This window comes from Phaeobacter gallaeciensis (genome assembly GCF_001678945.1).
Classification (GTDB): Bacteria; Pseudomonadota; Alphaproteobacteria; order Rhodobacterales; family Rhodobacteraceae; genus Phycobacter; species Phycobacter gallaeciensis_A.
The window spans coordinates 227924-285594 of the sequence record NZ_CP015124.1; the positions used below are offsets into that span (position 1 = coordinate 227924).

Annotated in this window: 49 protein-coding genes (2 of these 49 running past the window's edge); 24 read left to right on the top strand and 25 right to left on the bottom strand. The window is 60.8% G+C overall.

All coding sequences use genetic code 11. The annotated features are described in order from the left end of the window. From sufB to JL2886_RS01075, 3 genes are all read right to left on the bottom strand, one after another. Nucleotides 1-731: the 5' end (the start) of a Fe-S cluster assembly protein SufB gene (sufB, locus tag JL2886_RS01065; protein WP_065273461.1), read on the bottom strand. It extends 790 nt beyond the left edge of the window; the window shows 731 of its 1521 coding nt (coding positions 1-731); its start codon is at nucleotides 729-731; its stop codon lies off the left edge, out of view. 15 nt (nucleotides 732-746) lie between these two features. Beyond that, complete coding sequence (locus JL2886_RS01070; protein WP_065270324.1) at nucleotides 747-1790, bottom strand: cysteine desulfurase family protein; 1044 nt, start codon at nucleotides 1788-1790, stop codon at nucleotides 747-749. A 61-nt stretch (nucleotides 1791-1851) separates the two neighbouring features. Continuing rightward, nucleotides 1852-2319, bottom strand: coding sequence for an Rrf2 family transcriptional regulator (locus tag JL2886_RS01075; protein ID WP_065270325.1), 468 nt, complete (start codon nucleotides 2317-2319; stop codon nucleotides 1852-1854). A gap of 192 nt (nucleotides 2320-2511) precedes the next feature. On the opposite strand from JL2886_RS01075, the gene JL2886_RS01080 reads away from it, so the two are divergent. From JL2886_RS01080 to JL2886_RS01090, 3 genes are read left to right on the top strand one after another with little or no spacing between them, the layout of a single operon-like run. Beyond that, nucleotides 2512-3165: an alpha/beta hydrolase gene (locus JL2886_RS01080; protein WP_065270326.1), complete on the top strand. Its 654-nt coding sequence runs from the start codon at nucleotides 2512-2514 to the stop codon at nucleotides 3163-3165. Continuing rightward, nucleotides 3165-3422: a hypothetical protein gene (locus JL2886_RS01085; RefSeq protein WP_065270327.1), complete on the top strand. Its 258-nt coding sequence runs from the start codon at nucleotides 3165-3167 to the stop codon at nucleotides 3420-3422. The genes JL2886_RS01080 and JL2886_RS01085 overlap by 1 nt, the downstream gene beginning before the upstream one ends. Next, nucleotides 3419-4588 (top strand): HD domain-containing protein, encoded by a 1170-nt coding sequence (locus JL2886_RS01090; RefSeq protein WP_197492332.1) that lies wholly within the window; start codon nucleotides 3419-3421, stop codon nucleotides 4586-4588. Before JL2886_RS01085 ends, JL2886_RS01090 begins: the two co-directional genes overlap by 4 nt. Before the next feature lie 150 nt (nucleotides 4589-4738). On the opposite strand, the gene JL2886_RS01095 is transcribed toward JL2886_RS01090, so the two are convergent. Together JL2886_RS01095 and JL2886_RS01100 are read right to left on the bottom strand one after the other, a co-directional pair. After that, the gene (locus JL2886_RS01095; RefSeq protein ID WP_065270329.1) at nucleotides 4739-6325 is read right to left on the bottom strand and encodes a methyl-accepting chemotaxis protein; all 1587 of its coding nucleotides are present in this window, start codon (nucleotides 6323-6325) and stop codon (nucleotides 4739-4741) included. 19 nt (nucleotides 6326-6344) lie between these two features. Beyond that, on the bottom strand, nucleotides 6345-6644 hold the full coding sequence (locus tag JL2886_RS01100) for a hypothetical protein (protein ID WP_065270330.1): 300 nt from the start codon (nucleotides 6642-6644) through the stop codon (nucleotides 6345-6347). Nucleotides 6645-6893: 249 nt separating this feature from the next. On the opposite strand from JL2886_RS01100, the gene JL2886_RS01105 reads away from it, so the two are divergent. The 3 genes from JL2886_RS01105 (at nucleotide 6894) to JL2886_RS01115 (ending at nucleotide 9843) form a co-directional block, all read left to right on the top strand. After that, the gene (locus JL2886_RS01105) at nucleotides 6894-7229 is read left to right on the top strand and encodes a DMT family transporter (protein WP_065273462.1); all 336 of its coding nucleotides are present in this window, start codon (nucleotides 6894-6896) and stop codon (nucleotides 7227-7229) included. A gap of 126 nt (nucleotides 7230-7355) precedes the next feature. Further along, nucleotides 7356-9176, top strand: a complete 1821-nt coding sequence (typA, locus tag JL2886_RS01110; RefSeq protein ID WP_065270331.1) for a translational GTPase TypA — start codon at nucleotides 7356-7358, stop codon at nucleotides 9174-9176. A gap of 85 nt (nucleotides 9177-9261) precedes the next feature. Beyond that, complete coding sequence (locus JL2886_RS01115) at nucleotides 9262-9843, top strand: VOC family protein (RefSeq protein ID WP_065270332.1); 582 nt, start codon at nucleotides 9262-9264, stop codon at nucleotides 9841-9843. A gap of 100 nt (nucleotides 9844-9943) precedes the next feature. Here the strand turns inward: JL2886_RS01115 and JL2886_RS01120 are convergent, their stop codons facing one another. The 8 genes from JL2886_RS01120 to JL2886_RS01155 all read right to left on the bottom strand — a co-directional run bounded on the left by JL2886_RS01120 (nucleotide 9944) and on the right by JL2886_RS01155 (nucleotide 20812). Continuing rightward, entirely contained in the window at nucleotides 9944-10231 is a 288-nt protein-coding gene (locus JL2886_RS01120; RefSeq protein ID WP_065270333.1) for a DUF1330 domain-containing protein, read from the bottom strand. A gap of 2 nt (nucleotides 10232-10233) precedes the next feature. Then, nucleotides 10234-12885, bottom strand: a complete 2652-nt coding sequence (gene alaS, locus JL2886_RS01125) for an alanine--tRNA ligase (protein WP_065270334.1) — start codon at nucleotides 12883-12885, stop codon at nucleotides 10234-10236. 146 nt (nucleotides 12886-13031) lie between these two features. Then, nucleotides 13032-14099 carry a recombinase RecA gene (gene recA / locus JL2886_RS01130; protein ID WP_065270335.1) on the bottom strand — a complete coding sequence of 356 codons (1068 nt, stop codon included), beginning with the start codon at nucleotides 14097-14099 and terminating at the stop codon, nucleotides 13032-13034. Nucleotides 14100-14450: 351 nt separating this feature from the next. Further along, nucleotides 14451-16550 (bottom strand): NAD-dependent epimerase/dehydratase family protein, encoded by a 2100-nt coding sequence (locus tag JL2886_RS01135; RefSeq protein ID WP_065270336.1) that lies wholly within the window; start codon nucleotides 16548-16550, stop codon nucleotides 14451-14453. 11 nt (nucleotides 16551-16561) lie between these two features. Continuing rightward, nucleotides 16562-17521 (bottom strand): glycosyltransferase, encoded by a 960-nt coding sequence (locus JL2886_RS01140; RefSeq protein WP_065270337.1) that lies wholly within the window; start codon nucleotides 17519-17521, stop codon nucleotides 16562-16564. Beyond that, nucleotides 17518-18732 carry a glycosyltransferase family 4 protein gene (locus tag JL2886_RS01145; RefSeq protein ID WP_065270338.1) on the bottom strand — a complete coding sequence of 405 codons (1215 nt, stop codon included), beginning with the start codon at nucleotides 18730-18732 and terminating at the stop codon, nucleotides 17518-17520. The genes JL2886_RS01140 and JL2886_RS01145 overlap by 4 nt, the downstream gene beginning before the upstream one ends. After that, complete coding sequence (locus JL2886_RS01150; protein WP_065270339.1) at nucleotides 18729-19700, bottom strand: NAD-dependent epimerase/dehydratase family protein; 972 nt, start codon at nucleotides 19698-19700, stop codon at nucleotides 18729-18731. Before JL2886_RS01150 ends, JL2886_RS01145 begins: the two co-directional genes overlap by 4 nt. Continuing rightward, nucleotides 19688-20812, bottom strand: coding sequence for a Gfo/Idh/MocA family protein (locus JL2886_RS01155; RefSeq protein WP_082995959.1), 1125 nt, complete (start codon nucleotides 20810-20812; stop codon nucleotides 19688-19690). Before JL2886_RS01155 ends, JL2886_RS01150 begins: the two co-directional genes overlap by 13 nt. Before the next feature lie 433 nt (nucleotides 20813-21245). On the opposite strand from JL2886_RS01155, the gene JL2886_RS01160 reads away from it, so the two are divergent. Beyond that, nucleotides 21246-21842 (top strand): gamma-glutamyl kinase, encoded by a 597-nt coding sequence (locus JL2886_RS01160; protein ID WP_065270340.1) that lies wholly within the window; start codon nucleotides 21246-21248, stop codon nucleotides 21840-21842. Between the two features lie 60 nt (nucleotides 21843-21902). Here JL2886_RS01160 and JL2886_RS01165 read toward each other — a convergent pair whose 3' ends face one another. The 3 genes from JL2886_RS01165 to guaB form a co-directional block, all read right to left on the bottom strand. Then, nucleotides 21903-24215 (bottom strand): ATP-binding protein, encoded by a 2313-nt coding sequence (locus tag JL2886_RS01165; RefSeq protein ID WP_065270341.1) that lies wholly within the window; start codon nucleotides 24213-24215, stop codon nucleotides 21903-21905. Between the two features lie 94 nt (nucleotides 24216-24309). Further along, a complete protein-coding gene (locus tag JL2886_RS01170; protein WP_065270342.1) occupies nucleotides 24310-25485 on the bottom strand; it encodes an RsmB/NOP family class I SAM-dependent RNA methyltransferase in 1176 nt (391 codons plus the stop codon). A 49-nt stretch (nucleotides 25486-25534) separates the two neighbouring features. Beyond that, complete coding sequence (guaB, locus tag JL2886_RS01175) at nucleotides 25535-26983, bottom strand: IMP dehydrogenase (protein WP_065270343.1); 1449 nt, start codon at nucleotides 26981-26983, stop codon at nucleotides 25535-25537. Nucleotides 26984-27251: 268 nt separating this feature from the next. Between guaB and JL2886_RS01180 the strand changes: the two genes are divergently transcribed. Next, the gene (locus tag JL2886_RS01180; protein ID WP_065270344.1) at nucleotides 27252-29300 is read left to right on the top strand and encodes an ASKHA domain-containing protein; all 2049 of its coding nucleotides are present in this window, start codon (nucleotides 27252-27254) and stop codon (nucleotides 29298-29300) included. Nucleotides 29301-29535: 235 nt separating this feature from the next. Here the strand turns inward: JL2886_RS01180 and JL2886_RS01185 are convergent, their stop codons facing one another. From JL2886_RS01185 to JL2886_RS01200, 4 genes are all read right to left on the bottom strand, one after another. Continuing rightward, nucleotides 29536-31143 (bottom strand): response regulator, encoded by a 1608-nt coding sequence (locus JL2886_RS01185; protein ID WP_065273464.1) that lies wholly within the window; start codon nucleotides 31141-31143, stop codon nucleotides 29536-29538. Between the two features lie 280 nt (nucleotides 31144-31423). After that, nucleotides 31424-32485, bottom strand: a complete 1062-nt coding sequence (locus tag JL2886_RS01190; RefSeq protein ID WP_065270345.1) for a methyltetrahydrofolate cobalamin methyltransferase — start codon at nucleotides 32483-32485, stop codon at nucleotides 31424-31426. 3 nt (nucleotides 32486-32488) lie between these two features. Next, nucleotides 32489-33421, bottom strand: a complete 933-nt coding sequence (locus tag JL2886_RS01195; RefSeq protein WP_065273465.1) for a 5,10-methylenetetrahydrofolate reductase — start codon at nucleotides 33419-33421, stop codon at nucleotides 32489-32491. Nucleotides 33422-33447: 26 nt separating this feature from the next. Beyond that, on the bottom strand, nucleotides 33448-33744 hold the full coding sequence (locus tag JL2886_RS01200) for a virulence factor (protein WP_065270346.1): 297 nt from the start codon (nucleotides 33742-33744) through the stop codon (nucleotides 33448-33450). A gap of 355 nt (nucleotides 33745-34099) precedes the next feature. Here JL2886_RS01200 and JL2886_RS01205 point away from each other — a divergent pair, with 355 nt between their 5' ends. Both JL2886_RS01205 and JL2886_RS01210 read left to right on the top strand, forming a co-directional pair. Further along, nucleotides 34100-35212 carry a Ppx/GppA phosphatase family protein gene (locus JL2886_RS01205; RefSeq protein WP_065270347.1) on the top strand — a complete coding sequence of 371 codons (1113 nt, stop codon included), beginning with the start codon at nucleotides 34100-34102 and terminating at the stop codon, nucleotides 35210-35212. Nucleotides 35213-35323: 111 nt separating this feature from the next. Beyond that, nucleotides 35324-36055, top strand: a complete 732-nt coding sequence (locus JL2886_RS01210; protein ID WP_065273466.1) for an RlmE family RNA methyltransferase — start codon at nucleotides 35324-35326, stop codon at nucleotides 36053-36055. Nucleotides 36056-36084: 29 nt separating this feature from the next. On the opposite strand, the gene JL2886_RS01215 is transcribed toward JL2886_RS01210, so the two are convergent. Beyond that, nucleotides 36085-36390 (bottom strand): hypothetical protein, encoded by a 306-nt coding sequence (locus tag JL2886_RS01215; RefSeq protein WP_133245342.1) that lies wholly within the window; start codon nucleotides 36388-36390, stop codon nucleotides 36085-36087. A gap of 16 nt (nucleotides 36391-36406) precedes the next feature. Then, on the bottom strand, nucleotides 36407-37303 hold the full coding sequence (locus JL2886_RS01220; RefSeq protein WP_065270349.1) for a YihY/virulence factor BrkB family protein: 897 nt from the start codon (nucleotides 37301-37303) through the stop codon (nucleotides 36407-36409). 188 nt (nucleotides 37304-37491) lie between these two features. On the opposite strand from JL2886_RS01220, the gene cls reads away from it, so the two are divergent. From cls to JL2886_RS01240, 4 genes are all read left to right on the top strand, one after another. Then, nucleotides 37492-38913, top strand: coding sequence for a cardiolipin synthase (cls, locus tag JL2886_RS01225; protein ID WP_335645288.1), 1422 nt, complete (start codon nucleotides 37492-37494; stop codon nucleotides 38911-38913). Between the two features lie 135 nt (nucleotides 38914-39048). Continuing rightward, on the top strand, nucleotides 39049-39705 hold the full coding sequence (locus JL2886_RS01230) for an ABC transporter ATP-binding protein (RefSeq protein WP_065270350.1): 657 nt from the start codon (nucleotides 39049-39051) through the stop codon (nucleotides 39703-39705). After that, nucleotides 39702-42128 (top strand): ABC transporter permease, encoded by a 2427-nt coding sequence (locus JL2886_RS01235; RefSeq protein WP_065270351.1) that lies wholly within the window; start codon nucleotides 39702-39704, stop codon nucleotides 42126-42128. The genes JL2886_RS01230 and JL2886_RS01235 overlap by 4 nt, the downstream gene beginning before the upstream one ends. Beyond that, complete coding sequence (locus tag JL2886_RS01240) at nucleotides 42118-43197, top strand: lipocalin-like domain-containing protein (RefSeq protein ID WP_065270352.1); 1080 nt, start codon at nucleotides 42118-42120, stop codon at nucleotides 43195-43197. Before JL2886_RS01235 ends, JL2886_RS01240 begins: the two co-directional genes overlap by 11 nt. 71 nt (nucleotides 43198-43268) lie before the next feature. On the opposite strand, the gene JL2886_RS01245 is transcribed toward JL2886_RS01240, so the two are convergent. From JL2886_RS01245 to JL2886_RS01255, 3 genes are all read right to left on the bottom strand, one after another. Next, complete coding sequence (locus tag JL2886_RS01245) at nucleotides 43269-43700, bottom strand: universal stress protein (RefSeq protein ID WP_065270353.1); 432 nt, start codon at nucleotides 43698-43700, stop codon at nucleotides 43269-43271. Next, nucleotides 43697-46684: a TRAP transporter permease gene (locus tag JL2886_RS01250; RefSeq protein WP_065270354.1), complete on the bottom strand. Its 2988-nt coding sequence runs from the start codon at nucleotides 46682-46684 to the stop codon at nucleotides 43697-43699. The genes JL2886_RS01245 and JL2886_RS01250 overlap by 4 nt, the downstream gene beginning before the upstream one ends. Before the next feature lie 128 nt (nucleotides 46685-46812). Then, the gene (locus JL2886_RS01255) at nucleotides 46813-47778 is read right to left on the bottom strand and encodes a TAXI family TRAP transporter solute-binding subunit (protein WP_065270355.1); all 966 of its coding nucleotides are present in this window, start codon (nucleotides 47776-47778) and stop codon (nucleotides 46813-46815) included. Between the two features lie 451 nt (nucleotides 47779-48229). Between JL2886_RS01255 and mtnA the strand changes: the two genes are divergently transcribed. The 10 genes from mtnA to JL2886_RS01305 all read left to right on the top strand — a co-directional run. After that, on the top strand, nucleotides 48230-49339 hold the full coding sequence (gene mtnA / locus JL2886_RS01260; RefSeq protein ID WP_065270356.1) for an S-methyl-5-thioribose-1-phosphate isomerase: 1110 nt from the start codon (nucleotides 48230-48232) through the stop codon (nucleotides 49337-49339). Continuing rightward, nucleotides 49336-50001, top strand: coding sequence for a class II aldolase/adducin family protein (locus JL2886_RS01265; RefSeq protein WP_065270357.1), 666 nt, complete (start codon nucleotides 49336-49338; stop codon nucleotides 49999-50001). The genes mtnA and JL2886_RS01265 overlap by 4 nt, the downstream gene beginning before the upstream one ends. A 118-nt stretch (nucleotides 50002-50119) precedes the next feature. Further along, nucleotides 50120-51181, top strand: coding sequence for a dipeptidase (locus JL2886_RS01270; RefSeq protein WP_065270358.1), 1062 nt, complete (start codon nucleotides 50120-50122; stop codon nucleotides 51179-51181). A 53-nt stretch (nucleotides 51182-51234) separates the two neighbouring features. Further along, entirely contained in the window at nucleotides 51235-52830 is a 1596-nt protein-coding gene (locus JL2886_RS01275; protein ID WP_065270359.1) for an ABC transporter substrate-binding protein, read from the top strand. Then, the gene (locus JL2886_RS01280; protein WP_065270360.1) at nucleotides 52831-53889 is read left to right on the top strand and encodes an ABC transporter permease; all 1059 of its coding nucleotides are present in this window, start codon (nucleotides 52831-52833) and stop codon (nucleotides 53887-53889) included. Beyond that, nucleotides 53886-54803 carry an ABC transporter permease gene (locus JL2886_RS01285; RefSeq protein ID WP_065270361.1) on the top strand — a complete coding sequence of 306 codons (918 nt, stop codon included), beginning with the start codon at nucleotides 53886-53888 and terminating at the stop codon, nucleotides 54801-54803. Before JL2886_RS01280 ends, JL2886_RS01285 begins: the two co-directional genes overlap by 4 nt. After that, nucleotides 54800-55657, top strand: a complete 858-nt coding sequence (locus JL2886_RS01290) for an ABC transporter ATP-binding protein (RefSeq protein WP_065270362.1) — start codon at nucleotides 54800-54802, stop codon at nucleotides 55655-55657. The genes JL2886_RS01285 and JL2886_RS01290 overlap by 4 nt, the downstream gene beginning before the upstream one ends. Further along, nucleotides 55654-56424 carry an ABC transporter ATP-binding protein gene (locus JL2886_RS01295; RefSeq protein WP_065270363.1) on the top strand — a complete coding sequence of 257 codons (771 nt, stop codon included), beginning with the start codon at nucleotides 55654-55656 and terminating at the stop codon, nucleotides 56422-56424. The genes JL2886_RS01290 and JL2886_RS01295 overlap by 4 nt, the downstream gene beginning before the upstream one ends. Before the next feature lie 5 nt (nucleotides 56425-56429). Beyond that, entirely contained in the window at nucleotides 56430-57215 is a 786-nt protein-coding gene (locus JL2886_RS01300) for an N-acyl homoserine lactonase family protein (protein WP_065270364.1), read from the top strand. A 139-nt stretch (nucleotides 57216-57354) separates the two neighbouring features. Next, nucleotides 57355-57671 carry the 5' portion of a sugar phosphorylase gene (locus JL2886_RS01305; protein WP_065270365.1) on the top strand. Its footprint extends 1432 nt past the window's final position, so 317 of the gene's 1749 nt are visible here — the first part of the coding sequence; its start codon is at nucleotides 57355-57357; its stop codon lies beyond the right edge, outside the window.

The following is a 57671-nucleotide window of genomic DNA, read 5'->3' on the forward strand; positions in this document are numbered from 1 at the left end:
TGGCCGGTGTTTTCCGCGTTGATGCGGAAATAGGTGGAGAGCTCCATCGGGCAGCGCACGCCCGGCGGCACGTAAACAAAGGAGCCATCCGAGAACACGGCCGAGTTCAGCGTGGCGTAGAAGTTGTCGGACACCGGCACGACCGAGCCGAGGTATTTCTTCACCAACTCGGGGTGGTTCTTGATCGCTTCGGAGATCGAACAGAAGATGACACCTGCCTCTTCAAGCTCCTTCTGGAAGGTGGTGCCGACGGAAACGGAGTCGAACACCGCGTCCACAGCGACCTTGCGGCCTTCGGCAGGCGCATCCTCAGCGCCTTCGACGCCTGCCAGAATCATCTGTTCTTTCAGGGGGATACCAAGCTTTTCGTAGGTAGCAAGAAGCTTGGGGTCGACCTCATCCAGTGACTTCGGCTTCACTTCCATCGATTTCGGACGGGCGTAGTAATACTGATCCTGGAAATCGATTTCCGGGTAGCTGACCATCGCCCAGTCCGGCTCATCCATCTGCTTCCAGCGTTCAAAGGCGGACAGACGCCATTCGGTCATCCATTCCGGTTCTTCGTTCTTTTCAGAGATCAGGCGCACGATATCGGGGTTCACGCCCTTGGGGGCGTATTCCATCTCGATATCGGTCTCCCAGCCGTATTTATACGTGCTGACCTCGGCCACCGCATCCACGGTTTCCTGGTCTACACCTTCCTTGACTTGCGTCTGGTCCAAAGCGGCCATGATCATCTCCTGCACTCACGCCGCGCGGGCGCGATGTTTCTTTTGTTTCTTCAGCCACGCTTCGGCAAAGCGCAGCACATCTTCTTCTGTTGTCTCCAGCCCGAGCGAAACCCGAACGGCACCCTGGGCGGTTATCTCATCGTATCCCATCGCAGTCAGAACCGCGCTTGCCCGGACCTTGCCGCTGGAGCAGGCACTGCCCGCGCTAATGGCGAAACCGGCGAGGTCCATTTGCATGACCTGCGTTTCGCCTTTCCAGCCCGGGGTGGCGAAACAAGTGGTGTTGGGCAGGCGGGGCGACTCTTTCCCGACAAAAATAGTTTCCGGGGCGTCGACCGCAAGGGCATTTTCTAGAATATTTCTAAGTTCGGCGACGCGATCCCAGCACCCATCGGCCAGATCCCGGGCCGCCGCCGTGGCAGCAGCCGCAAAACCGGCGATGCCGATCACGTTCTCGGTGCCCGAGCGACGGCCCATTTCCTGCCCGCCGCCCTTGATCTGCGCCGCCAGATCGGTGCCGCGCTTCAGCACCAGCGCACCGCAGCCCTTGGGGCCGCCCAGTTTATGCGCCGAAATCAGCGCCATCTGGGCGCCCAGCCAGTTAAAGGCCACCGGTAGCTTGCCAAAGGCCTGAGTGGCATCCGTCACCGCAAGCCCCTGCGGCAGGTTCTGCACCACGCCGGTTTCCGAATTGGCCAACTGCAACGTCGAGCCAGCCGGGTCGGACACCTCGACGATACCCTGCTGGGACACGGAAAGATCCTCGTTAGTCCAGGCCCTTACAGCATCGTGTTCAACCGGGGCGCCGTGCAGACCCCGCCCAGACAAAGCCAGCGCTGCGCTCTCGGTGGCGCTGGAGGTAAAGACAATATCGGCCCCGTCTGCGCCAAAGGCCTCCGCGATCTGCGCGCGGCTGCGTTCGATCAGGGATTTTGCCGCACGCCCTTCGGCATGCACTGACGACGGGTTGCCGCACAGGTCCATCGCCGCAATCATCGCATCGCGCGCCTCTGCCCGCACGGGCGTGGTGGCATTGTGATCCAGATAAACGCGTTTCATAGACTCATGTTTTCCAATCTGAGGGCACTTGGACCGTCCCTGCCTCTAGCGGGAACCGGGGTCAATCGGCCTCGGCGTCGACCACCGCAAAAAGGTTCGGAACCGCCGGGCACGGCGCCAGCTCGTTTTCGATGACATCCGACAGGCGCGTCTGGTGCAGGAACACATAGACCTGCGCGCTAAGACTTTGCCACAGACGGTTGGTCAGCGACTGCGCCCGCGATCCAGAGGCCGCGCCGGAGGCACCTGCCCCCTTGTGCATCGCATCAACGGTTTCATCGACAGCCGACAGCACATCCACCACCCGGATTTCCGACGCCGGTTTCGCCAGACGATAGCCGCCGCCCGGCCCACGCACCGAAGCCACCAGATCGGCCCGGCGGAGTTTCACAAACAGCTGCTCCAGATAGGGCAGCGAAATATCCTGACGTTTGGAGATATCGCCAAGCACGACAAGGGTGCCTTCCGGTTGAAGGGCAATATCAGCAAGGGCAACCATGGCATAGCGCCCCTTGGTGGATAGTTTCATCGTCCAGACACTCCAAACAGCCGCGTAAATGCCGAAAACATTGACCTTAACCGCATCAACGCATATCTGATCTTGACAGCGCAGGTCCAAGACCCCCGCAGCAATTAGAACAGTTCTAAGGTGCCTTACCGAATTCGTCAAGTTTCCCGGTCCGGCATTCAAGGAAATACCAAGAGTAGGAACGTACTGCCCATGCCTGAGGTCATTTTCCCCGGACCCGAAGGCCGCCTGGAAGGCCGCTATCACCCCCAAAAAGAAAAAGACGCACCGATCGCGATCATCCTGCATCCGCACCCTCAGTTTGGCGGCACGATGAACAACAAGGTTGTCTATAACCTGCACTATGCCTTCTACAACATGGGCTTCACCGTGCTGCGCTTCAATTTCCGGGGTGTTGGCCGGTCGCAGGGTGAATACGACCAAGGCGTCGGTGAGTTGTCCGATGCGGCGTCGGCGCTGGATTACCTGCAGTCGATGAACAACAACTCCAAGCATTGCTGGGTTGCCGGCTTCTCCTTTGGCGCCTGGATCGGCATGCAGCTGCTGATGCGCCGCCCCGAGATCACTGGCTTCATATCGGTAGCCCCGCCTGCCAATATGTATGACTTCTCCTTCCTGGCGCCCTGCCCGTCCTCGGGTCTGATCATCAACGGCACCGCCGACCGCGTGGCGCCGCCCGCAGACACGGTGAACCTGGTGAACAAGCTGCACGAGCAGAAAGGTATCACCATTACCCATACCGAGGTCGAAGGCGCGGATCACTTCTTCCAGGATCAGCACATGGACACGTTGATGACCAACGTGAACGACTACGTCAAACGCCGCCTGACAGAGAACACGCGCTGATGAGCACGATCGAGACGCTGGCCCAAAAGCTGGCCATCGATACGCTGAAGATACAGGACGCCATCGGCCAGGACCGGCTTTATGTCGAAGTCGGACAGGTTCTGGGCGCGGCGTCCCAATCTCTGGAAGAGGCATTTCTGACCGAGATCCGCGTGCGCCTCGCCGAGCGCAAAGCCCGGGATTTTCTGAACCAGAAAATCGCAGCCCTGCAGGCCGAAGCTGAAGCGCAACTGAACAAGGCGGACGGCGCGTCGTGACGATGCGCCTCCAACGACAGTTCGACTTTCTCCTCGAAGCAGAAAAACTGCGCCGGATCGAACGGCAAAACCTCATTCTGGACGGGTCGCGCGCGGAAAACTCCGCCGAACACAGCTGGCACCTGGCACTTTATGCGCTGGCGCTCGCCCCGTTGGCAGACCCGGATGTGAACATCGACCGAGTCATCCGGATGCTGTTGCTGCATGATCTGGTGGAAATCGACGCGGGCGATCATCCGATCACCGATGACGTCGACTGGGAGGCTGTGGCGGTTTCTGAGCTGGCAGCGGCCCAGCGACTGTTTGGCTTGCTGCCAGAGGATCAAGGCGGAGAGTTGTTCGACCTTTGGCGCGAATTTGAGGCAGGCGAAAGTCTTGATGCCCGGTTCGCCAAGCATCTGGACCATTGTCAGCCGATCTTTCAGACCCTGTACTGCGCGGATGCGCCGGAGTTCCATTTTGATGTGGTCCGGGAAAACCTGTCCACCGGACGCGCCGCAGCGCTGGAGACGCAATTCCCCGAGGCCTACCATCACGCGATGAACCTTTTGGGTCAGGGCAGCGTAGCGAGTTGCGCGACACTGACCCAGAGGCTTGAATTTCTCAACCAGGCCGACGCGCTGAAACTGGTTCTGCGCGCCTCCAAACTCGGAGATGGATCGCGCCGGGAAAACTCTGCCGAACACAGCTGGCATATCATGCTCTATGGCTGGATCCTGGCCGAGCACAGTGCCCACTACGTGGATGTGGGCCGCATCGTGCAGATGCTGTTGCTGCATGATCTTGTGGAAATCGACGCCGGGGACACTCCAATACACGGCACCCAGGACCCTGCGGCGCTGGCCGCGCTTGAGGCCAAGGAAGCCGCTGCCGCAGAGCGCCTGTTCCACCTTCTGCCGCATCCGCAAGGCAGCACCTTTCACGGGCTCTGGACCGAGTTTGAAGCCGCTGAGAGTCCGGATGCCATCTACGCCAAATCCATCGACCGGGTTCAGCCGATCTTTCTGAACCTCTTAAACGGTGGCGGCAGCTGGGTGGAATACGATGTCAGCCTCAGCCAGCTGGAAGAGCGCGTCGGGGTAAAAGTGGCCAGGGGGGCGCCAGAGGTCTGGACCCATGTGCGCGCTCAGTTATTGCCCTGGTTTGAAGCCGCCGGCCGGGTCTAAACACCTCCCCTCCGGACGGACCCCACAGGCATAATCAGACCAAACGGAAACGGGGACAGTGACCACCACCGCCCCCGTTTCAATTCATTTACTTAAATCCGCCCGGCCAATGCGATGGACGGAATACCCAGATTGCTGGGCAGGGTTGCGTCAGCTCACCAGACGCAGTCCCCCTGCTCCACCCATACCTGACTGCTGATCATCAAGCTCAAAACGCGACAGCGTCCCGGCCAGCTCACGCGCCTTGCTGTCCATGCTCATGCTCATGGCGGTCATTTCCTCAACCATGGCGGCATTAGTTTGGGTCGCCCCGTCCAGCGTGCTAAGCGCCGAAGCCATTTCGGACAGGGCCGAAGCCTGATCGGTTGATGTGCCGGAGATTGCCTCGATCAGCTTATTGGTTTCGGAAACCCGCGCGACGATATCCTGAAGGGCGTCGCCAGCCTTGTTGACCAGTTCCGATCCTTCCTTGACCTGCTTGGCGCTGGTTCCAATCAGCGACTTCACCTCGTTTGCAGCATCGGCGGTGCGCTGCGCCAGTGCCCGGACTTCGGCCGCCACAACAGCGAAGCCTCGGCCACTTTCTCCGGCGCGGGCGGCCTCGACGCCCGCATTCAACGCCAAAAGGTTGGTCTGGAAGGAAATATCCTCGATCACGTTGATGATCGTCGAAATCTCGTTGGAGGACTGTTCGATGTTTCCCATGGCATCCACGGCTGCCGACATCAGATCGCCGTTTTCCACCGCACCGCGATAGGCCGTGCGTGCATTCTCGGCGGCCTTGCCGGAATCAGCCGCGCTTTTCTTCACTGACTCACTCAGCTCCTGAAGGGCCGCCGTGGTTTCGGTCAGGGTTGCCGCCTGCGACTCCGTCCGGGCCGACAGGCTTTGCACCGCCTCAGAAACGGAATGCGCATCGTTGCGGAAATCGCCGGAGATCGTCATTGCGGTGCCAATGCCCGAGTTCAGGCTTTCCGCCAGTTCATTGAAGGCGTCGCGCATGGATTCGTACTCATGCGGGAAATCACCGGTGATACGACCGCTGAGGTTTCCCGCCGCCATAGTTTTCAGGCTCTCGTCGAAAATCATCACAACGTTTTCTGAATCCCGCTTGCTACGCAGGGCTTCCTCTTCTGCCTCCTCGGCCTTGGCTGCCTCTTCCTGCAGCGCCTGTTGCTGCTCTTCGAGCGCCCTACGGGCCGCCTGACGCTGATAGATGCTCATCAGCAGAATACCGGCCTCCAGCAGCAGGATCACGGCGTGCATCACCGTGCGTTCGATGCTGGCAAGGACCGAGCCGCCCGGGAACACCAAGGAGGGCAGCATCAGGCTGAAGGCAAGGTGATGAACCGCCACAAGCACGGTGGCAAAGATTACCGCGCCGGGACTGTAAAGGGTCGACACCACGGCGAGCGAGGCGAAGAACAGCATATGACTGTCGATCTGCCAAGCATGACCGGTAAAGGAGGTCGTGAACAGGATGCTGTGACCGATATAGCAGAAGGCGATGACATAATCGCGAAAACTATCGGAGAATCCTTTTGACAGCCAGGTCAACAGGCCCAACGCACCGCTCAAGCTGGCCATCAGCCACCACGGCACCGCGCCATCAACGAAATAGGCCACCAGGGCCGGAGCAGGCAGCAGGACCAGAGTGGCCAGACGCTGAAACTGTTTGTCAGATGAGTTTGTGACGGTGGACATATCCAGCCCATCGCCTTGTGTAACCTTGCCCATACTCGAGCAGCCCCTTTACTCACTCTGCGCAGATCTGGGCGATCACCGTTCCATCGACCACAAACCAAGCGCCGTTCTCTTTTAACCGTCTGGCGTCCGCCAGATCCTCAAGCACTGTTAGCGCACCAAACGGCGCACGTTCTGGGGAAATCTCCTGCAAACCGGATCCGGCGATCACGTCGGGTGCATCCGGCCCCCATGGCGCCGACACCACAAGGATCGGCGTGCCCGGGCTCAGGTTTTTGTTCGAAGCCAGAACCAGCAACGGCGACAATGCAACAACGATACAAGCCGCCATACCGGCCAGAAAATGCTTCATCAGATTTCCTTCCGAACTTCTCTCTATCCAAAACTCGTTGCCATTTGGTTAGAAAATTGAAAGCTGTTTTAACGATCCTCCACAATCGCGCGCCCCGTAGAAACGGGCTTTTCCCGCAGCCCTTCAGATAAATTTGGCAAGGCCAGGATCCGGAATTTTCGCGCGGCACGGTTTTCGGGGCTGTTCCAACGCAGCGGCTTGCGATACCCGGAAGACACCACATCTCTCCTGGAAACTTCGGAGGCCGCGATGCCCGTTCACTACATCTACCTGATCGTCGCCGTTGCCGCCGAAACCATTGGCACCACCGCCCTGCAGGCCAGCCAGCAGTTCAGCCGCCTGATGCCCTCCCTGATCGTTCTGGTCGCCTACGGGTTTTCCTTCTACATGCTGGGCCTGACCCTAAAGGTGATGCCGGTGGGGATCGTCTATGCCATCTGGTCCGGGCTCGGCATCGTGTTGATCGCGGTGATCGGTCTTGTGGTCTTTGGCCAGAAACTGGACCTTCCGGCCGTGCTCGGCATGGCGATGATCTTGGCGGGAATCCTTGTCATTCATCTGTTTTCAGGGTCTTCTGGCCACTGACACAGGCGCCCCGGCGCCCAAATCGCTGCGTCGCAGCGGCCTTTGCGCCGTGTTTGCGGATTTTCTCTGGCCTTCGGGCCGGTATCGGGCTATGCGCGGCGCAACTTCCTTACAAAGGCTGACGTCATGGACCTGCGCAACATTGCGATCATTGCACACGTGGACCACGGGAAAACCACCCTGGTTGACGAGCTGCTGAAACAATCCGGCGCCTTTCGCGAAAACCAGGCTGTGGCGGAACGCGCCATGGACAGCAACGATCTGGAGCGCGAGCGGGGCATTACCATTTTTGCCAAACCGACTTCGGTCGAATGGAAAGGCACACGGATCAACATCGTCGACACCCCCGGTCACGCCGACTTCGGCGGTGAGGTCGAGCGGATCCTGTCCATGGTGGATGGTGTTGTGCTGCTGGTCGATGCCGCCGAAGGCCCGATGCCGCAGACCAAGTTTGTGACCTCCAAGGCGCTTGCGCTTGGCCTGCGTCCGATCGTAGTGCTGAACAAGGTGGACAAGCCCGACGCCGAGCCGGACCGCGCACTGGACGAATGTTTCGATCTCTTCGCCTCGCTTGACGCGAATGAAGACCAGCTCGACTTCCCGCATATGTACGCCTCGGGCCGCAATGGCTGGGCCGATGCAGAGCTGGATGGTCCCCGCAAGGACCTGCACGCGCTGTTCAACCTGATCGTCAACCACGTGCCCGAGCCTGCACAGATCAAGCGTCAGGATGAAGATTTCCGCATGCTGGCCACCACGCTGGGCAGCGACCCCTTTGTGGGCCGCCTTCTGACAGGCCGTGTCGAATCCGGCACTCTGAAAGTTGGGGCCACCGTTCAGGCGCTGACCCGCATGGGCCAGAAGATCGAACAGTTCCGCGTGACCCGTATCCAGGCCTTCCGCGGTCTGGCTCAACAGGACATCGAAGAAGCCCAGGCGGGCGACATCGTCTCCATCGCCGGCATGGCCAAGGCGACCGTGGCCGATACAATCTGCGCCCTGGCCGTGGACGAACCCCTGGATGCCCAGCCCATCGACCCACCCACCATCACCGTGACCTTCGGCATCAACGACAGCCCGCTGGCGGGTCGCGATGGCAAGAAGGTCCAATCGCGCGTTATCCGTGACCGCCTGATGAAAGAGGCCGAATCCAACGTCGCGATCAAGATCGCTGACACCCCCGGCGGCGAGGCTTTCGAAGTTTCGGGCCGCGGCGAACTGCAGATGGGCGTTCTGATCGAAAACATGCGCCGTGAAGGGTTCGAACTGTCGATCTCCCGCCCGCAGGTGATCATGCGCGAAGAGAACGGCGTCAAGATGGAGCCCGTCGAAGAGGCTACCATCGACGTTGATGACGAATACTCCGGCGCGGTGATCGAAAAACTGACCGGCGCCCGCAAGGGTGAGCTCGTCGAGATGAAGCCCGCAGGCGCTGGCAAGACACGGATTATCGCTCATGTGCCTTCGCGTGGTCTGATCGGCTATCACGGTGAATTCCTCACCGACACCCGCGGCACCGGTGTTCTGAACCGCGTATTCCACGGCTGGACCCCGCACAAAGGCCCCATTCCCGGCCGTCGTGCAGGTGTGCTGATCTCGATGGAGAACGGCCAGTCCGTTGCCTACGCCCTGTGGAACCTCGAAGAGCGCGGCAAGATGATGATCGGCGCCCAGGCCGACGTCTATACTGGCATGATCATCGGCGAACACTCCCGTGACAACGATCTGGAAGTGAACCCGCTGAAAGGCAAGAAACTGACCAACGTGCGCGCCTCTGGCACGGATGAGGCAGTGCGCCTTACCACCCCGATGACGCTGTCGCTGGAAGAGGCAATTGCCTATATCAATGACGACGAGCTGGTCGAAGTCACGCCAAACAACGTACGCCTGCGCAAGCGCTATCTGGATCCGCATGAACGCAAGCGGATGGCCAAGTCTAACGGCTGATCACATTTACGAGGCCGCCCCCCGGGGCGGCCTTTTTCTATGCCACATTCATGATAGGGTCCGCCAAAATTACAGGAGGACCCGAATGCAGAAAATTCAGGTACAGGGCGTCCATCACATCACGCTGACCGGCGCCGACAGGCAGACATCGATCGATTTCTGGGAAGGCCTCTTGGGCATGCCCTTCGTCTTTGATCAGCCCAATCTGGACAATCCGGACGAAGGCCACCTCTATTTCGACCCCGGTGATGGGCGGCTGATTACCGTCTTCACCAATGAAACCCGCACGCCCGACCGCCGCCGCACCCCAACGGAACCCGGCTGCGTGCATCACATCGCGTTCAACGTCAGCAGGGCCATGTTCTCGCAAGTTGAAAAACGGCTGAAGGACCGCGGCATCGGCCACTCCGGCGCGAAGGACCGCGGCTTCATGGATTCGATCTACTTCAAGGATCCGCTGGGGCTGATGATCGAGCTGGCTTGCTACAGGTTTGAACCGCCCACCGGCTGCACCCATGCGGATGTAATGATCGAAGCCCACAAGATCCGCGTCGCCCGCGGAGATTACAACATTCAGGAAGAGCACCTGGCCGATGCGATCGAGCTTCTGGTGACCTGCCATACCTCCAGCCTGACGGACGATAGACGACCCCGCGATCCCTATTGATTGCTGGTGGCATCCCGGCAAAAGAAAAGGAGCGCAGGATGACCTGCGCTCCTTTTTTGTCTCACCCTGCCCTTTTCGGGCAGGTCGCGGAAAACCGCAATTATTCAGAGGTTTCCACCACCATCAGTTCACGCTCAGAGGCGTCGCGCGCGTGGCTCAGCGCCTCCTGGTATTCGGGGCTGTTGTAGCAGTCGACGGCGGCCTCGACGCTAGGGAATTTCGCCACCACGTTCCGCGGGCGTTCCTTGCCTTCCAGCTGTACGAACTTGCCGCCGCGGGCGATGAAGCTGCCGCCGTGTTTCGCAATCGCCGGGCCGGCCAGCTCAGCGTATTTGCCATAGGCCTCCGCATCGGTGACCGTGACGTGAGCAATCCAGAGTGCGCCCATGATTATCCCTCCAAAAGTTTTTCTGCAGCCGCAATGGCCGCTTCGGCCCCGGCAAAATCCTTGCCGCCGCCCTGCGCCATATCGGGACGGCCACCGCCGCCCTTACCGCCAACAGCAGGCACAGCAGCCTTCAGCACATCCACCGCGGACACCTGACCAGTCAGATCATCGGTAACCCCGGCGGCGACTGCGACCTTACCGTCGTCGTTGGCGATCAGCAGGATCACACCAGAACCGAGTTTCTGTTTATGCGCATCAATGAGCCCGCGCAGATCCTTACCCGACACGCCTTCCAGCGCCTGACCGAGGAAGGTCTTGCCGCCGATCTCTTTGGTCTCGACACTACCGGACGCACCGCCACCCATAGCGACTTGCTGTTTCAGCTGCGATACCTCGTTCTGCAGCGCCTTGCGCTCGTCCATCAGCGCCTTGATGCGGTCGATGACATCGGAAGGCTGTGCCTTGAGCATCGCTGCCACATCCGCCATCCGGCCCGCCTCGGCCTCCAGATATTCAGAGGCTGCAGCGCCGGTCAGCGCCTCGATGCGTCGCACGCCAGCCGAGGATGCGCTGTCGCCAAGGATGACGAAGGAACCGATATCACCGGTCTGCTTCACATGTGTCCCGCCGCAGAGTTCGATGGAATAGGTCTGTTTGTCGTGACCCTTGCCGGTTGCTGCGCGCCCCATGGAGACGACACGAACCTCGTCGCCGTATTTCTCACCAAACAGCGCCTGCGCGCCCAGGGCACGAGCATCATCCGGCGTCATGATCCGGGTCTCCACCGGGGTGTTCTGGCGAATATAGGTGTTCACGTCTTTTGAAACCTGGGTCAGCTCCTCGGCGCTCAGCGCCTTCCCGTGGCTGAAGTCAAAGCGCAGACGATCCTCAGCGTTGAGCGAGCCGCGCTGTGCCACGTGATCGCCAAGCGCCTCCCGCAGGGCCTCGTGCAGCAGGTGCGTGGCGGAGTGATTGGCACGAATGGCGCTGCGGCGGGTGTGATCCACTACCAGTTGCGCGGGTGCATTGACCGTCACGATCCCATCGGTCACTTCGCAGAAGTGGATAAAGACATCGGCAGCTTTCTTGGTGTCCGTGACGCGCAGGGCGCCACCTTCGAGACGGATTTCACCGCTGTCTCCGACCTGACCACCGGATTCGGCATAGAACGGCGTCTGGTTCAGGATAAGCTGAACGCTGTCGCCCTTACCCGCCTCACGCACGATCTCGCCATCCTTGACGATGGCCTGGATCTGGCCTTCGGCGCTTTCGGTTTCATAGCCGAGGAAATCGGTGGCGCCATGTTCATCGGCAATATCGAACCATAGGGTGCTGTCGGCACTTTCGCCCGAGCCGGACCATGCGGCACGCGCCTTGGCCTTTTGCGCCGCCATGGCAGTATCGAAGCCGTCGGTGTCGACTTCACGCCCCTTTTCGCGCAGGGCGTCCTGTGTCAGGTCCAGCGGGAAGCCATAGGTATCATAAAGCTTGAAAGCAGCCTCACCCGGCAGGGGTGCGTCCTCGTCCAGTCCGGACAGTTCATCATCCAGCAGCTTCAGACCGCGGTCCAGCGTCTGTTTGAAACGGTTTTCCTCCAGGTGCAGCGTTTCCTGGATCAGTGCCTGCGCGCGGCCCAGTTCAGGATAGGCGGCGCCCATCTGCTGCACCAGGGCCGGAACCAGTTGGTGCATCACCGGATCCTTGGCGCCCAGCAGGTGCGCGTGGCGCATGGCGCGGCGCATGATGCGGCGCAGCACATAGCCGCGCCCATCGTTGGAAGGCATCACGCCATCAGCAATCAGGAAAGAGGTAGAGCGCAGGTGGTCCGCGATCACCCGGTGGTGCACGTTCTGATCGCCATAAGGATCAACGTTGGTGACATCGGCCGAGGCTTCGATCAGCGCCTTGAACAAGTCGGTGTCATAGTTGTCATGGCTACCCTGCAGCAGCGCACCGATACGCTCAAGCCCCATGCCGGTGTCGATGGACTGCATGTCCAGCGCCTTCATCGAGCCGTCTTCGAACTGTTCGTTCTGCATGAAAACGACGTTCCAGATCTCGATGAAACGGTCGCCATCTTCATCAGCGCTGCCCGGAGGGCCGCCCCAGATGTGATCACCGTGATCGTAGAAGATCTCGGTACACGGACCGCAGGGCCCGGTCGGCCCCATTTGCCAGAAGTTGTCCGACGTATCGATGCGGATGATCCGGTCCTCGGGCACGCCGACCTTTTTCCAGATTTCAAAGGCTTCGTCGTCGGTATGATAGACGGTGGTCAGCAGACGGCTCTTGTCGATACCGAATTCCTTGGTGATCAACTCCCAGGCAAAGGGGATCGCCTCTTTCTTGAAGTAGTCCCCAAAGGAGAAGTTGCCCAGCATTTCAAAGAACGTGTGGTGGCGCGCGGTATAGCCAACGTTGTCGAGGTCGTTGTGCTTGCCGCCCGCACGCACACATTTCTGCGCGGTGGTGGCACGTTTGTAATCACGATGCTCGACCCCGGTAAAAAGGTTCTTGAACTGGACCATGCCCGAGTTGGTGAACATCAGGGTGGGATCGTTGCGGGGCACAAGCGGACCGGATTCCACGATTTCGTGGCCTTGCTTGGCAAAGTAGTTCAGGAAGGTGGAGCGGATGTCGTTCAGCGTCGCCATATGCGGGATCCCTTTTCGGGCTTTGTCAGGGTTTCAGGCAGGTTTAGCCCCAGAGCGCAGCCCTGTCCACTGCCCGCCGAAACGAAAAAGGGCGCAACCTGCGTTGCGCCCCATTTCATATTGGATCGGATCACATCCGGGCGCCCTCAGGCCTCCAGAATGTCATCGTCACCGCCGCCGTCGGGGCGGTCAAAGTCGAGCCCATGCGCCGCGCGGATCTTGTCTTCGATATCATAGGCGATTTCCGCATGTTCCCGCAGGAACTGTTTCGCGTTTTCACGGCCCTGCCCGATCCGTTCATCTCCGTAAGAGAACCATGCGCCGGATTTGTTGACCACACCGGCGGCCACACCCAGATCGAGCAATTCACCCATCTTGGAGATGCCTTCGCCATACATGATGTCGAATTCCACCTGTTTGAAAGGCGGCGCCACCTTGTTCTTGACGACCTTGACGCGGGTTGCGTTGCCGACAACCTCATCCCGATCCTTGATCGAGCCGATGCGGCGGATATCAAGGCGGACCGAAGAGTAGAATTTCAGCGCGTTACCGCCAGTTGTCGTTTCGGGCGAGCCGAACATCACGCCGATTTTCATGCGGATCTGGTTGATGAAGATCACCATGCATTTCGAGCGGCTGATGGACCCGGTCAGCTTGCGCATGGCCTGGCTCATCAGACGGGCCTGCACGCCAACACTGGAATCACCCATGTCGCCTTCAAGTTCGGATTTGGGTGTCAGTGCCGCCACCGAATCCACGATCACCATGTTGACCGCACCAGACCGCACCAGCGTATCAGTGATTTCCAGCGCCTGTTCGCCGGTATCGGGTTGCGAAATCAGCAGCTCGTCCAGATCGACGCCCAGCTTGGCCGCGTATTGGGGATCCAGCGCATGTTCCGCATCGACAAAGGCGCAGACGCCGCCCTTTTTCTGCTGTTCGGCCACGCAATGCAGCGTCAGTGTCGTTTTACCGGAGCTTTCCGGGCCATAAATCTCAACAATTCGGCCCATTGGCAGGCCGCCGATCCCCAGCGCGATATCCAGCCCCAGAGACCCGGTCGAACTGGCTTCGATCTCCTGGATCGCCTTGCCGTCGCCCAGCTTCATGATCGAGCCCTTGCCGAACTGCCGCTCAATCTGGGCAAGCGCGCTGTCCAGCGCCTTTTGCTTGTCACCGCTCTCTTTGTTTTTCATGGTCAACAGATCCGCCATAATCCCTAATCCCCTTCTATGTGTCATACCCGTGGGGTTGCGGCAATCACTTGCTTTGTTCGCCTCTTGTTCCTTATGAGATCAAAACGGGAACATTGCAAGTAAAACTTCCGAGAAGGCGTAGAGAACCGGCAGAGGAACCGCTGTGTCTAGATCTGAGACTGCCCCTGGCCAGACGAAGTTGGCAAAGGGAAGCGCCCGCCACGCGCACTAGAACCGCCCCCCTCAGGCACAGGCAAAGGCAAAGGATCAGATGCAGTCTTTAAAACGATGCGGACAGACTGCAGGGAGCTTCTAAATAATTCTGACTTCAGGCAAGGCGGGGGGAAACAGAGGCCCCTTCCCCTCGGATCAAAACCCAAACAAGTTCGCATTGGCTATGGCTTTCTCAACGAACACCGCACGGTCGGTTTCCGGTTTCCAGCCGAGTACCTGTTTTGGCTTTTCATTGCTGAATGGCGAATAATGTGCTCGGCTTTTCCAATCTGCGAGGCTGGGTCGGATTACGCCGGATCGGCGCAGAGCATATTTCTTGAGCGCATATTTGACCGCATCCGACGCGTAGAATGCATACAGGTTGCCGGAGTTCACGCGGATTCTGGCGCCGAGCGCGGTCTCGATGGCGTCAAAATAGTTACGCGCGGAAAGCATCGGCTCACCGATGAGATTGAAACTCTGCCCTTCGACCGGGGCATCCATCATCCGGACAAGTCCATCTGCAATATCTTCGTTCAGGACGAAGGGCAGGATATTGCGCCCGTGCCCCCAAATGCGAACCGCCCCGGCACCGTGCCAGCGACCGATCCCCCAGTGCTGGAGCGGTCCGCCTGGCCCGACGACGATGCCGGGACGGGCAATTGTAACAGGCAGCCCGCGCTCGCGGTGGAGCTTCATCAGCTGCTTTTCGCATTCTGCCTTGGACCGCGCATAGAGATTGCGGTCGGTCAGATCCTCTGCAAATCCCGTCTCTTCGGTGATGGTTTGTCCTGGGTTCGACATGTCATAGCTTGCGATGGTGCCAGTGTAGATCAACCGTTTGACATCTGCCATTTGGCAGGCTTCGGCGATGCGTGTCGCAACCCCCACGTCGTTGATCAGGCAATCCTCCCATGTGTTTTCGAGCGCCTTTGCTAAATTGAACACCACCTCGATCCCCTGCATTGCTGCGGTCAATGCCTCCAGATCGTGTAGCGAGGCGCTCACGGTTTCCACCTGGTCGGGAAGATCAGGAAACGGGCCAGAGCGGCTGCGTGACAGGACCCGCACATCGCGGCCGTCGGCGACAATGCGCCGTGTCAGTGCTCGGCCGATGAAACCGGTTCCGCCGATCACCATGACGCTTGGCTTTGGTTTTCTGGTTTGAACGGCAGGTGCGGCGGCACGCAAAACCTTTTCGGGCAATAGAGCGATAGCATCGTCGATCGCCTGCATGACCTCAACCGCGGTTTCGCCAGCATAAGGCTTTGCATGCGCCGCGCCGGGACCCGCTGCATAAAGGGCCGCATTCATGCCAAGAAAGCTGCGCCCGTATGGGTTTTTGGTGTTGAGTGACGCAGTCTGAACCGCCGCGTTCCCTATCCCCTGCCACAGGTGCTGGCGGGACAGGTCCAGTTGTCTACGCAGCGGGTTGGCCACCAAGTCTGATGTGTTTTCCCGCTCAACAACAAGCACGTCCTGCGCATAGTCCAGCCGCGCCCGCGCGCTGGATCCGCGGAGCGTCACGCTTCGGTTGTCGGTTGTTTCGACCATGGCAAGGGTAAAGGTGATCTGCACGAGGCCAGCCCGCGCAAGGATCCGGAAGCCCTGCGGGCGCATATCCTCTCCAGGCAAGGCGACGGGCCATTCCGCCTCGGCATGCTGCACCTCGACAGGACCAAAAAGATCATGCGCAAAGGCAAAAAGATGCGGCCCTAGTTCAAGCAGGAGGTTTTTTGGCTCGCGCAAAAGCCAAAGATTATAAGGCCCAGAGCGGAGCGGTGCGAGCGGCAACGCCCAACTGATGTCACAGCCAGACACCCGTCCGTAGGCCCCAGCGCGCATGTCCTTTTTCATCTTTTGATAGGAGGGAAGACCCAGAAAGTTGTGCCCGGCGCAAAACCGCTTGCCTGCTTTGGTGGCTGCCGCCTCGATCTCGCGGGTCTCGGCCGCTGATTCAGCAACCGGTTTTTCAACCAACACATCGAGCCCGCCTTCAAGGCACTTGATGGCCAGCGCCCGGTGCAGATGCGGCGGGGTCAGGATATGCACGGCGTCGCAGCTACCAGAAGCGATCAGATCATCGACAGAGGTAAAGACCTGCGCACCATATCGTCCTGCGAACCCTTTGGCCGCGGTTTCATTGACATCGCAGACTGCCGCGATCCGCACATTCGGCGTCGCCTTGAGGGCGTCCGCATGCCAGGTGGCAATATATCCGGCGCCAATCAGGCCTATGCGGGTTTCGCTCGCCATGGAATGTTCCTTTACTTGTACTCGATGATGCGCATGTCGCGCCCGGTTAGGCGGCGCAGGTGAAATTGCACCATGCCGATCAGGTTCGGAAATTTTGATAGGGTCAGCAGAAAGCCAAGGTATCTTGCCTTGGTGAGCGGAATGCCATCCCCGCGCAATCCCGCCGTTGAGCGTGCCCAATTGAGCGCATAGACCGCCAGAATGGGCAGGCTGAACGGCCACCACGCCGCAGCCGCAGTGATTGCGAAGAGCGGTAGCGCAAGGGCGTAAACATAGGCGCGCCTGCATTCTGTGGTGAAATAGTCAGGATGAAGATGATGCACCTGCGCAAAGCCGTGGCCGGTGCGCACCGCCCGCGTCCACCACTGACCAAACCGCAGCATATCAGCATCATGACGTGTCATGTCACTGGGTATGCGCCAGAGGGTATGGCCGGATTTGCGAAAACGGCAGCAGATCTCATCGTCTTCGGCAGCGATCACTTGCGGGTTCATACCGCCCACGGCCTGCCATAGCGCAGCACGAACCATCATATCGCCCCCGCAGGCCATGATTTCGCCCGGCGGACGATGCCATTCCCAATCACAGAAAAGGTTATAGGGGCTGGCCTCCGGATGGATCTCGGAGCGCCAGCCGGTTACCATACCGACCTCGGGATGATCGTTCAGATAATCGCGCGCGGCCTCTACGAACCCGGATACCAGAACACAGTCGCCATCGATGAACAGGACAAGCTCGGGCTCCTCCAGCGCGTCAAACCCCGCGTTTCGCGCACGCGCCGCGGTGAAGGGGATCGACATATCCAGCTCCACCACTTTGGCGTTGCGCTTGCGAGCCTCGTGAAGGCTGTCATCGTCTGAGCCGCTGTCCACATAGACAATGTGCCGAGCCTGCCCCTGGACCGAGTCGAGGCATGCAATCAGACGCGCGCCCTCGTTGCGCCCGATGAGAACGATATCGACCGGCGTCATGGACGCTTCTCCAGAACGGGGCTGCCGCTTGCATAGCTGGTAAACAGGCGGGACAGGCGGGCGGCTTCGGTATGAATGTTGAAATCGTCGGACACCTTTGCACGGCCCGCCAGCCCCATGTCCTGCCGGGCCTTGCTGTCCGCCAACATATGGTCCAGGGCCGCGCGCAGCTCTTGCGGATCGCCGGGCGGTACCAGCAGCCCGCTGGTGGCGTGATCCACCAGTTCCGGTATTCCTGCAATCCTTGTTGCAACAACCGGCACCTCCGAGGCCATTGCCTCCATCAATACCACGGGCACCCCTTCGGCAAAGCTGGGCAGGACAAAGACGTCGGTGCTCGAGAGCGCTTCTGCGACTTCGGATTGCGAACGGTAACCCAGAAAATCGACATTTAGCCCCTGTGCCTGCGCCTCAAGCGCGACGCGATCCGGACCGTCTCCGATCACCGTCAGTTTCCAGTCGCCAGAGCGGTCCCGCAACGCATCAAGCAGAATTGGCAGACCCTTGACCGCCGCGAGCCGCCCGACGAAGAGCAGGTTTGCCCCCTTGTGAGGCGCAGAAGTGTAGCGCCCCGGGTCAATGCCGCAATGAATGATATGAAAGCGCGCCCAATGGGATTGATCGGCAAAACACATCAGCTGTGATCGGCAGAATTCGCTGATGCAGGCAACAAAGCGCGCCCGCGCGGCCTTTTCATCGATCCGCCAATGGTTCGGATTGAAAAAGATGTCCGGCCCGTGGATCGTGAAACTGTAGGGGATGCCCGACAGTTCCGAGGCCAGCATTGCCACAGTGCAAGCGGCAGTGGCGATGTGATTGTGCAGGTGATCGACCTCCTGTCGGCGCAGCTCATCCGCCAAGACCCCCGCCTCAAGGAAGTAGATCAGGTTATAGAGGCGCCCCTTTACCCCTCGGGGCGCCGTTTTCCAGGCCAGTCGCAAGGCAGCGAGATAACGGCCGGGATTTCGCATCCAGCGCAGATGCGCGCGCAGCAGGCGCAGGGGCTTTTTACAGGCGCCAAGTACCTTGAAGGTCAAGGCATGCTCCTGGCGCTGCTCTGGACCCACTAGGTGCTCGGCCCCCGTGGTGCGGATCGAGCAGGTCAGGACATCATGACCCAGCGCCCGCAACGCCGCGACTTCACGCTGGATAAAGGTATCCGAAGCGCGCGGGTACTCTCCGGTCAGATAGGCAAGCTTCGGCAATGTCATGGCTCACCTGCGATGCTCTGTGCCATCATCTCTTCGAATGGGGCGTGATCCTTGCCACCCAATGTGGCCCGCAAGGCCGCGTTGGGATAGCGCAGCGGCATCAGCCGTGCGCGAATAATCGGTTCCTGAAACAACCCCGGCAGCCCCGCTGATATCGGCCGCAACAGGCGCGCCAGCTTCAGCCAAACGTCATAGGTGATGGGAAGGACGAACTTCGGCCAGCCAGTCAGAGTTTTGTGCACCGACACAAACCGCCTCCGGTCAGGTAGATCATCGTCCACCACATTGATCGACACCGTTCCCTTTGGTTCCTTTTGCGCCGCCCGGATCAGGGTTTCGCCAAGGTGATCAACATGAACCAAAGGCAAGGCGCCGTCCTTGCCGATCTGCACGAAAACCTTTGATGCCCAGAACCCCAGTAAAGCGTTCCACGTTCGTCCGGCCCCCCAAACCGCACCGGGCCGGATCAGCCAGGCATCGGGCATAACCTCTTGGACCAGCGCTTCCTGTGTGAGCTTTGCCTTAGAATAGGCATCACGGGCTTTCTGGGCGGTTGTGAGAGCGCAGGTTTCGTTCAGAGCGTCACCGGAGGCAAGCGCCGCCGTATCGTAGACCGCAATGGAAGATACAAGCACGAACGTGCCGCGCCAGTTTTCCAGCGCAGAAAGCAGAGCTTGCGTCCCCCCCAAGGTCACACGGTCGTGCGCCGCCGCATCATCACCCAGATGCGCTGCGGCATGGATGATTGCACCGGCCTCGCTGACAAGTGGGGTCAGCTGTTCGGTGGCATCTGCCGCAGTTAGATCCAGCTTTACCGCAGTGATGCCGAGATCATCCTCCCACGCGGCGTGCGGCAGGCCGCGGTATAGCGCGATCACCTCGATCCCCTGATCGCGGGCGGCGCGCAGGGCAGCGGAGCCGACAAAGCCGCTCGCGCCGGTGATCAGGATACGGTTCACTGCGCCCATGGCATCGGCTCCATCGCATCGCAGCGGGTTGTCATGGTCTGGGCTCCGCTGAACTCGCCTGCGTTCTGGATGGCCAGCGTGACTTCGGTCAGGTGCAGGGCGAAATCACCGGACAGCCGCCCCGGGCGTCCTTCAGCAAGCGCGGATAGCATTTCGTCGGGGCCAAGCATGAAATTCATCGCCGCAGCCCCCCATTTCCTAACCTTGGGATGGGTTGGCTGCTTGAGCCGGATCCGCTTCTTCAACGGCGATTCCATCAGGCGCCGCCTTAGTTTGATACGCCGTGCGAACCGGATTTTCGCATCATTGTCCCAGGCTTCATCGCAGCTCAGCACGCCTGCGTCGCCGACGATCTGGATCTGGTGGTTGTGCGGCGCAACAAAGGAACAGGTCAGTCGCGTGACCGGGCCGTTCTCGAAAAACAGGGTCGCCACCGACAGATCCGGTGCATGCGGTCCGTGCCCCTCCTTGCCCGGAACAGCCTCGGCGCTGGCGGCAACTACCGTGCGGACCGCTCCGAACCAGCTGATCAGCCAGGCCAGGTAATAGCCTGCGTGTTCGAGCGTACAGCCAACCCGGAATTCATCCTCATAAGGCCAAGGCGCGCCGCTCTCCGTCTGCCATTTGTGGTATTCGGCCTGGGTGATGAAGCCGTCATCCAGCTCGGCATAGATAGCGCGCGGAGTGCCTGCGGTATTGTTGCGAAGAGCCTGACCAAGAGTTTGCGCCGCTTCCCCCAGGACCGAGCAAGGGGCCGAAGCGATCTGCAAGCCGCGGCTAATGGCAAGATCCACCAGTTCTTTGGCCTCAGGAAAGGTCGTCGCCAGGGGTTTTTCGGAATATACCGGGTGGCCCGCACCCAGACAGGCGCGGCTGGTTTCAAAGTGGGATCCTGGATTTGTCAGGTTGAGAACGAGCGCGCCCGGCGCGCTTTGCAACAATGCTTCAAACGTTGGTGCAAGCGGCAGGTTCCAGTAGCTGCAGAAGTGTTTGAGCCGTTGTTTGTCGGTATCAAACACGCCCGCGATCTCGATCCCCGGCATAACCGCCAAGGACCGCATATAAAGGTCGGCCACAAAGCCGCAGCCAAGCACCAGAAGCCGCTGTTTCACGCCCCTGCCCCCGATAAGAAAAACCCGCAAGAACGGGACACACCTGCCAAACTTTCAAGGAGCACTAATAAGACCTGCCTTTTCCCACGACATCTGCCTATTTTACAAAAATGGCCAGAATTCGGCGAGACTTCGAATTCTGAATGATGGGCAAAAATGCCGCGCTTCCGCAACGTTCGATGTCGCTTTGCGCTATTTCAGAGCGGAGAATTTACCATCTCTTCCCGCTTTCCAGACCGAAAATCAGGTGCTTTGCAGCATTGCCTCAATAGCGAAGGCCTCCACGAGGTATTAAGCTGACCACGCGAATTGCACTGCACTCTACCGCATCAAAGCTCTCGCGGCGCTTTTGTTGTCCTTTGAATGGAAGAATTGTGACACGTGCAATCTGATAGTATGTCTTAGATTGATGTCCTTTCGGAGCCCCGTGGCAATGCTTGTATTTTATGACGAACGGCTGGTTCTTCTTTCGGTTCCGAAAACCGGCACTACGGCCTATCAGGCTGCGCTGCGGGATCGTGCTGATTTCGTGGTCTCCGATCCGCCGCAGCTGAAACATGCCCCTGTGTTCCGCTATAACCGCTGGTTCCGGCCGATGTTCGAACGGGTCTGCGGTGTTGAGCTGGAGCTGGCCGCCGTGATGCGTGAGCCGATCAGCTGGCTGGGCAGCTGGTACCGGTTTCGTCAACGGCCGTTTCTGGATGGGTCCCCGAATTCGACCAAAGGGATCAGTTTCGACGATTTCGTCCGAGCCTATTGCAAAGGCGATGTGCCGAAATTTGCCGATGTGGGAAGTCAGGCTAAGTTCCTGGAGCCACAGCGTAATGGCTGCGCAGTGACGCATCTGTTCAGATATGAAGACCAGTCCGCGCTCACAGCCTTTCTGGAGGAACGGCTTGATATGAAGATCGCAACCGACCGCCAGAACGTCAGCCCCGCCATGGATCTGGCACTAGATCCCAAGGTCGAAGCCATCCTGCGGCGTAAGCGTGCGGCGGATTTCGAACTCTACGACAGCATCGGCGACTAACGCCGACGCCTTTCGTCAGAAAAATACTGGCTGCCGAAAGCAGGCAGTGCCTGTGCAGCGTCAGTGAAGTTGGGCGTGTACCGTTTCGGTCAGCTGGCTCAGCGAGAAGGGTTTGGGCAGGAACACCGAGTTCGGCACATCCGGGTCAGTTTCGCCGAAGGCGCCCTCTGCATAGCCGGAAACGAAGACAACACGGGTATCGGGGCGTTCTTTCAGTGCCTCGCGTACCCAGCTGGGGCCATCCATGCCCGGCATCACAACGTCCGTGACAAAGACATCGACGCTCAGTCCCGGATCCTCCAGCGTGCGCAGCGCGTCTTCGGCGGATTCTGCCTCCAGCACCGTATAGCCGCGCATTCGCAGCGCGCGCGATGCAAAGGCGCGCACCGGCGCCTCATCCTCGACCAGCAATACCACACCCTCGCCATGCTGCGGCGCGGCGGTTTCCTCGACGGGTGCCTCGACTGGGGCATGTTCCACGGCGTCTTGCTTGTGCACCGGGAAAAACAGGGTGAAGCGGGTGCCGTGATCCTTGACCGAGTCGATGAAGATATAGCCACCGGTCTGTTTGATGATGCCATAGGCGGTCGACAGGCCCAGACCGGTGCCTTCGCCCGTGCGCTTGGTGGTGTAGAAGGGCTCGAACACCTTCTGCATCTTGTCCGGATCGATCCCGACACCTTCGTCTGACACCCGAATGGTGACCCAATCGCCCGCAGGCACCTTGGCCCGGTCGCGTTCCAGCGGTGCCGTCAGCGTAACCGCTTCGGTCTCAACGCGGATTTCACCGCCATTGGGCATCGCATCGCGGGCGTTCACCACAAGGTTCATCAGCACCTGTTCCAGCTGGCGTTTGTCCGCCCGGATCGAGCGCATCACCGGATCATGGCTGAGCGTCAGAGTCACCTTCTCCCCGACCAGACGATTCAGCAGATGCGTCAGGTCCGACAGCGTGTCGCGCACGTCAAGGATTTCGGGCTGCAGGGTCTGCTTGCGCGAAAACGCCAGAAGCTGACTGACAAGGGAGGCCGCCCGGTTGGCGTTTTCATGAATCTGGATCAGATCACCATAGTCCTGATCGCCCTGATCGTGGCGCAGCAACAGCAGGTCACAATGGCCAGAAATGGCGGTCAGCAGGTTATTGAAGTCATGCGCAACGCCGCCGGCAAGCTGGCCGATGGCCTGCATTTTCTGGCTTTGCACGAATTGCGCCTCAAGCGTCTTCAGCTCGGTCGCGTCGTTCAGCACCGCGATCAACACCGGCGCGCCCTCTTCGAAGGTGCGGGTCAGGGTCACCTGTACGAAAACCTCGCGGTCACGGCGCGATAGCCGCAGGAATTCGGACTTGTTAGAGGCCAGCCCTGCGGCCGTATCGCGCAGCCAATCGGACATCGGGCGCCCCAGTCCCTCCATCAGCTGACCGAGTTTCAGATCGTCGCGCGGCTCCACCGCCAGCAGACGCTGGGCCATCTTGTTGAGAGACAGGATATCGCCGCTGGGCGCAACTTTCAGGAAGGGCACGGGCAGGCTTTCGAACCCGGAGCTGGAAGCGCTGAGCCCGGAGGTGTCCACCTCCATCAGGTAAAGCTCGCTGCGGCCCTGGGTGCGGTTCAGCTCCGTCACCAAGACGTCCACCGGCCCGGATTGGGTCATGATGGTATTGAGCTGGCCGGGATTGACCGGCAGTGCTGTGAACAAGCGCTCGGTGGATTTGACCCGTTCGCCGATCAGTTTGCGGGCGGCCTCGTTCATGAACAAAACCGCGCCGGACCGGCCCACGGTGATCATCGGGATTGGCACCGCCTCGGCACCGCGCCCGCTGCCGCCGCTGCGTTCGGCAATATCCTCAACCCGCCACAAAAAGCTGCCGCCCTGCATCTGGTGCACCGCGAGACGGACATGACCCCGCCGGGTGACGATATCCTCACGCGCAGCACCGCTTTTTGCCGCCTGGCTTTGCAGGCGGAACAGTACTGCAGTCGGATTGGCCAGAACCGAGCGCAATGTGCCGGCAAGCGTTTCCTGTTTGCCTTCGGAAAACCGCTTCACGGCGGCCTCGTTGCAGGCGTGAATGCTGCCGTCCACATCGGTAACGAAGGTGGGCGTGGCGTCCTTTTCGATGAAACCGGTCAGAAGATCCGTCGCCATCGCCCGGGCATTCAGTCGCACCCTGGATTGCAGCACCATCAGAAGCGCCACCGCCACCAGAGTCAGCGAAACGGCGAGCATTCCGCGCGCGACCCGGTCAGGCCAATCAAGCGCCCAAGGCGCCACCAGCATTGCGCCTGCCAGCAGCAGAACGATCAAAAGGCGTTTATTCTCTGGGGTATTCACCCGCAATGAAGGAACGGAGGAAGTGGGGCGACCTGTCATTACGGCTCCGAAAAAAGACAAGATGCCGCCAATACGCCGCCATCAAGGTTAAGGCCACGTTAATGGTGCAGCGGCTTTTGTTGACAGATACTTATCAACCAGCCTTCGACCGCGTCAACATCGCTGCGAAGAAGCCATCAGTGCCATCCTGCACCCCCCAGGCTTTTTCGCCGATCAGTTGCCATTCCGGGCTGCGGGACAGGAAGGCACGGATCTGATCGCCGTTTTCCGCCTCCAGCATGGAGCAGGTGGCATACGCCAGCACACCGTCTGGCGCTGTAAGTTCGGCCGCCTCATCCAGAATTTCGGCCTGAATGGCCCGGATCTCGTCCAGCCGCTCCGGCGTCAGGCGCCATTTGCCTTCGGGTGCGCGCCGCCAAGAACCGGAGCCGGAACAGGGCGCATCGCAAAGCACCAGATCAAAGGGCGCCGCAGATCGAACCGCCTCGGTGGGCTGGCAGCTGATCTGAACCCCGGCGCGCGATGCCCGCTCCGGCAGATCCTTCATCCGGCGGGGATCGATGTCTTGGGCTGTCAGGCGGATTTGGGCACGCGCCGCCATGGCGAGGCTCTTGCCACCGCCCCCGGCGCAGTAGTCCAGCACGGATAGGCCATCACGCAGCGGCAGCATATCCACCACCGCTTGGCTCGCGGCATCCTGCAGCTCAACCAAACCATTGTTATAGGCCGCCCCGTTACGCAGTTTGCGGGCGCCTTCGGTGACCTCCAGCGCGGTGGGTGAAGCAGCATGGGGCTCGGTTGAGATCCCCTCCTCCTCCAGCGCGGCGCGGGCCTCCGCGACGCTGGCCTTGCGAAGATTCACCCGCAGATGCACCGGCGCGCGCTGGCGGAGCGCCTGCGCTGCGGCCTCGGCATTGTCCCCAAGGCTGCTTGAAAAGGGGGACCAGAGCCAGTCCGGAATATCGAATTCCTCTGCCGGATTGGAAAAACCGACAGGCTCGGCCTGTTCTTCGGCGCTGAGCGGCGCAGGGGCGTAGCCTTCACCTGTGAACATATCGGAGGGATCGACGCCCGCCTCCCGCAGACCGCCAAGGATCAGGCCCCGGCCCGTCAGGCTGCCACCCAGAACCGCATGGGAGCGAAAGCAGCGCAGCGCCGTGAAGACGTGATCGCGCACTGACGCGCGATCCTTGGAGCCGGCAAAGCGACTGCGCCGGGCCCAGCCCGTCAAAGCCTTCTCCGCCGCCTCGCCCGCGATCACCTGATCCAGGACCTCGATCGCCGCCTGCAGGCGGGCCGCCGGGGTCACGCCCCGGCCCCGATCTTCGCTGACGCTGTCACAGCACTGCGCATCAAGATCATCCGATCCGGTAGTTCGGGCTTTCGCGGGTGATCTGCACGTCGTGAACGTGGCTTTCCTTGAGGCCAGCACCGGTGATCTTCACGAAGTTGCAGTTGCGGCGCATCTCTTCGACCGTCGCACAGCCGGTATAGCCCATGGCCGCGCGAAGACCGCCGACCAACTGGTGAATGACCGCGCCTGCGGAACCTTTGTAGGGCACCTGACCTTCGATCCCTTCGGGCACCAGTTTGTCGCTGGCGGCGTCCTTCTGGAAATAGCGGTCGGCCGAGCCGCGTGCCATGGCGCCAAGGCTGCCCATGCCGCGATAGCTCTTGAACGAGCGGCCCTGATACAGGATCACCTCGCCCGGGCTTTCATCGGTGCCGGCGATCATCGAGCCAACCATGGCGCAGGAGGCGCCGGCGGCAATCGCCTTGGCAAAATCGCCGGAGAACTTGATGCCGCCATCGGCGATCACAGGCGTGTCGCCTGCCGCGCTGGCACAATCCATCACAGCGGTCAGCTGCGGCACACCCACGCCCGCCACCATGCGAGTGGTGCAGATCGAGCCCGGGCCGATCCCGACCTTGATGGCATCCGCGCCCGCATCGATCAGCGCGCGGGTCGCTTCGGCGGTGGCGACGTTACCAGCAATCACCTGCACTTCGTTCGAAAGCGCCTTGATCCGTTTGACAGCTTCGATCACGCCTGCCGAATGGCCGTGGGCGGTATCAACCACAACAATGTCGACGCCGGCATCGATCAGCGCCTCGGAGCGTTCAAAGCCAGAATCGCCAACCGAGCTGGCCGCTGCGACGCGCAGTCGGCCCAAATCGTCCTTGCAGGCGGTGGGGTTCAGAACCGCCTGTTCGGTGTCTTTTAGGGTCAGAAGACCGGTCAGCTTGCCCGATTTGTCGGTGATCAGCAGCTTTTCGATCCGGCGCGCCTTCATCAGCGATTTCGCCTCTTCGCGGTCGGCAGGCTCTTGCAGGATCGCCAGTTTGTCCGATGTCATCATCACCGAAACCGGCGTGTTGTCATCGCTCGCAAAGCGCATGTCGCGATTGGTCACAATGCCGACCACACGGCCATCGCTGTCAACCACCGGAAAGCCGGTCACGCGATAGCGTTCCTGCAGCGCCTTGGCATCAGCAAGGGTTTGATCTGCCGTCAGGGTGATGGGATTATAGACGATACCGCTTTCGAAACGCTTGACCCGGCGTACCTGCCGGGCCTGCTCTTCGGTATCGAGGTTCTTGTGAATGACGCCCATGCCACCGGCCTGCGCCATGGCAATCGCCATGCGGGCCTCTGTCACCGTGTCCATGGCCGAGCTGAGCAGCGGAATGTTGAGCGAAATCGAGCGTGTCACACGGGTGCGTGTGTCCGCCGTGCTGGGCAGCACTTCGGATGCCCCCGGAACCAGAAGAACATCATCAAATGTGAGAGCCTCACGAATCTGCATTTGTCATCCCCATGCAAAACCCCGTTTGGCGGTGACCCTATGGCACAGAACCCCGGGAGGGAAAAGAGGCCACGACAAGAAATAGATCAAATCCCGTTGCAAGGGCCTCAGGGTCAGGCAAACGGGGCGTACGGCAGGCTCAAGACGCATCTCAGATGCTCATTTTTGAAAAATGCCGGAACCAGGCCCAAAAATGACGCGGGCCGCCTTTCCCTTGGGCAAAAAGAACTTATGCTCCGCCACAGAATTCTAGTGAAAAGGCACAGGCATGGCTGACGATCCCCTCGTTGTGTTTACCCCCTCCGGCAAACGCGGCCGGTTCCCCGCCGGAACCCCGGTTCTGACCGCTGCGCGGCAGCTTGGGGTCGATCTGGATTCCGTCTGCGGTGGCCGGGGCATCTGCTCGAAATGTCAGATCACTCCCTCCTATGGCGAATTCTCGAAACTCGGCGTCTCCGTGCAGGACGACGCGCTGAGCCCATGGAACAAGGTTGAACAGCGCTACAAGGACAAGCGTGGCCTGATCGATGGCCGTCGCCTTGGCTGCCAGGCCCTGATCGAAGGCGACGTGGTGATTGACGTTCCTCCCGAAAGCCAGGTCCACCGGCAGGTGGTCCGCAAACGGGCCGAGGCGCGCGACATCGTGATGAACCCGTCGACCCGCCTGTTCTACGTCGAGGTCGAAGAGCCCGACATGCATAAACCCTCGGGCGATCTGGAGCGGCTGGCCGAGGCCCTGCGGGTTCAGTGGGAGATCGAGAACGTCCAGTGCGATCTGCAAATCCTGCAAACCATGCAGCCCGTCCTGCGCAAGGGCGGCTGGAAGGTCACCGTCGCGGTGCATCTGGGCGACAGCAACACGCCGCCGCGCATCATGCATATCTGGCCTGGCCTCTACGAAGGCTCGCTTTATGGGCTGGCGGTTGACCTAGGCTCCACCACCATCGCGGCCCACCTGTGCGATCTGAAAACTGGCGAGGTCGTCGCCTCCTCCGGCATCATGAACCCGCAGATCCGCTTTGGTGAGGATCTGATGAGCCGGGTCAGCTACGCAATGATGAACAAGGGCGGCGATCAGGAGATGACCCGCGCGGTCCGCGAAGGCATGGCGCAGCTGTTCACCCAGATTTCGGCAGAGGCCGGGATCGATCAGACGCTGATCGTCGATGCGGTCTTTGTCTGCAACCCGGTGATGCACCACCTGTTCCTTGGCATTGATCCGTTCGAACTGGGTCAAGCCCCCTTTGCCCTGGCGACTTCGAACGCCTTGTCCCTGCGGGCCAGCGAGCTGGATCTCAACATCCACCCCGCAGCGCGTGTCTACCTGCTGCCCTGCATCGCCGGCCACGTGGGCGCCGATGCTGCCGCCGTGGCCCTGTCCGAAGCACCGGATAAATCCAAGGATCTGGTGCTGGTGGTTGATGTGGGCACCAATGCGGAGATCCTGCTGGGCAACACGGAAAAGGTCCTCGCCTGCTCGTCCCCCACAGGTCCAGCCTTCGAGGGCGCGCAGATCTCCAGCGGTCAGCGCGCCGCCCCCGGCGCTATCGAGCGGGTCGAGATCAATCCTGACACCAAGGAACCGCGGTTCCGCGTCATCGGATCGGACCTCTGGTCGGATGAGGACGGCTTTGCCGAGGCGGTCGCCACCACCGGCATCACCGGTATCTGCGGCTCTGGTATTATCGAGGCGATTGCCGAAATGCGCCTTGCTGGCGTTCTCGATGCCTCGGGGCTTATCGGATCAGCTGAACAGACCGGCTCCAGCCGCTGTATTCAGGACGGGCGCACCAACGCCTATGTCCTCTGGGATGGATCTGCCGATGGCGGTCCGACGATTACCGTCACCAACCCTGACATCCGGGCGATCCAGATGGCCAAGGCGGCGCTCTACTCTGGCGCGCGGTTGCTGATGGACAAATTCGGCGTCGACACCGTGGACCGCGTGGTGCTGGCCGGCGCCTTTGGCGCCCATATCTCGGCCAAACACGCGATGGTTCTGGGCATGATCCCCGATTGTCCGCTGGAAAAGGTCACCAGCGCCGGCAACGCCGCAGGCACCGGTGCGCGTATTGCGCTTCTGAACACCGAGGCCCGCCGTGAAATCGAAGAGACCGTGCGCCAGATCGAAAAGGTGGAAACCGCAGTGGAGCCCCGGTTCCAGGAGCATTTCGTCAATGCCTCGGCCATTCCGAACTCGGTCGAGCCCTTCCCGATCCTGGAAACCGTGGTCACCCTGCCCGAGGTCAACTTCAACACCGGCGGCGGCGATGGCGCGGCAGACGGCGGGCGCAGACGCAGGCGTCGGCGCGGCTAAGTCGCTCACCCAAGACTGTGCTCCACTGGGGCTTGACGCTATACGTCCCGGTAGTGGTTACCGGGACGTTTTTTCACGTTGCGCCCCCTTTCCCAAAGATTGCTGGCCAAGGCCCGCGTGAGGATCGGATTGTATCACATCATGTAGCCAGGTTGCGACCGCCCCAAACACGCGATCGCTTTGACTGCCGTCCATCACGTACCCCACAGCCGACACCACTGGACCCAACCAGACCTCAGTCGAGTGAAGCGAGACAGGCCAGAAGTTCGGCCCTGCGAAACGGCTTGGTCAGGAATCCATTCATGCCAACCTCGAAACAGGCCCTTGTGTCGCTTTTCTGGGCATTCGCCGTCAGCGCAACGATCCGGCATTCGGCGCGACCGGTTTCTGTCTCGTGCTGCCTGATCCTGCGCGCCGCCTCAAGCCCGCCCATGACCGGCATGGAAAGATCCATGAGGATCAGGTCGTAGTCCGCGCCCAGATAGTTTTCGACGGCGGCAGCACCGTTTTCCGCAAGACGGACCTGTGCCCCCAGTTTCTGGAGCATCTTGTCCACGACCATCTGGTTGGTCTTGTTGTCCTCGGCTACAAGGATTTTCATCCCATGCAGCCGGTCCGATGCGATACCGGTGTCGATCCCAGCTTCCCGTTCCAGACCACCGTTGATCTGATTGAGGACTGCCTTCCCCGCAGTCTCTGCCCGCCGCGGATCAGCCATATCTGGCGCAAGGTTCAACCAAAGAGAGAAACGCGCGCCCTGTCCTGGCGCCGAGTCGACGGTGATGTCGCCCCCCATCCGTTCGATCAGCGCCCGCGAGATTGCAAGGCCCAGCCCCGTGCCCTCTGCCTGCGCCTGCGGCGAGCTGGCGGCTTGCTCGTAGGCCGAAAAGATCGAACGCAGCTTACTTTCCTCGATCCCGCAGCCGGTATCCGAAACCACGAATTGCAATGGCCCCCTTGCGGAGGCCGGATCATAGGAAACCGCCAGCGAGACATAGCCTTCGTCGGTAAATTTGATCGCGTTTCCGATCACGTTCAAAAGGATCTGACGGGTCTTGCTGGCATCCCCCACAAAAACGGATGGCACGGCATCAGGGTAATCCAAGCGAAACTCAAGCCCCTTGAACGAGGTCTTGGCCGAGAAAAGCGTAACGATTTCATCAACAAGATCGCGCAATGAAAAGGGTTCATAGTGCAGTGAAATCTTGTCCGCGATGATCTGCGAGAAATCCAGAACTTCGTTGACGATCTTCAGCAATGCATTGGTAGAACTCAGTATCGTATTGGCAAGCAGGGACTGCTCTTCGTCCAGACTGGTGTCTTGCAGCAACTCGCAGATCCCAAGGATGCCATTCATCGGCGTCCGGATCTCATGGCTCATCTCAGCCAAGAACCGTTCCTTGGCCTGGCTGGCCGCCTCCGCCTCCTGCTTTGCGATCTTGGCCAGCTCCAAAGCCGCGTCGCGTTCACGTTCCGACGTGACATCTGCTGACGAGCCGACAAGGTGCGTCAGCTTGCCTGTCTCGTCGAAAACCGGGCTCATAGTCGTACGGATGTATCGTTCCTTGTGGACCGCAGGGAGATTGATCTCATAGGTTACCTCTTCGGCAGCGCGCGCCACTTCGATATGCTTGGCAAGAGCCCGCTCGCCGGTGGAACCGCCAAATACTTCCATCGCAGTCTTGCCAAACCAACCCTCTGCCGGAAGTTTCGAAATGACCCGGGCGCGCGAATTCATCGCGGCATAGCGGGGGATCCCGTCGTCACCAACCTCCAAAACGATCACCGCCATGCCAATCGCATCCAGCATGGAATAGAAATCGGTCACCTGAAGTCGTTTCACCCGTTGCTTCCCTTGCAGCTCGGACACGTCACCCAAATGACCATGGGCAACCATTCCTCTGTTGTAATCTGTAAATGGATCACCGCTAACGAAGTCTGAAGATAACCTTTTGCCAAAGGTTTGTGCGCAATCCGACCGCACCCGCAACGTTTGGCTCAGGAAGCACACGCACAGGACACTGTCGCCCCTGCTCCGTTTGTTAAAATACGGTCCCCCCAGACCGCACACAAGAAAAGGCCGGGACAAATCCCGGCCTCCCCTCACGATATTGTTATCAGGTTCAGGCGCGGCGGCGACGGCCACCGGTGCGGCCACCGCGGCCACGGCCTTCTTCGCCAGCCTTTGCCGGTGCCTTGTTGGCGGCAATCCAGGCACCGCCGTGCGGATCATTGTTGGTCAAGAGGTTGGCAGCGCGGATCGCTTCCATCTCCTTGCCCGCGCGCGGCTTGGTCGAGCCGAGACCGAACAAGGTGACGAAGGTCTCATCGTCCATGCCTTCGGGCAGGATGATACCAGCGGCGGTTACCTGTTCCTTCTTCTCGGCAATCGCCTTTTGCGTCACCGGCAGCGCCACCGGGTTCATGATCGCAGAGGTCATGCCCGCGCCCATTGCCATCGGCAGGAAGGCGTTGTTGATGCCGTGACGGTTCGGCAGACCAAAGGAGATGTTCGACGCACCGCAGGTGGTGTTCACACCCAGTTCTTCGCGTAGGCGACGCACCAGGGTAAAGACCTGATGACCAGCGGTCGCCATGGCGCCGATCGGCATTACCAGCGGGTCGACCACGATGTCATGCGCGGGGATACCGAAATCGGCAGCGCGTTCGACGATCTTCTTGGCCACGGCGAAACGCACGTCGGGATCTTCCGAGATCCCGGTGTCGTCGTTCGAGATCGCAACCACCGGCACGTTGTATTTCTTGACCAGCGGCAGAACCAGTTCCAGGCGCTCTTCCTCACCGGTGACCGAGTTCAGCAGCGGGCGACCCTGCGCGGCAGCCAGACCGGCCTCAAGCGCCTCGGGGACCGAGCTGTCGATGCACAGCGGCACATCGACCAGACCCTGCACCAGCTCAATGATCTTGGTCATCAGCGGCGGCTCGGTCTCGTTCGGGTTGGGGTTAGAATTATAGACTACGCCCGCGTTGATATCGAGGATATTGGCCCCGGCTGCCACCTGTGCCAGTGCGTCTTTCTCAACGGTGGAGAAATCGCCCGCTTCCAGCTCTGCTGCCAGTTTCTTACGGCCTGTCGGGTTGATCCGTTCGCCGATCACGCAGAACGGCTCATCAAAGCCCAGGACAGCGGTTTTTGTTTTTGATTCTACGACAGTACGGGTCATGTCTTATCCTTGGGAGTTGACTGGCTGCGCCGAGGCGCCGCCGTTGTTGATGGCCCAGGTGGCGTTAGTCTTGATGCCGCCCAGCGGGAAGAAGTGTACATTGGTAATGTTGAAATCCGGGTTCGCGGCCTTGTGGGCAGCAAGCTCGGCAACGACATCGGTCGGCTCATAGGGCAGCAGCAGCTTGGACACGTCCATTGCGCGTTTCTGCAGCACCTTCAGCGACGGGCCCACACCGCAGGCGATGGCGAATTTGATCAGCGTCTGCAGCTTGGCCGGACCGGCGATACCGATGTGGATCGGCAGGTCGACACCGGCTTCTTTCAGACCGTCAGCCCATTCGATGATCGGCTTTGCCTCAAAGGCGAACTGGGTCGCCAACGCCATCTTGGCATCGGTGCGCTCCGAGAATTTCTGTTTCCACAGAACCGCTTCCATCACGTTCTTCGAGGAACCGTCCGGATCGATGTCCTTGTTGCCTTCGGGGTGGCCCGCGACGTGCAGGTTGGAGAAACCCGCCTTGTCGAACAGTCCGGTTTCCAGGAGCTGCATCGAGCTGTCGAAGGCACCGTGCGGCTGCGCCACACCACCGGCCAGAAGCAGCGCCTGTTTGACGTCAGCCTCGCCCTGATAGCGCGCGATCCAGTCCGCCAAGGTCGCCTCGTCTTTGATGATCCGCGCCGGGAAGTGCGGCATGACGGGAAAGCCTTCGGCATTCAGGCGCTTGGCGGTCTCGACCATGTCTTCGATGGGCGTGCCTTCGATATGGGCGATATAGACGCGGGTGCCTGCGGGCAGCAGATCGCGGAAATCCTCGACCTTGGTCGCGGTGCGCGGCATCACCTCGATCGAATATCCGTCAAGGAAGGCTTCGACCTGCGGGTTGACGGGCTGCGGGCTGGTGGCCTCGCGTTTCTTGAAGTTCAACAAAGCCATCACGGCCTCCCATAGTGGTGTCAGGCTCACGCCCATCCGTCATTCGCGATCAGGGCTTTCAGACGCTCCTGATCGAACTCTCCTTCCAGACGTGCCGCTTCGGCTTCGGCGATCTCTGCCGGATCGCCCTCCGCCGCAAAGGGAGCCGCCTTGCGCCATTCCGCGAGATAGGCGTCCGCATCCTTGGCGTTCACCTTCATCGCTGCGCGGTCAATGGCCTGCTCGAACCGTTCTTCGAGCTGGCGTTTGGCGCCGCGGCGGCCCTTGCCCACGATGACCTGAGCCGGGATATCGCGCCAGTATACGATGGTGACGTCAGGCATGTCGGGTCCTTTGCTTTGCGTCTGTTCTGCTGCGTTTCTAGAATGCGATCCTGAAACGCGGGTGCCGGTTTTCGACAACACTTGGGGTTTGAGCGACCTTTTGCTCTGGCTCTGAATACATTCTCCGGGCCCGCATGGCCACAGAGGGGCATCCTCATAATTCTCATCAAGCTTATGAGGTTGTCGCCAAGACCCTGCACAAGCCCCTGGCAACACAGGCTGAGCGCCGAAACAAGGGCCGGAGCAGCGCCGTTAACCGACACAAGGAAAGCGTCGATCCGGGCGCCGCCGCCCTTGCACATACGTCTTTGTGAACATATCCTAAAACCAACACGATAATCGGAGGGCGTGAATCATGGCGCCCAGGCGTTCCAAAGGTGCGGGCGCGTTTCCCAAGGCGGTTGAAACCCCTGTACCAGCCCGTCCGGATCCGGATGCGCTTTATGCGGCATTGGATCTTGGCACAAACAGTTGTCGCATGCTGATCGCCCAGCCCAATGGCAGTGGCTTTCACGTGGTGGACAGCTTTTCCAAGTCGGTCCAGCTTGGGACCGGCCTTGAACGAACCGGGCGCCTGTCCCGTTCGTCGATGTCGCGCACCATTCAGGCGCTGCGGATCTGTCAGCAAAAGCTCAAACGGAACAAAGTGCGCCGGATGCGGCTCGTCACCACCGAGGCGTGCCGCCGCGCCAAGAACGCGCGCGATTTCATCCGGCAGGTCAAACGGGAAACCGGTCTGACGCTTGAAATCATCCAGCCCGAGGAAGAAGCGCGTCTGGCGGTCATCTCCTGCGCGCCGCTGGTTTCGACCAAGACGGAACAGCTCTTGGTCGTGGATATTGGCGGCGGCTCGACCGAATTGGTTTGGATCGACATTTCCTCGGTCCCGCGCCGCGACCGGCCTTCGGCTATCATGCGCCTGCATGCCGGGTTCCATCCACCAGAAAGCCCCTTCCCCGCCGCCAAGGTAGTGGATTGGATTTCTGTACCCCTTGGGGTGGCGACACTGCGCGATCAGTTCAACGACGTCGACGACGATGCCGCCCGTTTTGCCTTGATGAGCTGGTTCTTTGAAGAACACCTCGCCGATTTTGCCCCCTATAAGGATGAGCAGGCCCGCGAAGGTTTCCAGATCGTTGGCACCTCGGGCACCGTGACCACCGTCGCCGCCTCCCATTTGGGGCTGAAACGCTATGACCGCACCAAGGTCGACGGGCTGCGCATGACCAGTGATCAGATCGACAAGGTGATCCGCGGTTATCTGGATCTCGGCCCGCAGGGGCGCCGCAGTGACCCACGCATCGGCGAGGACCGTCAGGCGCTGATCATGTCTGGTGCCGCGATCCTGCAGGCTCTCCTTCGCTGCTGGCCCACCGACCGGTTGTCGGTCGCGGACCGGGGCCTGCGCGAAGGGTTGCTATATGCACAGATGAGCGCGGACGGTGTTCTGGAAGACGGACCCTTTTAATAACGCAGACCGAACCCTCGGCATTTGAGTTTTCGCGTCCGATCTGTCATGGACCGCGGAAAGCGAGCCTATACTGGCAAAGACCGACATCGGCAAAGATGGTACAAAGAGATGGCAAAGACCCCTTCCGGCAAGAGCCCGACCGGCAAGAACACTTCGGGCCGCGGCCAGCGTGACCTCAAGGTCAAGGTAAAGACCGCTCGCGGGCGCAAGCTTTCTTCGACCCGCTGGCTGCAGCGTCAGCTGAACGATCCCTACGTGCGCCGCGCCCAGGCCGAAGGCTATCGCGGCCGGGCCGCCTACAAGATCATGGAGCTGGACGACAAGTTCCGCTTCCTCGTACCGGGGGCCCGGGTCGTTGATCTTGGCTGCGCGCCAGGAGGCTGGGCGCAGGTCGCGATCAAACGCATCAATGCGCTGGGCGAAAAGCAAGGCAAATCCATCGGCCGCATCATCGGCGTCGACCTGCAGGAGGTCGAACCGCTGGCCGGAGCCGAATTCCACCAACTGGATTTCATGGATGAGGGCGCCGACGATCAGGTCAAGGAATGGCTTGGTGGCATGGCCGATGTGGTGATGTCGGATATGGCCGCTGCCAGTTCCGGCCACAAGCAGACCGACCACCTGAAGATCATGGCCCTTTGCGAGGCAGCTGCCTATTTCTCGTTTGATGTGCTGGAACAGGGCGGCACCTTCGTGGCCAAGGTTCTGGCCGGCGGTGCCGAGGGCGACCTGCAGAAACTTTTGAAACAGAAGTTCACCAAGGTTGCCAATGTGAAACCACCCGCATCGCGGTCGGACAGTTCCGAAAAGTTCGTCATCGCCACCGGCTTCCGGGGTTAAGCGCCCCGGCGGGCCGATCAGGCCGCTTTTTAATGCAACGGCTGCTGCGTTGTCTGCAGGGACAGGGTGGCCAGCTCGCGTAGCAAACGCGCATCTGGGCCTTCGTCTTCGCACTGCCGGAAAATCATCTGGGCACGCGGCGTCGGAGCCATGTCGGGCATCGGGCTCTTGAAGAGATCTTGAAGGCGTTTCAGCATCGCGGCGGTCCCTATTCTTGCGTCGGCTGAATCTTGCCTACCCGCGTATTTCGCCCAGCCGATGGCCAAATTGTGGCAAACCTGCCTTTTTTGTTGCAAAACCGGAAACAATAAGGCTTCCGCCTCCGAATTTTCCAAGAACCGCCGGTGCATACTATTCGACGTAGCTGTCCCCAGACGCCTCTGCTGCCTCGGCGCCGGGCTGGTCCAGCCGCATCAACGCACCGTTGAACTCGGCGCCAAAAATCAGGATCGCGGCATTCACATAAAGAAAGATCATCGCCGCCATGGCTCCCGCTAGCCCCGCATAGGTGGCCGAGTACTGCGCGAACGATCCGACATAGATCGCAAAACCAATCCCCGCGGCCCACCACAGCACCACCGTCAGCACCGCCCCCGGCAGGATCTGCGATACCCGGTGCCGCTGCCCGGGCAGCAAAATATGGCACAGCAGCACCGCGACCAGCGGCAACAGAAACAACAACACGCCACTGAATCCCTGCTCCCATCCCGGCCCGACCAGCTGATAGGGCAGCAGATCGGCGATATAGCGGACATAAAGCGGCAAAACGACCTCGAAGAGTGCCGCCACAAGGATGCCCGCGCCGCCCAGCACCACCAGCCCGGCGCAGATCAGACGCGCCTTCCAGAAAGGCCGGGGATCGTTGTCGCCATAGGCATTGACCATGGCCACCCGCACCGCATTGACGCCGTTGGAGGCAAAGTAAAGCGCGAGAACCCCGCCCAGCGTCGCCAGTTGCGTGCTGGAGGTCTCCAAAACCGCGAAGAGTTCGTTCAGGATCGGCTTCGAAACCTCCTCGGGCCAGCCGCCAAAGACGAGGTCCACCAGATCCTCTATCGCGACATCCTGTGACAAAAGGCTCGCGGCGGCCCCCGAAAGGGCGACGGTGAACAGGACAAAGGGGAACAGCGCCAGCATCATCGACATGGCGATATGACTGCTCATCACCCATCCGTTCTTACGGTTGAATGCGGCGGCAGCGCGGGCCAACGCGCGCAGCCAAGGGGAAAGGACAGCAAACAGGTTCATGCTGCAAACCGTTCCACAGCCTCGGCAGAATCGCCAGCCTGACACGATTGGTTTTCACCTCTGGTGTGACCTGTGGCCTCCCGGTCACCCAAGAACCTGCGGTCCTCGCCCCGCGACTGCCCACTGGCAATCAGAGAAGGCCCCGGCCATACTCCATTGGAAAGGAACCGAATAATGGGACAGGCCAGGTGACGTTCTGGGTCGCGATCAGCACGGGTGGCGTCCTCCTGATGTGGGGACTTGCGGTTCTGGGTGCGCTGAACGCGGCCCGCACCGCCCGCACGCCGCAGGGCGCCATCGGCTGGGTCGTGTTCCTGCTGGCCTCGCCCCTGATCGCCCTGCCCGCCTATATGATCTTTGGCCATCACCGGTTCGAACGCTACCGCGCCGCCCGCCAGGACGCCCATCGCGCCGTGCGGGACATGCAGCCAATGGCCGAGGTGCGGGGTACACATAGCCCGGCGAAGATGGCTGTGGACCCTGCACCGTTCGAAGCGGTCTCTGGCCTGCAGGTCTGTACCGGTAACGGCTTCCGCCTGCTGATTGACGGAAAAGCCGGGTTTGCCAGTATGTTCCGCGCCATAGATGAGGCGCGCGACTACCTCTTGATCCAGTTCTACATCGTGCGCGACGATGATCTGGGACGCCGCCTAAAGAGGCACATCATTGCCGCCAGACAACGCGGCGTTGCTGTCTGGTTCATGGCCGACCGGATCGGCAGCCACGGCCTGCCCACCTCCTATCTTGCCGAGCTGCAACAGGCTGGCGTCAATCTGGTGGATCGCGGCACCCAAAGGGGCCCCAAGCACCGCTTCATGCTGAACTTTCGCAACCACCGCAAAACCGTGGTGGCCGATGGCCGTGTGGGCTTTACCGGCGGGCTGAACGTCGGCGATGAATATATCAGCCACACCAAGGCGTTTGGCGACTGGCGCGACACCCATGTGGAGCTGACCGGCCCGGTGGTGCAACAGCTGCAGCTGACCTATGCGCAGGACTGGCACTGGCTGACGGATGAGCCGATCCTGGACCTGCTCACATGGGAGCCGGAGCCGTCGCCGGAAAACCGATCCGCCCTGATCGTGCCGACAGGGCCCGGGGATACCACCGAAAACGGATCAATGATGTTCTTTTCGGCCATCTCTGCCGCCCGCAGCCGGGTCTGGATCGCTTCGCCCTATTTCGTTCCCGACCTTGATGTCGTGGCCGCCCTCAAACACGCAGCGCTGCGCGGCGTGGATGTGCGCATACTGTTGCCAGGCATTGTCGACCACTACCTGCCATGGTTGGCCTCATTCGCCTATTTCGATGACCTGCAAAAGGTCGGTGTTCAGGTCCTGCAGTATTCCGGCGGCTTCATGCATCAAAAGACCTTTGTCGTCGATGATACCGTCGCCGCCGTCGGTACCACCAATATGGACAATCGCTCTTTTCGACTGAATTTCGAAACCATGGCGCTGTTCTTTGATACCGGCGCGGCGGAAGCCGTCGCCGCGATGCTGGAGGATGATTTCACCCGCGCGCGCAGTTTGGATCGGCCACTCGCGGCGCAGCACTGGTCCGTCCGCCTTTTCGCCCCCGTGGCCCGGTTGCTGGCGCCGGTGCTGTGAGAGTCCGACACCATTTCCAAAGTCACGAACTGACGCCGCGATCCCAGCAGGGCCGCCCTGTTCCGCACGCAAAACGCCCCTAAATGTTTCCCAGTCTCAACCAACGCCCCAGCGCCGACAGGATGACAAACCACTATGGTTCTCAAGATTACCGACGTGAGCAAGAGTTATACCTCAGGCCAAGGTGTGACGTCCGTATTGCAGGGGGTCTCGCTGACCCTTGAGGCCGGATCCAGCCTGGCCCTGACCGGGGACAGCGGATCGGGGAAAAGCACCCTGCTCCATCTGGCTGCGGCTCTGGACAGTTTCGACAGCGGAGAGATCACAATCGAGGGCGCGCCCCTGTCCGGGCTGAACGAGGCCGGGCGCGCCGCCCTGCGCCAGCAGGCGGTCTCCATTGTTTTCCAGCAATTCAACCTGATCCCATCCCTCAGCGTTGGTAGCAACCTCAGCCTGCACGCACGGCTGGGCCGCCGCCGGGACCGCGCTTGGGAAGATCGCTTGATCGACCGGCTAGGCCTATCGAACTTACTGGACCGCTATCCTGACCAGCTATCCGGCGGACAACAGCAACGGGTCGCCATCGGCCGCGCCATGGCCCTGCGCCCGGCGCTGCTACTGGCGGATGAGCCGACCGGAAACCTTGATGAAACCGCGAGCGAGGCGGTGATGGGCCTGATGCTGGAGCTGTTGCGCGACAGTGGCGCGGCGCTGTTTCTCGTGACCCATTCGGACAGTATCGCCAACCAGCTGGACCGGCGGCTGCATCTGAAACAGGGCCAGATCGCATGATCACTGCCGCCTTTCAGACGTTGCTGTCCCATTGGCGGCGCCATCCCTTCCAACTGCTCGCCATCGTCGCCGGGCTGGCGCTCTCCACGGGGCTCTGGTCCGCAGTGCAGGCCATCAACGCCGAGGCCCGCGCCAGCTATGCCCGCGCCGCCAGCCAACTGGGACAAGCGCAGGCCGATCAGCTGGTGGCCGGTGATGGCGTGATCCCGCTTGATACCTATGTGGCCCTCCGCCGCGCCGGTTGGCGGCTGGCTCCGGTTCTGGAGGGGCGCATCAAGCTGGGCACGCAATCCATTGATCTTATGGGGATTGATCTCCTGAACCCGCCGCCTGTCGCACTGTTGTCCGGAGAAACAGGCGAAGAGGATGAGGCATCCGATATCTCACTGTCGCTGCTGCCCCCCGGCCAGTTGTTCCTGCACCCGGAGACCGCCGCGTCTCTTCCACCGGTCGAGCGTACGCCGCGCATTGTAGCGTCCCCCGAGGTGCCCCGAGGCACAGCGATTGCCGATATCAGCGTGGCGAGCCGACTTCTCCAGCGTCCGGATACCCTAGATTGGCTGGTGATCCTTCCAGAACAATCCAGTGACCTGCCGCCGCTAGTGCAACTGGCGCCAGCGCTCACCCGGATCAGCGCACAGACGGCAGGTTCAGCTACGGCCCGGCTCACAGACAGTTTTCACCTCAACCTCACTGCCTTTGGTCTGTTGTCTTTCGCCGTCGGGCTGTTCATCGTGCAGGGCAGCATTGGGCTGGGGCTGGAGCATCGCCGCGGTCTGTTCCGCACCCTGCGCAGCCTCGGGGTGCCGCTGCGCACCCTTGCTGGTCTACTTGTGGCAGAGCTGGCGCTCATTGCACTGGGCGCTGGTGGCCTTGGCCTTATCATAGGTTATGGCGTTGCGGCAGCGCTGCTGCCAGATGTCAGCGCGACGCTGTCCGGACTGTACGGTGCCTCGGTCGAAGGCAGCCTGACCCTGCGCCCGGTATGGGTGCTCTCTGGCCTTGGCATGGCCCTCGTGGGCACCGCACTGGCAGGCGCGCGGGCGCTGTTCAGCCTCTGGACCATGCCGGTGCTGGCGGCTCCGGCGACCTCCGCCCGGGGACAGCAGACCGCCCGGTCCTTCCGGCTGACCGCTGTTTCTGGCGTCCTACTGATCGCCGGAGGATGCGCCACGCTGTGGCTGTTCGACGGGCTCGTGGCAGGCTTTGCCTTTCTGGGCGGGCTGATGCTGGGCGCGGCGCTGCTGCTGCCGCAGGCGCTGTCGCTGCTGCTGCGCCTTGGGGCCCGCAGCGCACGGGGTCCGCTCGCCGAATGGGTCTGGGCCGACAGCCGCGCGCAACTGCCCGGCCTGTCGTTGGCGCTGATGGCGCTCCTGCTGGCGTTGGCGACAAATATCGGCGTTGGAACAATGACTTCCAGCTTTCGGCTCACCTTTACAGGCTGGCTGGATCAGCGGCTGGCGGCAGAGTTCTATATCACGCTGAACAGCGACCAGCAGGGCACTGATTTTGCGGCATGGGCTGAAACACAGCCCGATGTCCGACCGCTGCCGATCCGCTGGCACGAGATCCGGCACCGAGAGGCACCGCTGCGGATCTATGGCGTTGTCGACGATCCGACTTACCGGGACAACTGGCCGATCCTGCGGGCGCTGCCCGGCGTCTGGAAACAGGTGACCGAGGGTCAGGGCATTCTGATCAACGAACAGCTTGCCCGGCGCCACGAGTATGCGCCCGGCGACACGCTTACCCTTGCGCCGGACTGGAGCGCGCCAATCGCCGGGATCTATTCCGATTACGGCAATCCAAACGGCCAGGCCATCGTCGCCCTGCCGGATCTGCTGCACCGCGCGCCCGACATCCCGAACCGGCAATTTGGCGTCCGCATCCCCCCGGAACGCAGCGCGGATTTTATCAGCTCTGTCCGGCAGAGGTTTGATATCAAACCGGAAAGCATAAGAGACCAAGCCACGATCAAGGCACGGTCATTGGCGATCTTTGACCGGACTTTCGTCGTCACAGAGGCGCTCAACCTGCTGACGCTGGGGGTCGCTAGCTTTGCCATGCTGACCAGCCTTCTAACCCTCTGGGGGCAGCGGCTGCCGCAACTGGCACCGGTCTGGGCCATGGGGGTGACGCGCGCACGGCTGGCCCGGATCGACATCTTGCGCAGCCTGCTGCTGGCGGGCCTGACTGCCTGTCTGGCGCTACCCCTGGGGCTGACGCTGGCCTGGGCGCTGCTGGATGTGATCAATGTCGCGGCCTTTGGCTGGCAATTGCCGATGTATCTGTTCCCACTCGACTGGCTGCGCCTGTTCCTGCTGGCGTTGCTGGCCGCCGCCCTGGCTGCCCTGATCCCCGCCCGCAAGCTGAGCCGCCTGTCACCGTCCCACCTGTTGAAGGTCTTTGCCAATGAACGATAAGCTGCTGGCGATCCTTGCTGCTGTTCTCCTGACGCTCGGCCTGACCCTTGCGCCCATGTTGCTGCGGGCGCAGGGTTTCGCGGGCCTGGGCACCGAGGCTGAAGGATTTGCCATCCCCGAACCTGGCACCGTGCTCAGCTTTCCGCGCGACCATGGCCCGCACCCAGATTTTCGCATTGAATGGTGGTACTTGACCGCCAACCTTCAAGGCGCGGATGGACAAGATTATGGTATTCAGTGGACCCTATTCCGCTCTGCGCTGGCCCCCGGAAGGCAACCGGGCTGGGACAGCCCGCAGATCTGGATGGGGCATGCTGGCCTCACCACCGAACGGCAGCATTACTTTGCCGAACGTCTGGCGCGCGGCGGTATCGGACAGGCCGGGGTCACTGCAGATCCGTTCAACGCCTGGATCGACGATTGGCATATGCGAGGGACCGGCGTCGGCATCGACCAGTTGAGCCTCCGCGCCAGCGGAATGGAGTTTTCCTATGATCTACAGCTCTCGGCCGACACGCCGCTGGTCCTGCATGGCGCGGATGGATACTCGGTCAAATCCGCCAGCGGACAGGCGAGCTATTACTACTCCCAGCCCGGCTACCGGATCGAGGGGCAGTTGATGCTGCCCTCGGGCCCTGTTGCCGTCACCGGCCACGGTTGGCTCGACCGGGAATGGTCCAGTCAGCCGCTTGATGAGGATCAGACCGGTTGGGACTGGTTCTCGCTGTCCTTCGACAACGGTGAAAAACTGATGGGGTTCGTGCTGCGCGGCGTGGACGCTGATTACACGTCCGGCACCTGGATTGCGGCCGATGGCAGCGCCCGCGCCCTGCCCGATGGCGCCTTCTCAGCGCAGCCGCTGGACTACAGCAGCGTCGCGGGCCGCTCCGTTCCCACTCGCTGGCAGGTATCGCTGCCCGAACAGGAGCTGTCAGTAACCGTGGAGGCGCTGAACCCGCAAAGCTGGATGGGCACCGCCTTTCCCTATTGGGAGGGGCCTGTTCGGGTCAGCGGCAGCCACAACGGTCGCGGGTATCTGGAGATGACCGGTTATGAGCCTGGTGAGTAGCTGTCGGGCATGAAAAGAGGCGCCACAAGCGGGCGCCTCTGATCTGTCGTACTCAGCTTTAAACCGCGGATCTACCGAACCACGTAGACCGAGCAATCGCTGTGCCGGATCACACGCGCGGCGTTGGGGCCAAGCAGGTAATCCTTGAGGTCGGGCTTATGCGCGCCGATCACGATCAGATCGGTTCCCGCCTTTGCCGCCACTTGCAGGATTTCCTGATAGGCGGTGCCGGTGGCCACCACATGGCGCACCTTTGCGTTCCGCTCCGCGCCCAGAACCTCTTCGCAGAGGTCCCGCAGATGCGCGGTGGTGTCCTTGACCGCCTTGTCGTGGTGGTGCTCTTCGAAGAAGCCGGAAACCCAGCTTTCGCCGAAATCCGGCAGGACGTTCACCACATCCAGCTGAGCCTCATCCAGCGCAGCAAGCCGCGCCGCCTGTTCCAGCACCTTGCGGTCCAGCGCCGCATCGCTCAGTTCAAGCGCACATAGAACGGATTTGCTCATGCCGGTACTCCTTCCTTGCTGGCGCGACCGCGCTGCATCATGGCCACCAATGCCAGCAGCAGCAATGCGGGGATAAAGATCAGCTCCTTGGGCAGTTGATCCTGCGGCGCCTTGATCTCGGTAACCTGAACCGGGTCATCGCCATAGAAATCAAAGCTGCCAAGGACCTCTTCCGCCGGGGTGCCGAAACCGGGCGCGTCGAGCTTCATCAACCCGTCCTCGGGCAGCAGCACCAGACCGATCGCCTCGGCCATGGCCAGACCGTCCCCGGAGCCATCCGAGGGGATCACCAGCGTTGTGGAAGCCGCGCCGCCAGTGTCGAAATCGGGACCTTCGATGCGCAGACGCAGCTCCTGCCCCGCTTCGGATGCCGACAGCACCTCGACCAGTTCGCTCGGGGCCGCCTCGGCAAAGGGGGGCATGATCCGGTTCATGAAGAAATCCGGACGGAACAGGGCAAAGGCCACAAGAACCAGAAGCACGCTTTCGTAGATGCGGCTGCGGGTCAGGAAATACCCCATCGTCCCGGCGGTAAAGACCAGGATCGCGATGGTCGCCGATATGGCCACCAATATGCCTTGAGCCCATGTCACATCAATCAACAGCAGATCGGTATTGAAGATGAACACAAAGGGCAGCGCCACGGTGCGCAGAGAGTAGAAGAAGGCAACGAAACCAGTGCGGATCGCATCGCCGCCGGAGACAGCCGCCGCAGCAAAGCTGGCAAGGCCCACAGGCGGTGTCACATCGGCCATAATACCGAAGTAGAAGACGAAAAGATGCACCGCGATCAGCGGCACGATCAGCCCCGATTGCGCGCCAAGCTCAACCACAACACCGGCCATCAGCGAGCTCACGACGATATAGTTCGCCGTGGTCGGCAGCCCCATGCCAAGAACCAGCGACAGAAGGCCGACCATGATCAGCATAAGGATCAGGTTTCCACCAGACAGGAACTCCACCAGTTCGGACATCACCTGCCCCACGCCCGTCAGCGTCACGGTGCCCACGATCACACCCGCCGTGGCGGTTGCCAGGGCGATGCCGATCATATTGCGGGCACCGTCGATCATGCCGTGCCACAGATCGCTCGCCCCATCCATGAAGTTGAAGGCAAGGTTGGACTGTCCCCGGAACAGGGCCTTGAGCGGTTTCTGCGTCAGCAGGATCACAAACAGCAGCGCCGTCGCCCAGAAGGCCGACAGGCCGGGCGATTTCTGTTCGATCATCAGGAAATAGACCAGCACGATGATCGGCAGCAGATAATGCAGCCCCGCCTTATAGATCTTGCCCACATCCGGCAGCTCCACATCCTCGGCATTGGGATCGTCCGGCACCAGATCCTCGACCCCGGCGGCGAGTTTCAGCAGCGCCACATAGGCCGCAACCACCAGCAGCGACAAGACTGTGCCAGAGGCTTCGGGCATCAGCGAAATCACCCAACCGACGGGATATTGCACGCCGTAACACAGCGCCGCGAAGCCCGCGAAAAACGCCGCCATACCGCCGATTGTGCGGCCCATGGAGACGACGCGGTTGCCCAGCGTCGGCATGTTCCGCTTTACCGCCTCCAGATGCACGATATAGACCAGCGCCACATAGGAAATCGCGGCAGGCAAGAAGGCATGGGTGATGACCTCGACGTAGGAAATGCCTACGTATTCCACCATCAGGAAGGCCGCAGCCCCCATCACCGGCGGCATGATCTGACCGTTGACCGATGAGGCGACCTCGACCGAGCCGGCCTGTTCATTGGTAAAGCCCACCCTTTTCATCAAGGGGATGGTGAAGGTGCCCGTGGTCACAACGTTGGCGATGGAAGAGCCTGAGATCAGGCCTGTCGCTGCCGAGCCGACAACAGCCGCCTTAGCCGGGCCACCGCGCAGGTGGCCAAGGGCGCCAAAGGCCATTTTGATAAAGTAATTCCCGGCGCCCGCCTTATCCAGCAGCGCCCCGAACAGCACGAAGAGAAAGACGAATTTGGTGGAAACGCCAAGTGCGATGCCAAAGACACCTTCGGAGGTGATCCACATATGGCTCATCGCCTTTTTCAGGCTGGCGCCTTTCCAGCGGATCACTTCGGGCACCACGTCAGAGGAGCCAAAGAACACATAGGCGAGGAAGATCGTGGCGATGATCGCCATCGCGGGCCCCAGGGCGCGACGCGCGGCTTCGAACAGGATGATCAACCCAGCCAGCGCAAAGAATTTGTCGACATCATCGGCCAGACCGCCGCTGTCGACGATCTTTTGATAGTTAAGGAAGCCATAGACCGCCACATAAACGCCCGCAGCGGCAAGAACCCAGTCCTGCACCGGCACGAAACCCGGCTCGGGATTGGCCCATTCCCGCAGGTAGGCCAGAACCATAACGGCCGCTACAATCAGCGCGACCACGATGGAAAAGAGCGCCAGAGAACCGCTCCAACCGTCACAAAGATACTGCCCAAGGATCGCCACCGCGCAATAGGTCAGTAGTGCCACCGCCGCGAAAATGCCAAGCGCGCTGGCCATGCTCTCCAGCCGCGTCGCCATGCCCGATCCGTTCAGATAGGTCGGCAGCACCAGCACCAGCGCCACCAGCGCCGAAACGACAACCGCCGCCGATACCGAAAGCCCCGGCGCGATCGCAAGCAGCACCGCCACGCCAAAGGCGCCGATACCCAATAGCGTTCCGATATGCCCCAGCCAGAAGCCCACCAAATTGCGGCTTTCCCGGCTCATGGCGGGATAAGCCATGAACCCCAGCATCAGGGCGAATGCCAGGTGGATCAGCCGTGAATTGTTATTGACGGCGCCCGGCAGCAGATAGTTCGAAAGCGGTGAGGCCAGAATGACCTGAAACAGCGACCAGCTTACGGCGACAAGTGCAAGAGACAGGCCCACAGCCCCAATGGGGTTGCGCGCACCGGCGTCCGAGGACGCGACCAGTTCCTGCAGTTCTTCCTCGCTAAGCGGTCGATTTCCTTGAGCATCGGATGTCATGGATAATCTCCCCTGCGGACGCCCTGATATGGGATCCGGCTATTGTGATTGGCGCCATCACCGATGAGAGGCCCGGCAGGCGCAAAGCGGGGCGCCAATGCGCCCCGCCAGTTGGTCATTGGCCGATCTTATTCGATCCAGCCCATTTCCTTGTAGTATTTGGCAGCGCCATCATGCAGCGGCGCCGACAGGCCGTCCTTGATCATCTCTTCCGGCTTCAAGTTGGCAAAGGCCGGGTGCAGCTTCTTGAAGGCGTCGAAGTTTTCAAAGACCGATTTCACCACCGCATAGACCGCGTCTTCAGACACGTCGGTCGAGGTCACGAAGGTCGCGCCCACACCGAATGTCTTGGTGTCTTCGTCAGACCCACGGTACATGCCGCCCGGGATCGTCGCAGTACGATAGAAGGAGTTGTCGGCAACCAGTTTGTCGACGGCTTCCCCGTCCACGGTGACCAGAACCGAGTCACAAGCGGTGGTGGCTTCCTGGATCGAGCCAGAAGGGTGACCCACGGTGTAAACCATCGCGTCGATCTGGTTGTCGCACAGGGCAGCGGATTGTTCGGCCGCCTTCAGCTCGGTCGCCAGGGCGAAATCTTCCATGCCCCAGCCTTTGGCTTCCATCAGCACTTCCATGGTGCCGCGCTGACCGGAACCGGGGTTGCCGATGTTGACCCGCTTGCCTTTCAGATCGTCAAAGTTGGTGATGCCCGCATCGGCGCGCGCCACAACGGTAAAGGGCTCGGGGTGGACCGAGAACACCGCGCGCAGACCTTCAAAGGCGCCCTGCTCTTCGAATTTGGAGGTGCCGTTATAGGCATGGTACTGCCAGTCGGACTGGGCAACGCCGAACTGCAGCTCACCTTCGCGGATGGTGTTGATGTTGTAGACCGAACCGCCGGTGGATTCGACGGCGCATTTGAATCCGTGCTCCTTGCGGTTCTTGTTGACCAGACGGCAGATCGCGCCGCCCGTCGGGTAATAAACGCCGGTCACACCGCCGGTGCCGATGGTGATAAATTCCTGCGCCTGCGCTGCCGGAGCCATGAAGGCCGCGGTCACAAGCGCACCGATGGACAGTTTTGCGTGTTTCATCGTTTCTATACTCCCTTTTTCATTCTTGGTGACACTCTGCACCTCTGTGCGACTGTCAGCTCTCAATCAAAATCCGGAGACTGAACAGTCTGGCTCAGCAGGCAGGAACGCCCAACTCTTTTGCTAAAGTCTGCATATGCAATAGATAAAGCTCAGCTTCCGGCGCGCATCGGCGCCTGTCAACTCTGCCGTTTGGCGAAAGGGTTGAAAAACCGATCTTCCCGCATATGTGACGCCCTGCGTTGGATTTTCCCCGCTCTCAGCCAGACCCACCCGGATTCGCATAACTGTGGCAGAATGCCGCACCGAAATGCAAGACCTCTTCCTGCGTCAGGTTTCCACTTCCGGTACAGTTGAGCGGCTCCATAGGCGCGCTCTTGCAAGGGTCAGTATTTTCCGCGAAAAAAGTTCCAACACACCAATCCAGCCGTCCCGGCAGAAAGAGGCTCTCGTGAAGGTTAACGGAACCCCGTACCGGTCCCTGTGGTGGGAAGAGAATGCACAGGCTTTGCAGATCATCGACCAGCGCTGGCTGCCCTATGATTTCCGGATCGAGCAGCTTGAGACTCTGGCAGAGTACTGCGAGGCGATCACCGGCATGCATGTGCGTGGCGCGCCGCTGATCGGCGCCACCGCAGCCTACGGCATGGCGCTGGCTGCGCGTCTGGACCCTTCGGATGGCAATCTGGACGCCGCATGGGCGGCGCTGAACGCGACACGCCCGACGGCGATCAACCTGCGCTGGGCGCTGGACCGCTGCCGCAAAGCCCTGCGCCCGCTGGTAGAGGCAGATCGCGCCGCGGCGGCCCTGCGACTGGCCCATGACATTGCCGACGAGGATGTCGAGATCAACCGCAGGATCGGCCAACACGGCCTTGAAATCATTAAAGAGATCGCCGCGAAGAAACCGGCGGGCGAGCCTGTCCGTCTGCTGACCCATTGCAATGCCGGGTGGATCGCAACCGTGGATTGGGGCACCGCCACCAGCCCGATGTATCAGGCCCATGATGCCGGTCTGGATATCCATGTCTGGGTCGATGAAACCCGTCCCCGCAACCAGGGCGCGCTGACCGCATGGGAGCTCGGCAGCCACGGTATCTCCCACAGCTATATCACCGACAATGCCGGCGGCCATCTGATGCAGCACGGACAGGTGGACATGGTGATCACCGGCACCGACCGCACCACCCGCAACGGCGATGTCTGCAACAAAATCGGCACCTATCTAAAGGCGCTGGCAGCCCGGGACAACAACGTGCCCTTCTACGTGGCACTGCCCTCGCCGACCATCGACTGGACGGTTTCCGACGGCGTGCGTGAGATCCCGATCGAGGAACGCGCGGGCCGCGAAGTCAGCCATGTTCAGGGCGCCCTGCCGGATGGCATGATCGGTACGGTTGAGGTCACGCCGAAAGGCAGCGGCGTCGGCAACCCCGCCTTTGACGTGACCCCCAGCCGTCTGGTCACCGGGCTGATCACCGAACGCGGTGTCTGCGATGCCAGCGCCGAGGGACTTGCCGGGCTATTCCCGGAGTTTGCAGCCTCAGGCGATCCGGCATGAGCGCGGGTTCCTACGCCGACACGCCCGAGCTGCGGCAGGCCATAATCGACGCCTGCCTGTCGATGGAGCGCCAGCAGATCAATCAGGGCACCTCGGGCAATATCTCGGTGCGGGTTGGGGACCAGATGCTGATCACCCCTTCGGGCGTGGATTACGCCCGAATGACGCCGGAGATGATCGTTGCCATGCCGCTGGACGACGGCGCCCCGGAGCCCGGACAAATGAAGCCTTCCTCGGAATGGCGGTTCCACCGGGATATCCTGCGCGACAAGCCTGCCGTTCACGCGGTAGTCCACGCGCATCCGGTCAATTGCACCGCGCTGGCGATGAACCGGACCGAGATCCCAGCCTGCCACTACATGATCGGCGCCTTTGGTGGTGATATGGTTCCGGTGGCAGATTACGCCCTGTTCGGCACTGCAGACCTGTCAGACAATGTTCTGAAATCGCTAAAAAATCGGGCAGCCTGCCTAATGGCCAATCATGGTGCGGTCGTCATCGCGGACACGTTAAACCGGGCGCTGTGGCGCATGGTGGAGCTGGAAACACTGGCCAAAGGCTACGTCACCAGCCTGACCTTCGGACAGCCCCATATTTTGAACGGCGATGAAATGGCCAAGGTCATGGAGGCCTTTGCTGATTACGGTCTCAAAGATATCTGAGAGATGACCCAAAGCCGTCGCGGTCGGCTTTTCCTCTGGACATTTGCGACGTGTGACGGAAGGCTGCCGGTTATTGAATCCAATATTCACCTAAATTCTCTGACCCGAAGGACCCTTCATGACTGCCCCCCTCATCTTTGACGGCCACAACGATCTTCTGCTGCGCATTCATAGCGGAGCAGTCTCCGCCGGTCCTGATGGGTTTCTGGGCAGTGGCGGAAACCAGATCGATATGGAAAAGGCCCGGGCGGGCGGTTTCGGCGGCGGTTTCTTTGCCATCTATGTTCCAAACGAGAACACATCTCTGGATGAAACCGAGATGGACAAACCCGCCTATGATCTGCCCCTGCCAGAAATGGTCGATTGGCCCGCAGCCAGCCGGGTCGCCCTGTCGCAGGCCTCCATCCTGATCAAGCTTGAGCGGGAAGGCGCGCTGGCCATCTGCCGCAGCACCGATGAGATCCGCGCTGCCATGGCAGAAGGCAAGCTGGCCGCCGTGATGCATATGGAAGGCGCCGAGGCCATCGACCCCGATTTCCACATGCTGGACGTTCTTTATGCCGCTGGTCTGCGATCGCTTGGGCCGGTGTGGAGCCGGGAGACCATCTTTGGCCACGGCGTGCCGTTCCGATACCCGTCAACCGGGGACACCGGGCCGGGACTGACGGCAGACGGAATCCGTTTGATCAGGAAATGCAATGACTTGCGGGTCCTTGTTGATCTTTCCCACCTGAACGAGGCGGGGTTCTGGGACGTCGCAAAACACAGCGACGCTCCGCTGGTTGCCACCCATTCCAATGCCCACGCCATCAGCCCGCACAGCCGCAACCTGACCGACCGGCAGCTGCACGCGATCCGCGATAGCGACGGCATGGTGGGCCTCAATTTCGCTGTGGCCTTTCTGCGCGAAGACGGGCAGATGGATGAAAACACACCTATTGACCAGATGATCAAACAACTTGACTATCTGATGGAACAGCTGGGCGAAGATCGGGTCGGACTTGGGTCTGACTTCGACGGCGCCACTGTTCCGGCCAAGATCAGCACGATCGCCGGTCTGCCGCATCTGCGCAGCGCCATGCAGGCGCGGGGCTATGATGCGGAGCTGATAACGAAACTCTGTCACGGCAACTGGATGCGGGTCCTCGACAAGACTTGGGGCCACACCAGCGCCGCCTGACTGGGCCGCCGCAAGGCAAAACAAAAAACCTAATAAAAACAGGGAGTTTACAAATGACAATTATGACACGTCTGATGGGCACGGCCGCGCTTGGCCTGGCTTTGGGTCTGACCACCCTGCCCGCCGTGGCAGCAACACCCGACAATATGCTGGTGATCGCCAACCGGATCGACGACATAACCACGCTGGACCCGGCGCAAAGCTTTGAATTCGCGGGCTCCGATGTGCTGCGCAATGTCTATGGCAAGCTGGTGAACTTCGACCCCGAGAACCTGGATGCAGGATATCAGCCCGATCTGGCCGAAAGCTGGACCGTTTCCGAGGATGGCCGCACCATCACCTTCACCATGCGCGAAGGTGTGAAATTCCAGTCCGGAAACCCGGTCCGCGCCGAAGACGTGGCTTTCTCGCTGAAGCGCGTCGTCCTCTTGGACAAGACCCCGTCCTTCATCATCACCCAGTTCGGTTTTACCCCAGAGAATATCGACGAAACGATCAAGGTGGACGGCAACACCGTCTCCATCACCACTGACAAGCGCTACGCGACCTCCTTTGTGCTGAACTGTCTGACCGCAACCATCGGCGCCATCGTTGACGAGAAAACCGTCATGGCCAACGAGGTCGACGGCGATATGGGCAACACCTGGCTGGCGACCAACTCTGCCGGCTCCGGCCCCTACACCCTGACCAGCTGGAAACCGAAGGAAAGCGTCACCCTGACCGCGAACCCCGATTTTTACGGCGGTGAACCGGCGATGAAGCGGGTGATCGTCCGCCACGTGCAGGAAAGCGCCACCCAGCGCCTGATGCTGGAACGCGGTGACATCGACGTGGCCCGCAACCTGAACCCCTCGGATGTCGAAGGCGTACGCGCCGCGGATGGTGTTGAAATCCTCGAAGAGATGCGCGGCCGTCTGATGTATATCTCGATGAACCAGAAGCACCCGGAGCTGTCCAAGCCCGAAGTCCGTCAGGCGCTGAAATACCTGATCGACTATAAAGGCATGGAAAGCAGCTTCCTGAAGGGCGCCTATGTGGTGCATCAGAACTTCCTGCCGAAAACCTATCTTGGTTCGGTCAACGAAAACCCCTTCTCGATGAACCTCGACAAGGCCAAGGAACTGCTGGCCGAGGCGGGCGTCGATGGCATGGAGCTGACCGTGGGCGTGCGCGAAGCGCAGGAACGTCTGGAAATCGGCCAATCGCTGCAGAATACCTTTGCGCAGGCCGGGATCACGCTGAACCTCGAAGTCGGCACCGGCAAACAGGTGCTGGGCAAGTACCGCGCGCGCGAGCTGGACATCTACCTGGGCGCATGGGGCCCGGACTATCCCGACCCCCATACCAATGCAGGCACCTTTGCCTACAACCCGGACAATTCGGATGAGGCAAACGCCACCGGTCTTCTGGCCTGGCGTAACGCCTGGGATACCGCCGGTCTGACCGAGAAAACGGCTGCCGCCGTGGTCGAAGGCGATACCGAGAAACGCGCCGAGATGTATCACGAGATCCAGGCCGAGTTCCGCGACAAGTCGCCCTTTGCGGTGATGTTCCAAAAGGTGGAGCAAGCCGGTGTGGCCGAGAACGTCGAAGGTCTCAGCCTTGGCGGCGCCATCACCGCGGTGTCCTACTGGTCCGTGACCAAGTAAATGACCACGTCGAACACCTATGTGAAGAGGCAGCCTCGGCTGCCTCTTCCGGCATGGCTGCGGGGCGTGCTGGTCACCCTTCTGTCCATTTCCATCACCATGCTAGGGCTATTGTTCGTGACCTTTGTTATTGGTCGCGTTATGCCCATCGATCCGGTTCTTGCGGTGGTCGGCGAACGCGCCACCGAGGCGCAATACGATGCCGTCTTTATTGAACTTGGGCTGGATAAGCCCCTGATCGTACAGTTTTTCTACTATGTTTCCGATGTGTTGCGCGGCGACTTCGGGACATCGCTGTTGACCGCACGGCCCGTTGCCGATGATATCGTCCGCGTCTTTCCGGCGACTTTCGAACTCGCGACGATCGGCATTCTCTTTGGCTGCCTTCTGGGCGTGCCGCTGGGCGTCGTGGCCGCGGTGAAACGCGGCAGCTGGATCGACCAGATCGCCCGGGTTGTGGCGCTTGTGGGCTATTCGATGCCGATCTTCTGGCTCGGCCTGATGGGCCTGTTGCTGTTCTACGGCATTCTGGGTTGGGTCGGCGGACCCGGGCGTCAGGGCATCTTCTACGAAGACATGATCCCCGTCGTCACTGGCATGATCCTCTTGGATTCTGTTCTTGCCGGGGACTGGGGCGCCTTCTGGGATGCCTTTTCCCATATCGTTCTGCCTGCCTCGATCCTGGGTTACTACAGCCTTGCCTATATCAGCCGCATGACGCGCTCCTTCATGCTGGAGCAGCTGTCGGCAGAATATGTCACCACCGCCCGCGTCAAAGGCATGAGCGAATGGGCCGTGGTCTGGCACCACGCCTTCCGCAACATCCGGGTGCAGCTGATCACGGTGATCGCGCTGAGCTATGCCAACCTGCTTGAAGGGTCGGTGCTGACCGAGATCATCTTCTCCTGGCCGGGGATTGGCAGCTATATCACCACCGCGCTGCTGTCTGCGGATATGAACGCCGTTCTGGGCGGAACCGTCGTGGTGGGCCTCGTGTTCATCTGCCTGAACGTGTTTTCCGACCTTCTCTACAAAGTCTTTGATCCGAGGTCCAAATGAGCAGTCAAACCGGAACGCTGCGCGACTGGCTTCTGTCAGATACGCCAACCTCGCGTCGGCAGGCCCGCTGGGCCGCCGTATACAAAGGCTGGCTGACGCTGAAATCCAACCATATGGCCATGGCGGGCCTTGCCATTATCGTAGCCCTGATCGCGCTGGCGATCTTTGCGCCGCTCATCGCCCCGCATGATCCTTTCGTTCAGGATCTTGGCAACCGCCTGCAACCGCTGGGCAGCGAGGGGCACCTTCTGGGGACGGATTCCCTTGGCCGCGATATCCTCAGCCGGTTGATCTGGGGCGCCCGGATCACCCTTTATATCGTTGCGCTGGTGGCGCTGATCGCGCCCATCGCCGGGCTTCTGGTGGGCACCGTGTCGGGCTATGCCGGGGGCTGGGTCGATGTGATCCTGATGCGGATTACCGATATCTTCCTCGCCTTTCCCCGTCTGGTTCTGGCGCTGGCCTTTGTCGCCGCGCTGGGTGCGGGCATCGAAAACGCCGTGCTCGCCATCAGCCTCACCGCCTGGCCGCCCTATGCACGTATGGCGCGCGCAGAGACGCTGACGATCCGCTCCTCGGATTATATCAGCGCCATTCGTCTGCAAGGCGCAGGCCCCTTGCGGATCATCATCAAACACATCTGGCCGCTGTGTATTTCTTCGCTGATCGTGCGGGTGACACTGGATATGGCCGGGATCATCCTGGCCGCTGCCGGCCTTGGCTTTCTTGGCCTTGGCGCACAGCCGCCCAGCCCGGAATGGGGCGCGATGATCTCCGAAGGGCGCCGGTTCATTCTGGATCACTGGTGGGTTGCCACCATGCCCGGCCTTGCCATTTTCACCGTCTCGCTTGCCTTCAACCTTCTGGGTGATGGCCTGCGCGATGTACTCGACCCAAAGGACAGCGCCTCATGAGCACGCTTCTGGATGTAAAGAACCTCTGGGTGAAATTCCCCACCCGCAACGGCGTGGTCGAAGCGGTGCGCGGTATCTCCTTCTCGCTGGGCAAGGAAAGGCTTGGCATCGTTGGCGAAAGCGGCTCTGGCAAGTCCATGACCGGCCGCGCCATCCTGCGCCTGATCCGTCCGCCCGGGATCATCGAGGCCGACCATATTTCCCTTCATGGTCAGAACCTTATGGATCTGAGCGAAAGCAAGATGCGCGCAGTGCGCGGGCAGAAAATCTCGATGGTGATGCAGGACCCCAAGTTCTCGCTGAACCCGGTGATGACGATCGGCGATCAGATCATCGAGGCCCACCGTCTGCACGCGAAATCCTCGCGCAGCGAGGCGCGCAAGAAGGCCATCGAGATGCTCGAGGCGGTGTCGATCCGCGATCCCGAACGGGTGATGAAAGCCTACCCGCACGAGATGTCCGGCGGCATGGGGCAGCGCATCATGATCGCCATGATGCTGATCCCGAACCCGGAAATCCTGATCGCGGATGAGCCGACCTCGGCGCTCGACGTCTCGGTTCAGGGGCAGGTCCTGTCAATCATGGACAAGCTGGTGAAGGACCGCGGCATGGGGCTGATCTTCATCAGCCACGATCTGAACCTCGTTTCGCAATTCTGCGACCGGGTGTTGATCATGTATGCCGGGCGCATTGTCGAGGTCTGCGAAGCTGACAAGCTGCACGAGGCGCAGCACCCCTATACCCGGGGGCTGCTCGGCTCCCTGCCCCGGTTCGATGCGCCCCGCGCGCGGCTGGACGTGTTGCAACGGGATCCCGCCTGGCGCGATGCCCCCAGCGTGGAGGCCCGCACATGAGCACCCCTTCCAAAGACATCGCGCTGAAGATTGAGGACCTGAACGTTTATTTCGGCGATCACCACGACCTGTTTCAGGCGGTCAAATCCGCCAGTTTCACCGTTGAAAAGGGCGCCAGTTTCGGCCTTGTCGGCGAAAGCGGGTCGGGCAAATCAACCATCCTGAAGGCGCTGACCGGTCTTGCTCCGCAGTGGGAAGGACATATGCATGTCGCCGGGCAGGACCTGGGACGTAAACGCGACCGGACCTTCTATCGGACCGTGCAGATGGTGTTTCAGGACCCCTATGCCTCTTTGCATCCGCGCCAATCGGTGGATCAGGTTCTGTCGGAAACCCTGCACCTGCACGGGTTCAGGGATATCGACGACCGGGTGGATCAATTGTTGCGGGATGTGGGTCTTGGCCCGGCCTTCCGCTTTCGCTATCCGCACCAGCTGTCCGGTGGTCAGCGCCAGCGTGTGGCGATTGCTCGCGCCCTGGCGCCAGAGCCGCAGATCCTGCTTCTGGATGAGCCGACCTCGGCGCTGGATGTGTCGGTTCAGGCGGAAATCCTGAACCTTCTGAGTGACTTGCGCAAGGAACATCACCTAACCTACATCATGGTCTCTCATGATCTGGCGGTGGTGGCTCATATGTGTGACAGGGCCGCGGTGATGCAAAACGGCGAAATCGTCGAGATCCTCAGCATCGACGACATGCGCAACGACCGCTCCAGTCACGACTATACGCGCCACTTGCTGGCGGCCTCAGCCAACCGGGTGGCCTGACGACCATGGCGGAAATCGGAACTGTTGAACCCATCGCACAGGGCGGCCTGCTGAACGGCCGCCCTGTGCGGCTGTATGTGCTCGATTTCGGGCTGTTTCGGGTCCATTCAAACGGGCGCAAGATCGGCATCTGTGGCTATCTGATCCAGACAGATGCGGGCGAGAACGTGCTGATCGATTCTGGGTTTCCCGCCAAATACGCCACGGATCCTGCGCAGGCGAGCGAGGAGGATCGGCTTTATGAGTTTGGCGACGTGCTTGATTGCCAGCCGCACCACCTGCCCGCCGCGCAGCTGGCCCTCGCCGACGTGCAGCCCAAGGACATTGACCTCTTCGTGCTGACCCACACTCATATCGACCATATCGGCGGCATCGCTGATTTCCCGCAGGCGCCGATGGTGATTTCGAAACGAGAACGGGATCTGCCGCAACCGCTTTACTGGGGCAACCAACGCCCGCTGGACTGGCCGGACCGCCGCTACCTTACGCTGACCGAAGATACCGAGGTCGGACCGGGCTTTGAGCTGCTGATGGCGCCCGGCCATGCACCGGGACAAATCGCGGCGCTGCTGTCTCTGCCGGAGAGCGGCGATGTACTCTTGACCTCGGATGCGATTTCCCGCCCGGCCGAGGTTGATGAAGGCTTTGATACCGCACCTGATCCGCAGCTGGCCACGCAAAGCGCCCGTCGCCTGCTGGACCTTGCCACAGCGCGCGATGCGATGGTGATTTATGGTCATTGCCCGACCCAATGGCCCGGCCTGAAAAAGGCGCCGGATTACTTTGCCTGACGGCGATTTTCACGCACGCAAAACATCGCACACGGGCTGCTGAAAAATTGGACACCCCGCGCAGAGCGCGCCTGTTTTCCGGGCCTGCCAATCTGGATAGGCTTGGCCTTGCAGGCTGCAACATGTTTGACTGCCTGTCATGACAGAACCCACCCGATCCCTACATCGCGCGATCAGCAGCCGCATCGCGCGGATCTATCCCGGTCTCAACGCGGATAATCTTGCCACGCAGATCAACCAGGCCTTCTGGCCGGATCCGTTCAAACGCCGCAAACGCGCCCGCACCCCGGGCAACCGGATGTGGAGCGAAGCGGACGCGCTGGTCATCACCTATGGCAATTCCATCGTGGACGGGCAGCACAAGCCGCTGGATCTGCTGAATGATTTCCTGCGCCGCTATTGTGATGGCTGGCTCAACAGCGTGCATATCCTGCCGTTCTTTCCTTACACCTCGGA

Excerpts from the sequence above, each read along its gene's own strand:
- JL2886_RS01300 (WP_065270364.1), top strand. The coding sequence starts at position 56,430 with ATGGCGGAAATCGGAACTGTTGAACCCATCGCACAGGGCGGCCTGCTG.
- guaB (WP_065270343.1), bottom strand. The coding sequence starts at position 26,983 with ATGCAGATTCGTGAGGCTCTCACATTTGATGATGTTCTTCTGGTTCCG.
- JL2886_RS01100 (WP_065270330.1), bottom strand. The coding sequence starts at position 6,644 with ATGAAGCATTTTCTGGCCGGTATGGCGGCTTGTATCGTTGTTGCATTG.
- JL2886_RS01080 (WP_065270326.1), top strand. The coding sequence starts at position 2,512 with ATGCCTGAGGTCATTTTCCCCGGACCCGAAGGCCGCCTGGAAGGCCGC.
- JL2886_RS01230 (WP_065270350.1), top strand. The coding sequence starts at position 39,049 with ATGGTTCTCAAGATTACCGACGTGAGCAAGAGTTATACCTCAGGCCAA.
- JL2886_RS01280 (WP_065270360.1), top strand. The coding sequence starts at position 52,831 with ATGACCACGTCGAACACCTATGTGAAGAGGCAGCCTCGGCTGCCTCTT.
- JL2886_RS01105 (WP_065273462.1), top strand. The coding sequence starts at position 6,894 with ATGCCCGTTCACTACATCTACCTGATCGTCGCCGTTGCCGCCGAAACC.
- JL2886_RS01160 (WP_065270340.1), top strand. The coding sequence starts at position 21,246 with ATGCTTGTATTTTATGACGAACGGCTGGTTCTTCTTTCGGTTCCGAAA.
- JL2886_RS01285 (WP_065270361.1), top strand. The coding sequence starts at position 53,886 with ATGAGCAGTCAAACCGGAACGCTGCGCGACTGGCTTCTGTCAGATACG.
- JL2886_RS01165 (WP_065270341.1), bottom strand. The coding sequence starts at position 24,215 with ATGACAGGTCGCCCCACTTCCTCCGTTCCTTCATTGCGGGTGAATACC.
- JL2886_RS01070 (WP_065270324.1), bottom strand. The coding sequence starts at position 1,790 with ATGAAACGCGTTTATCTGGATCACAATGCCACCACGCCCGTGCGGGCA.
- JL2886_RS01220 (WP_065270349.1), bottom strand. The coding sequence starts at position 37,303 with ATGAACCTGTTTGCTGTCCTTTCCCCTTGGCTGCGCGCGTTGGCCCGC.
- typA (WP_065270331.1), top strand. The coding sequence starts at position 7,356 with ATGGACCTGCGCAACATTGCGATCATTGCACACGTGGACCACGGGAAA.
- JL2886_RS01140 (WP_065270337.1), bottom strand. The coding sequence starts at position 17,521 with ATGACGCCGGTCGATATCGTTCTCATCGGGCGCAACGAGGGCGCGCGT.
- JL2886_RS01255 (WP_065270355.1), bottom strand. The coding sequence starts at position 47,778 with ATGAAACACGCAAAACTGTCCATCGGTGCGCTTGTGACCGCGGCCTTC.
- JL2886_RS01235 (WP_065270351.1), top strand. The coding sequence starts at position 39,702 with ATGATCACTGCCGCCTTTCAGACGTTGCTGTCCCATTGGCGGCGCCAT.
- JL2886_RS01245 (WP_065270353.1), bottom strand. The coding sequence starts at position 43,700 with ATGAGCAAATCCGTTCTATGTGCGCTTGAACTGAGCGATGCGGCGCTG.
- JL2886_RS01240 (WP_065270352.1), top strand. The coding sequence starts at position 42,118 with ATGAACGATAAGCTGCTGGCGATCCTTGCTGCTGTTCTCCTGACGCTC.
- JL2886_RS01115 (WP_065270332.1), top strand. The coding sequence starts at position 9,262 with ATGCAGAAAATTCAGGTACAGGGCGTCCATCACATCACGCTGACCGGC.
- recA (WP_065270335.1), bottom strand. The coding sequence starts at position 14,099 with ATGGCGGATCTGTTGACCATGAAAAACAAAGAGAGCGGTGACAAGCAA.
- JL2886_RS01150 (WP_065270339.1), bottom strand. The coding sequence starts at position 19,700 with ATGGGCGCAGTGAACCGTATCCTGATCACCGGCGCGAGCGGCTTTGTC.
- JL2886_RS01085 (WP_065270327.1), top strand. The coding sequence starts at position 3,165 with ATGAGCACGATCGAGACGCTGGCCCAAAAGCTGGCCATCGATACGCTG.
- JL2886_RS01210 (WP_065273466.1), top strand. The coding sequence starts at position 35,324 with ATGGCAAAGACCCCTTCCGGCAAGAGCCCGACCGGCAAGAACACTTCG.
- JL2886_RS01250 (WP_065270354.1), bottom strand. The coding sequence starts at position 46,684 with ATGACATCCGATGCTCAAGGAAATCGACCGCTTAGCGAGGAAGAACTG.
- alaS (WP_065270334.1), bottom strand. The coding sequence starts at position 12,885 with ATGGCGACGCTGAACGACATCCGCTCCACCTTCCTGAACTACTTTGCC.
- JL2886_RS01120 (WP_065270333.1), bottom strand. The coding sequence starts at position 10,231 with ATGGGCGCACTCTGGATTGCTCACGTCACGGTCACCGATGCGGAGGCC.
- JL2886_RS01145 (WP_065270338.1), bottom strand. The coding sequence starts at position 18,732 with ATGACATTGCCGAAGCTTGCCTATCTGACCGGAGAGTACCCGCGCGCT.
- JL2886_RS01095 (WP_065270329.1), bottom strand. The coding sequence starts at position 6,325 with ATGGGCAAGGTTACACAAGGCGATGGGCTGGATATGTCCACCGTCACA.
- JL2886_RS01275 (WP_065270359.1), top strand. The coding sequence starts at position 51,235 with ATGACAATTATGACACGTCTGATGGGCACGGCCGCGCTTGGCCTGGCT.
- JL2886_RS01075 (WP_065270325.1), bottom strand. The coding sequence starts at position 2,319 with ATGAAACTATCCACCAAGGGGCGCTATGCCATGGTTGCCCTTGCTGAT.
- JL2886_RS01180 (WP_065270344.1), top strand. The coding sequence starts at position 27,252 with ATGGCTGACGATCCCCTCGTTGTGTTTACCCCCTCCGGCAAACGCGGC.
- JL2886_RS01195 (WP_065273465.1), bottom strand. The coding sequence starts at position 33,421 with ATGGCTTTGTTGAACTTCAAGAAACGCGAGGCCACCAGCCCGCAGCCC.
- JL2886_RS01265 (WP_065270357.1), top strand. The coding sequence starts at position 49,336 with ATGAGCGCGGGTTCCTACGCCGACACGCCCGAGCTGCGGCAGGCCATA.
- JL2886_RS01270 (WP_065270358.1), top strand. The coding sequence starts at position 50,120 with ATGACTGCCCCCCTCATCTTTGACGGCCACAACGATCTTCTGCTGCGC.
- JL2886_RS01135 (WP_065270336.1), bottom strand. The coding sequence starts at position 16,550 with ATGGCGAGCGAAACCCGCATAGGCCTGATTGGCGCCGGATATATTGCC.
- JL2886_RS01290 (WP_065270362.1), top strand. The coding sequence starts at position 54,800 with ATGAGCACGCTTCTGGATGTAAAGAACCTCTGGGTGAAATTCCCCACC.
- JL2886_RS01205 (WP_065270347.1), top strand. The coding sequence starts at position 34,100 with ATGGCGCCCAGGCGTTCCAAAGGTGCGGGCGCGTTTCCCAAGGCGGTT.
- JL2886_RS01200 (WP_065270346.1), bottom strand. The coding sequence starts at position 33,744 with ATGCCTGACGTCACCATCGTATACTGGCGCGATATCCCGGCTCAGGTC.
- JL2886_RS01190 (WP_065270345.1), bottom strand. The coding sequence starts at position 32,485 with ATGACCCGTACTGTCGTAGAATCAAAAACAAAAACCGCTGTCCTGGGC.
- JL2886_RS01295 (WP_065270363.1), top strand. The coding sequence starts at position 55,654 with ATGAGCACCCCTTCCAAAGACATCGCGCTGAAGATTGAGGACCTGAAC.